We start from the raw sequence: 56,042 nt of genomic DNA on the forward strand, positions 1-56,042 counted from the left end.
CAGCCTCAGGCTCGGCGACGGGCTCCGCCTCGGCAGTAGGCTCAGCTTCCTCTGCCGTCGCCTCGGCGACCGGTTCAGCCTCGGGCTCGACGACCGGCTCGGGCGCAGCTTCCGCGGCGGTCTCCGCGGTCGGCTCCGACTCGGGTTCCGCCGTAGCCTCGGCTTCTTCCGCCACCGGCTCTGCGGCCGCCTCCGGCTCCGCCTCGGGGGCCGTCTCGACCGCAGGCGCGGCCTCCGCGACCGGCTCGGTCACCGTCTCCGTGACCGGCTCGACAACAGCCGCAGCCGCAGCCGCAGTCTCGGCCTCCGGCTCCGTCTCAACCGGCGGCTCAACCTCGGCCTCCGCGCCGGTCGTCGCCGTACCCTCCGTCCCTTCCGTCGACACCGTCGGCTTCGGGACCGTCACGTTGTCGAAGGCCAGGGCCACGAGTTCGTGTTCGTCGTCCTCCAGGGTGGAGGACGGGCGGGGTTCCGGGACCTGGGCGACTGCCGTGGGGGCCGGGGTGGTGAGGTCGGGTTCTGTGGACGGGGACGGGACCTTGGTGTCCGGTTCCCGGGGGGTCTGCTGTTCCTGCGAAGGAGTGCGTTCCGCGCTCTCTGCTTCCGCGGCACGCTCCTTGCGTGACCTGCCGAACGCATTCCGCAGGAGAGTGAGAATGCCCATGTGCGCAACCCTTCGCGTGAGTTGAAGCCGTCAATCCCTGGCCAGGACGGACACGTAAGGTTAGCGGCCTCGGACGGCGATCTTAGGCAGGGGCGACGCGCGTGGGACGCCTTCTGTCAACACCCCCTGTTTCAGCCACCACTTCGCTCACCCGTTCACCTGCCCGTTCACCGAATGGCGGGCGATGTCAGTGGGTCCCTCTAGCGTTCCTTCCATGACGCACGTGACGCACCGCACGTACCGCACGCATTGGATACACGGCCCGCTCGCCGGCCATCAGGAGGTCAACGTCGTCTTCTTCCGGGGGATGTCGTTGGACGCGCTCACGCGAGGGCTTCTCTCCGCACGGCGCATCCCGCTCGCGTACGCCAAGGGTGCCGAAGGCGAATGGGGCCTGGTCATGCACGACATGTTCGGCTGGGACGAGGACGACTACGACCGCCCCGACTACGGGCCGTTGTGCCGGGACGGCGGTGAACTCGCCGTCTTCACCACGGAACCCTGCGTGGCCAAGGCGCACGGCCCCCACTTCGAGTACCTCCGCGACGGCAGCTTCGTCTGCGGGTTCAGCTTCGAGACCCTGTCCTACGGCGTCGGGGACCACCCGGATCTGCTGTCACCCGCCCTCACCGCGGCGCGGCTCATCGGGCCGCACGCGGAATACGACCAGGAGGACAGGGAGGGACGGACCGTGCGGGCGATCTCGGCCTTCTTCTCCCTGCCTGACCCCGACTTCTCCCTGACCTGACTGACCTGATCAACCCCGAACTCGGCGCAGCGCTCAGTGCGGCGAAGCGATCGCCCGCGCCGCCGCCACTTCCTGCCGCAGCGGCTCCAGCACGCTGCCCGCCGGCCCCGTCAGATCCGTACGGACCTCCACCAGTACCTCCGACTCGCGTACGCCCTGCGACAACTCCCGTAGTTGGAGCGCGACTTGGGTGACCTCGGCGGGGGACGGAGACGGTGCCCCGTGTTTCACCCGGACCCGCGCCGCCGTCGTCGCGTCGACGATGCGTTCCACGGCGACGACGAGAGGCAGCCAGCCGGCGGCGAGGCGGCCGGTGGGCGGAGGTTCGGTGAGGGCGCGTTGGAACTCGGTGCGGATGACGGACAGGTCCCGGTAGAGACGGCGCCGCATCCGGGCCCGGGCCGCCGGATCGGCCTCCACGCCAGGAGTACCAGGCACTCCGAACGCCGACTCCACATACCCCGCCGTATCCGCCACCGCCTCCGCCAACCGGTCCCCCACCCGCGTGTGCCAGCTCTCCGGCCAGAGGAGGTAGCCCGCGATCAGCGCGATCCCGCAGCCGATCAACGAGTCCACCAGGCGGGGGAGCAGCAGTGCCGTGCCCTGGTGGTTCAGGATGTCGGAGAGGAGCAGGATCACCGGGGTGATCGCCATCGTCTGGTAGCCGTAGCCCCGGGGGGTCAGGGCGGGGATCAGGGGGGCCAGGACGAGCAGGACCAGTACGTCCCACCAGCCCCTCGGGACCGCCGACAGGACCGCCGCCGCGATCACCAGCCCGGCCACCGTGCCGAGCGCGCGCAGCAGCGCCCGGGAGAAGACCGAGCCGAAGTCGGGCTTCAGGACGAAGGTGATCGTCAGGGCGATCCAGTACGAGCGCGGGACCGGGACCGTGGACACCAGGACCTGCGCGAGGCCGATACAGAGGGCCAGGCGCAGGCCGTAGCGCCAGGAGCCGGAGGAGAGCAGGACGTTGCGTGCCGCGCGGGCCGCCCTGATGCGGAGGGCCGCCGGGCGGCCCAGGCGGTCGTCGATGCCCCGGGGGTCGACGTCGGGGGCGGTGACGACCTCGGCCGCGTGGCGCAGGGCGTGGTCGACCGCGCGGGTCGTCTCGCCGGTGGGGGCGGGGAGGTCGAGCCCTATCGGGCCGGTGTAGCCCGTCTCGACGGCGTGCGCGAGATTGCGGACCGCGTCGCGGATCCCCGGAGGAAGGGAGCGGCCCGACTGGTGGACCGCGGGGGCCGCCTCGACGACCGGCGTGATCGCGTTCAACTGGGCCAGCAGGCGGGTGAGTTCGGGGTTGCGGCCGTGGTGGCGGGCGCGCCGGGCGAGGACGAGGTCGTAGGACTGGTTCAGGGACTGGGTGACCGCTTGGCGGGCCGCGTCGTAGGCCGCCGTCGGGTCGTCGCCGCAGGTGGCGAGGAGGTCGGCGACGGTGCGGTAGGTGTTCGCGACCGCCGTCCGTTCCGGGACGCCGGAGCGCAACGGCCAGGCGAGGAGGGCGAGGAGGAGGACCAGGAGGCCGCCGCCGGACATCAGGACGGGGGCCAGCCACCACGCGCCGGGGAGCGGAAGCCCGGCGCCGATCACCGAGTTGAGGAGCAGGAGCAGGCCCGATACGGAGGCCACCGCGCCGATCGTCGAGATCATCCCGGACGCGAGCGCGATGAGGGTCAGGGCGGTGACCGCCAGCCAGCCGTGGCCGTAGACCGCCGCGCCGAGCGTGACGCCGATGGCGCCGAAGAGCTGGGGGATCGCGATGTTGAGGATCCGCATGCGGTACGCGTCGGCGGTGTCGCCGATGACTCCGGACAGGGCGCCCATGGAGGCGAGGGCGCCGTAGGCGGTGTGTCCGGTGGCGAGGCCGAGGGCCAGGGGGAGGGACATCGCTACGGCGGCGCGGGCGATCGCCGGGCGGTTGAGGGGGGCCTGCTGGGGTTGGAGGTTCCTCACCAGCCAGTCGGGGGGTGTGAGGCCGATGGGGAACTCGCGGGACATGCGCTCATTATGAGCAGCCCCCGCGCTTATTCGTGCTGGTGGAGCGCGATGTCGACCAGCAGCGCGCGGTGGTCGGTGCCGGCGAGGTCGAGGAAGCGGGCGCTGTTCGCGGAGAAGTCCGGGGAGAGGAGGACGTGGTCGATCTGGGTGCCGAAGGTGGGGAGCAGGCGCTCGGGCCAGCTGGGGGTGCGGGGGTGTCCGGCGAGGCGGGCCGCGTCGCGCAGGCCGGTGTCGAGGATGCGGCGGAACGCCGCGTGGTCCTGGGAGGAGTTGAAGTCTCCGGCGAGGACCGTCGGGGTGGTGGGGTCGGCGGCGGCGAAGGCGCGCAGCCTGCCCAGCTCGCGGCGCCACAGGCCGACCTGGTTCGGCAACGGGGGCATGGGGTGGGCGAGTTGGAGGCGGACGGGATGGCCGTCGACGTCCGCGACCGCGCCGGGCATGCCCATCGTGCCGGTGACGCCCTTGGTGCCCTTGAGCGGGAAGCGGCTGAGGACGACCGAGCCGTGCGAGCCGGCCGCCACCACGGCCTGCCGGTAGGGGAGTTGGGTGCCGAAGTCCCGGCGCAGGGTGGCCTGGCAGGTGTACTCGCACTCCTCCACGAACACCACGTCCGGCCGCTCCCGCCGGATCACCGGGACCAGGGCGCCGGTCCCCCGCCCGAACTCGACGTTCGAGGTCAGCACCCGGAACTCGGCGATCGCGGGCCCGCCCGGCTCACCGCTCTTCCCGTACGGCTCGATGAACCACGCCAGCAGCCCGAGCAGCGCCACTCCCCACACCAGCCCCAGCCGCCACCGGGCGAACAGCGCGAGGAGGAGTCCGAGGCCGGTCGGGGCCAGCAACCACGGGAAGAAGGCGAGGAGTTGGGTGACGGGCGTGAGCGCGTCGGTGTCGGCCGTACGGCAGCCGACGACCACGCTCACGGCCGCGAACAGCAGGCCCGCGCACCAGACCGTGAAGTGGCGTCCCCGGTGGCGTTCCGGCACGAAGTCGGCGGCGGTCCACTCGGAGGTCGCGGTGCCCACGTGATGACCTTCCGCCGGTGGACGCAGATGCCGGATGCCCGAATCATCCCACGCGTGCCGGGAACTCCCCCGGGAAACAGGATTTCAGGAGTCAGGCTTGGACCCGGGTCGGCTGCTGCGCCCCCTCCGCCGCTGGCGCTCGACGGCGTCGTACGAACTCCCGTGCCGGGCGGACGTATCGGGTGAGCCAGGCCGTCGCGGCGACCGTGAGGCCGAGGCCCAGCAGCAGCCAGGCGACCGTGCGCAGGGTCGAGGTGAGGGCGTCGTAGATCGCGCCGCCCGCGGCCTGGGAGACCTCGGCGGGGAGGTCGGCGACGGTGAGCTGGCGGCCGATCGCCAGCGCGAGGCCGAGCAGCGCGCCGCCGAGGGCGGTGCCGAGCGCGGTCGCGGTGATCGCGCGGCGGCGGCGCACGGCGACGGCGATGCCGGTGACCGCGAAGGCGGCGGCGGTGACGGGGAGCCAGAAGCCGGCGACCTCGAGCACGTGGAACTCCTCCCGGAGCGGGCCCAGTTCACCGGCCGCGAGGACCGCGACCTCGGTGTGCTGGACGGGGATGCGGTCCGCCAACGGCACGTGCTCGTGGGCGAGTCGATGCTTGACCTGGGCGGCGACGGGGGCGAGGTCGACGGTCACGGCACCGCTGCGCTCCTCGTCGCGCAGGGCGTGCAGGACGGCGTCGTGGGTGGCCCGGTTGCCCTCGTCCCAGGCCAGCCGGAAGGCCTCGGTCTTGGTGAACGAGCGGACCGCGTCGTGCACGAAGGGGGCCATCGTGCCGCGCATCCCGCCCACCGTGCCGCGCATCCCCTCCACATGGATCCCGCGCATGATGCCCGCGCCGACCGTGTCCGCGACGACGTCCCGTACGGCGGGGTCGGCGGCCAGCGGTGCCATCGCCGTGACGTAGCGGCCGGAGTCGGTCAGGTCGTACGCCGCCCAGGCCGCCAGCGCGCCGAAGGGCGTCAGGAAGCAGGAGAGGGCGACGAGTACGGCCGACAGGGCGCTCCGGAGACGTGGGGGCACCTCCCCAGGACACGGGCGGGGCGTGCGGTACGCGAGCCGGGTGACCGTATTTGCCTGCATTCGGGTGCGATGTCAAGCCGAACGGGTGCCCTGGCCTCGGAACCCTTGGCGGAACTGGCCGTTCCGCTCTCGGGTGGAGGGTTGACCCGAACGGGTGTTTCCTGGAACCGGGGAGAAGGAGGCCGAACATGCGCACCACTCCGGCCCTGCGGACTCTGGCCGCGGCCCTGCTCACCGGTGGCACCCTCGCCGTCGCGGCGGCGGGCACCACGGCGGCGGCAGCACCGACCACGTACGCCGAAGGACATGGCGGTGGTGGCGGTGGCGGCAGTCCGATCTGGGGCACCATCGTCTCCCGCACGGATCTGAACGTGCGGCAGTCGCCCACCACCCGTTCCCCCGCCGTCGACACGCTCTCGCCGGGCAGTCAGGACCGCGTCCAATGCGTGGTCAGGGGACAGAGCGTCAACGGGAACTCCGACTGGTACTGGCTCGTCGGCGCCCAGGGCTGGGCCAGCGCCGCGTTCGTCGACACCAACGGCCAGTGGGTGCCGTCCTGCTCGGACCCGTGTCCGGGCTGGAAGGACGGCAGCGGCAACAGCTCGAACTGGAACAACGACCCGAACTGGAGCGACAACTCCAACTCGTGGAGCACCTCGGCCTCCGGGTCGTGGAGCGTCTCGGGCTCGTGGAGCTGGAGCGCGTCCGGGTCGTCGAGCGGCGGCGGCATCTGGAACTGGGCGCCGTAACAGTCGTGGGAAGCGGGCAAGTCGTGGGCCCCGGCACCGAGTTGGTGCCGGGGCCCACAGCTGTGCGCGGTCCGTCCGGGTCAGCGGATGCGGTTGCCCTCCCCGTCCTCCCGCGTGTAGTAGCGGTAGAAGAACACCAGGAACACGCCCGCCGTGGTGGCGAGACCGATGGCCGCCGACCGCAGCACGCTCTCGCCGGTCTGGCTGTAGAGGAAGCCGATCGCGGCGCCCGCGAAACCGGACTTCACCAGCGAGTGCAGTTCGCGCTTGAGCAGCGGGGCGAACCGGGCCACCGCCAGGCACAGCACGATGAACGCCAGCGCGGTCACGAAGCCGAACAGGATGTTCCAGCCCGTGATGGGACCGCCGCTGCGACGGTTGGCCGCCGCCCAGTAGCCGTAGACGAGCCCGAGGACGACCGGGATCGCGACCTTCGCCACGCGGTGGACGCGGGCGTCGAAGATGTCGGGCAGACCGCTCGGGGCGGTGAATCCGCCGGAGCCGGTTCCGCTGCCGGGGCGGCCGGTCAGTCCGCCGGGTGTGGGTGCCGCGTGAGCCATGAGAGCACTCCTCTCTCTCGCCCCCGTCTACCAATGCACACCCCGGGGGAGGCGGTGGCAAGTCGGGGTGCGGGCACGGTTGCCCCATGTTTCGCTGGGGCGCATGAAGCTCGTACTCTTCGGCGCCACCGGCATGGTCGGCAGCCGGATCGCCACCGAGGCCTCGGCCCGCGGCCACCAGGTGCTGGCGGTCAGCCGTTCCGGCCAGTCACCGGTCCCCGGGGTCACCTCTACGGCGGCCGACGCGACGGACGCGGCGAAGGTCGCGGACCTCGCGCGCGGCGCCGACGCGGTCGCCTCCGCATGCGTACCGCCCAGGGACGGGAGCGACCCGCGAGGCCCCTTCCTCGCCCTCAACGAGGGACTCGTCGCGGGCGTCCGCGCGGCCGGGGTCGGGCGGCTCCTGGTGGTCGGCGGCGCCGGCGGCCTGGAGGTCGCCCCCGGCCAGGCCCTCAGCGACCAGCCCGGCTTCCCCGAGGCCTACCTCCCCGAAGCCCTCGCCCACCGCGACGCGCTCGCCTACTACCGCACCCTCGACGACCCCGACTGGACCTACGTCTCCCCCGCCGCCGAGATCGCCCCCGGCAAACGCACCGGCCGCTTCCGGGTCGGCGGCGACGAGTTCATGACCGACGACCAGGGCCGCAGCTTCGTCAGCGCCGAGGACTACGCCGTCGCCTTCGTCGACGAACTCGAACAGCACGCCCACCCGCGCACCCGGATGTCGGTCGCGTACTGACGCCGTGAGCGGCCGCGGACTCATACCGGTACGCTCCGGGTCCGGCTTGGGCTCCGGCTCGGGCTCCGGTGACACCGATGCCCTGCGGCGGCAGCAGTTGCTGCGGGTGCGCGGACGGAGTGTCGCCTGGGTGCCGCCACTGCTCGTGCTCGTCACGATCCTGCTGGTCGACTGGTACACCGGCGGCGAGTTCCGGACCGTCTCCTGGATCGTGCTCGTGCCCGGTATCGCCGCGGCGATCTGCGGGGTGTGGGGCACGGCCGTGTTCGCGGTGCTCGGCCTGGCCACCTATGTGCTCGCCGACCACGCCTGGCCGCGCCAGTACCAGACCGGCCTGCCCGACTTCATCCTGGTCGGCGTCGGCGGGGTCCTCGCCGTGCTGGCCTGTGCGGTCCGGGTCCGCGGCGAGCGCCGCATGCTGCACATGCGGGACGTCGCCGAGACCACCCGCCGCACCCTGCTGCGCCCGCTGCCGCCCGGCTTCGGCGGCCTCGACCACGCGGCCGTGTACCTCGCCGCGGACGCCGTCGCCCGCGTCGGCGGCGACTTCTACGACATCCAGCCCGGCCTGCACGGCACCCGCGCCCTCGTCGGCGACGTCCAGGGCAAGGGGCTCGGCGCGGTCGAGGCGGCGGCGGCGCTGCTCGGCACGTTCCGCGAGGCCGGCTACCACGAGGTGGAGCTCGGCACCGTCGCCGCCCGCCTCGATGTCCGGATGCTGCGCCACGGCCGGCATCTCGCCGCGCTCGGCCGTGAGGACGTCGACCGTTTCGCCACGGCCGTGCTGCTGAGCTTCCCCGCCGGTGACCCCGGCACGGTCGAGGTCGTCAACTTCGGGCACGAACCCCCGCTGGTGGTCGGCCCGTTCGGGGTACGGTCGCTGCCGCCCGGGCACGGACTCCCGCTGGGGCTGGGCGAGTTGGCCGGCCTGGAGGGACCGCCGCCGACCCTCCGCATCACCCTCGCCCCCGGCGAGACCCTCCTCATCGTCACCGACGGAGTCACCGAGGCCCGCGACGGCGCGGGCGTCTTCTACCCCCTCAAGGACGAGGTCACCGAGGGCGTCCACCTCGACCCGGGCACCGCCGACCCGCACCGCCTGGTCGCTTACGTCCGTGACGGCACCCTGCGCCACTGCGGCGGCCGGCTCGCCGACGACACCACGATCTTCGCGGTACGGCGGTCCTGACATCCCCCTTTGCAGCAGCAGCGGTTACGGTGCTGAGGTACGCAAGTGATCGACGGTTCTATCGGGGGAGGGCACATGCCTGGAACGGTGTTGCTGCTCGCGGCCTCACCGGTGGGCAAGGGACGGCTGGTGGACGCGGCGTCCGTCCTCCCGGTCCTCGCGGCCGTCGCCCCGCCCGTCCTGTCCGGCACGGAGACGGCCAACGTTGTCGAACTCGCCGACCCGTTGGAGCCGCAGGCGGTACTGACCCGGCTCCGCGCCGCCGCGACCGCCCCCGGACCGCTGACGGTGTTCATCACCGGCCAGCTCCAACTCGACCGCAAACAGCACCTTCCGCACCTGGCCCTGGCCCGCACGACCCCGGCGACGGTCCGCTATACGGCCTTCCCCTGGGCCTGGATCCGCGAGGAACTCCGCCTGCGCGCACCCGGCACGACAACCCTCCTCCTCGACCTCCACGCCGACGCGGAGACCTGGCAGTGGCTCCGCGCCCACCCTCTCGACTCCGGCCGCACCCACGCCGTTTACGGTCGCATCGCACCGCCCCCGCCCCGACGGGGGGTGGCCGTGCCGACCTACATGAAGGCAGTGGCCACGGTGTTGCGCAGCGGGTACCGCCCACCGGTGGACGCACTGCACCAGGAGGCGGTGGGGAGGCTCGGCGCCGAGGGCTATGCGGATGTACTGCTCGCCGCACCGGGCCTCGTCGGTGCGAGCGCCCCTGGGGGCTCCGCCCCCAGACCCCCGTCGGCCCTGAAGGGGCCTCGTCCTCAAACGCCGGACGGGCTGGGAAATGACGGGAGTTGGGAAGGCGCCCGGAGCCAAATGGATGCCGGTGGAAGTCAAGAAGATGCCGGTCGAAGCCCGATGGGCACTGGCGGAAACCACGAGGGTGCCGGTCGAGGCCCGGAGGGCGTCGGCGGAAGTCAAGAAGATGCCGGTCGAAGCCCGAAGGGCACCGGTGGAAACCACGAGGGTGCCGGTCGAGGCCCGGAGGGCGTCGCATCGAGCTCGAAGGTCGCCGGCGGAGGCCAGGAAGGTGCCGGCCGAAGTCTGGAGGCCGCCGCCCTGAACCCGGAGGGCGCCGGTGGAAGTCAAGAAGATGCCGGTCGAAGCCCGGAGGGCGTCGCATCGAGCTCGAAGGTCGCCGGCGGAGGCCAGGAAGATGCCGGCCGAAGTCCTGAGGCCGCCGTCCTGAACCCGGAGGGCGTCGACCCGAGACCGAAGGGCGCCGGCGGAGCCCAGGAAGGTGCCGATCGAGGCCCGAAAGGCGCCGTCCCGAGCCCGAAGGCCGCCGTCCCGAGCCCAAAGGGCACCGGCGGAAGCCAAGAAGGTGCCGACCGTAGTCCGAAGGACAGCGCCCCCGACTGGGACAGCGACCCCCACACCGCCATCACCTCCGCCGTCCAAGCCGGTCGTCACCCCGCCGCCGACGCGCTAGCTGCCGAGCATGAGCAGGCTGCTGTGCGGGCGCATGGGCGGGGGTCGGAGCAGGCGTTGCACTGGACGGAGGTGCGGGCCGATCTGGCGATGTTGGCGGGGGATCCGGTGCGGAGTTGCCGGGCGTGGCTCGCGGTGGCGGGCGCGCGGCTGGCGGCGGGGCAGTTGCCCGGTGTGCCCGCTGTCGAAGCGGCGGTCGATCGTGCTCATCACCAGTGGGGGCAGATCCATGACCCCGCGACCGCCCGTGAACTGGGCCTCGCGCTGGCCGAGTTGAGGGCACGTGTTCCTGGGCGTCGTGCGGGTGCCTTGGACCACGTGCGGAAACAGCTCGACCAACTCCAGCCGCAGGGCTAGCCCCGGGCCCACTCCGCCAGCGGCTGGCGGTGGGGTAGGCGGCCGGTGTGCCTGCCGTGGAGGCGGCGGTCGATCGTGCTCATCACCAGTGGGGGCAGATCCATGACCCCGCGACCGCCCGTGAACTGGGCCTCGCGCTGGCCGAGTTGAGGGCACGTGTTCCTGGGCGTCGTGCGGGTGCCTTGGACCACGTGCGGAAACAGCTCGACCAACTCCAGCCGCAGGGTTAGGACAGGCCCTGGTCTCGGGCCAACTCCGCCCGTAGCGCCGTCATTTGCATGTCCAGTGCGAACTCGAAGCGTTCGTCGAAGGTGCCGGCGACGACGTAGGTGGAGGCCTTGCGCAGGGCCGGGAACGTGTCGTCGTCGAAGGTCAGGACGGGGGCCACCGCGTCGGTGGACTGGGCCTGCTGCTCCTGGGTGATGCCCAGGATCAGGTAGAACAGGGTCCAGTTCGCCCAGGCCGCTGTTCGCGGGGGGAAACCCGCGTCCAGGAGGGTCTGGATCATCGTGTCGGCCAGCCGGTATGTGTTGGTTTCCGTGGTCGAGAGGCCTGCGAGCAGGCGGGCCCCGTCTCGGTGGGCCAGGAGGGCTGCCCGGGTCCAGCGGGCCAGGGCGCGGACTCGGTCGTCCCACTGGGGCGGGAGGGTGTCGACGTCCAGTCCCGCGAGGATGGCGTCCGACATGAGGACGAGCAGGCGCTGCTTGTTCTCCGCGTGCCAGCGGACGGTGTTGTGCTGCACGCCAAGCCTGTCCGCGACGGCGCGCATGGTCACCTTGTCCAGGCCCTGCTCGTCGAGCACGTCGAGTGCCGCGTCGACGACCGCCGCTCGGCTGATGCCCATGGTGCCTTCCTCCATGACTTCGTGACGCCGTGACTTCGTGACGTCTCTTGTCCGGTGGTCAAGATACAAAGCGACTCTCTTGTCCACTGGATAAGAGCGAGCTATTGTGCAGTGACCAAGAAGTGAGGAGTGGGTTGTGTTCCTGGATCCCGAGTTCCTTCCGGTCTACGAGGCGCTGCCGGAGATGGACGTGTTCGCCGATGTGCCGGGCGCCCGCGTGGCCCTCGCCGCGGCCAGCGGTGACGGCAAGTCGGACGGCGAGGTGAACGTCGAGGACCGTGAGGTCCTCGTGGACGGGCACGCGCTGAGCCTGCGGCTCTACACTCCCGTCACCCCCGCCTCCAGGAGCGCCGCTCCGCTCCCCGTGGCGGTCTGGATCCACGGCGGCGGGTTCGTCCTCGGCGGGCCCAACGCCGAGGACGCCACCTGCCGGCGGCTGACCGCGGAGCTGGGGATCGCCGTCGTCGCCCCGGACTACCGGCTCGCCCCGGAGCACCGCTACCCCGCCGCCTTCGACGACTGCTACGCCGCGCTGCGCTGGGTCGTCGAGGAAGCGGACGTCCTGGGAGTCGACGTAGAGCGGGTCGCGCTGGGTGGCCACTCCGCCGGAGCCGCGCTGGCGGCGGCCGTGGCCCTCGCCGCTCGCGACCGTCGAGGGCCGGGCATCAGGTACCTCTACCTCGGATACCCGGTCCTCGACGACCGCCTGGAGACCGAGTCGGCCCGGGCGATCACCGATCCGAAGCTCTTCAACCGCCAAGGAGCGGCGGCCGGTTGGGAGCTCTACCTCCAGGGGAGCGATCCGGAGGCCGGCTACGCCGTGCCGGGCCGGGCGAAGGACCTGAGGGACCTGCCGCCCACCTACCTCCTGGTCGACGGGGCCGATCCGGTACGGGACGAGGCGCTGGAGTTCGCCACCCGGCTGAGCGCGGCCGGCAACTCCGTCGAGCTTCACCTCGTGCCGGGCGTACCGCACATGTTCGACGTCCTGGCCCCCGACATCCGCGCGAGCCGCCGGGCCGTGGCGGCCTGGACGACCGCGTTCGCCCACGGCATCGGAGCGACCAGTGACCATGACCAGTAACCAACAGGTCGTCATCGCGGGAGCGGGACCGGTCGGGCTCTGGCTGGCCGCCGAGCTGCGGCTCGCCGGCATCACGGTCACCGTCCTGGAACCGCGCCTGGAACGCGATCCGAACTCCAAGGCACTCACAATCCACCCCCGCACCGTCGAGCTGCTGGCCTCCCGCGGCCTGGAGAAGCCCTTTCTCGAAGAGGGCCTGCACATCCCCAGCGGGCACTTCGCGGTCCTCGACAGCCGGCTCGACTTCGGCCTGCTGGAGACCGACTTCCCCTTCACCCTGGCGCTGCTCCAGAGCCGTACCGAGGAACTGTTCGAGATCCAGGCCCGGGCGACCGGCGCGGACATCCGCCGCGGCCACCGCGTCACCGGTCTGACCGAGACCCCCGATTCGGTCACCGTGCACATCGAGGGCCCCGACGGCCCGTACGACGAGGAAGCGCTCTACGTGGCCGGCTGCGACGGCACCCGCAGCACGGTCCGTACGAGCGCCCACATCCCGTACCCGGGCGAGGACTTCACCGTGCTGGGCTTCCTCGGGGACGTCGTCCTGGACGAGCCCCCGCCCGGGGTGGCGTTCAGCAGGACCGGCATCGACGGCATCGTCATGATCGTCCAGCTGCCGGGCGGCCTGCACCGCGTCGTGGGCGGCGTGCCCGCGGACGTCCGCACCGACTGGCCCGGCGACCTCACCCTGGAGGAACTGCGGGCGAACGTCCGGCAGGTCACGGGCACCGACTTCGGCATGCACTCGCCGGCCTGGCTGTCCCGCTACGGCAACACCAGCCGCCAGGCGGAGCGTTACGTCAAGGGCCGGGTGGTCCTCGCCGGCGACGCCGCCCACCAGCACATGCCCGCGGGCGGGGTGGGGCTCAACGTCGGCGTCCAGGACGCCACCAACCTCGGCTGGAAACTCGCGGCCACCATCCAGGGCCGGGCGCCGGCCGGTCTGCTCGACACGTACCACGACGAGCGCCACCCGGTCGGCGCCGACCTGCTGGAGCACACCAGCGCCCAGACGGCCCTGATCTCCGCGTTCACCACCGACGGCCAGCGCCTGCGTTCGCTGTTCACCAAACTCGTGAACGAGCAGCCGTCGCTGAACCGGACCCTGGCCGAGCGCCTGTCGGGGCTGCACGTCGCCTACGACGCCCCCACCGCCGACGCGCATCCGCTCACCGGCCGCCGGGCGCCCAACCTCACCTTCACCGACGGCGGCGACACCGTGTTCGCCCTGCTGCGGACCGGCCGCCACGTCCTGCTCGACCTGCGCGGCGACTGGGAAACGCCCCTGGCCACCGCCGACGACGGCCCCTTGGTCACCCGCACCGGCACGCTCACCCGGGAACACACTCCCTGGGCGTACGTCACCGCCGCGCTGATCCGCCCCGACGGGCACGTGGCCTGGGCGACCGAGGAGGACGACCCCGGAAAGCTCGCGGCCGTCACCCGCGAGGCCCTGGACCGGGCCGGCCTCACCGCAGCAGCCCGATAACGCTCGACTCACCCTCTCCACAACGCCCTTGGGAGTACACATGTCCGCGGAAATGATCAACCCCCCGACGCTCGCCCCGCCCGTCATGAACCTCTACACGCAGGTCGTCGCCGCGACCGGCACCCGGTTCGTGGCCATCGCCGGCCAGGTCGCCATCGACGCCGAAGGGCAGCTTGTCGGCCCGGGCGACTTCGCGGCCCAGGCCGAACAGGTCTTCCGCAACCTCAGGGCCGCGCTCGAAGCGGCCGGCGCCACCCCGGCGGACCTGGTCAAGATGACGATCCACGTCGTGGGCCACCGCCCCGAGATGATCGACACGGTGTTCACGGCCGGCAGCAAGGCCTTCGACGGCGAGTGGCCGCTGCCGGCCAGCACCTACCTCGGCGTCGAGTCGCTCGGCCTGCCGGAGTGGCTCATAGAGGTCGACGGCTACGCGGTCATCGCCTGACCCGACGTCTGCTTCACCGTCAGGATCTCCAACGCCCCCGACACCAGCGTCCGTACACCCGGCACGACCGTCACCAGATCGGGCGCGAAGTTCGGGCTGTGGTTGCTGGGCACGGCGTGGAACTTCTCCATCAGGTCGGTGCCGGGGGCCGCGTCCCAGGTGGCCGCCGGGGTGCTCGTCACGAACCAGTAGGAGTACGGCACCCCGTCCGGGACGAGGTTGGGGAAGTCCTCGCTGCCCGTGGCCGGGCCGGGGTCGAAGACCGTGCCCGCGCCGAGGACCTCGGTGTGGACGGCGGCGATCCGGCGGTCGGTGTCGGCGTCGTTGACCATCGTGGGGAGGCTGGTCCCGATGGTCACCTCGGGCTCGCGCGGGCAGCCGGCGGCGATGCACTCGCCGGACGCGATACGGCGGATCGCGGCGATCATCCGGTCCCGAACGTCGGCGGACTGGGTGCGCAGGTTGAGGGAGATCCGGGCGGTGGCCGGGATGATGTTGTGGCGGGTGCCGGCCTCGATGCGGCCCACGGTCAGGACGGCGGAGTCGCGGGCGGCGATCTCGCGGGAGACGACCGTCTGGAGCCGGGTGACCAGGTAGGCGGCCGTGACGACCGGGTCGACCGTCGCCTCGGGGCGGGAGCCGTGGCCGCCGAGTCCGTGGACGACGATGTCGATGTCCGTGGAGGCCGACATGATCAGGCCGGGCACGTGCGGGTAGAAGCCGGCGGGGCCCGGTGCCGCGTGCTGGGCGAGCGCCGCGTCCGGACGCGGGACGCGCTCGTACAGGCCGTCGGCGACCATCGCCGCCGCGCCCCCGCCGGTCTCCTCGGCGGGCTGCCCCACCAGCACCAGCGTCCCCGACCAGGTGTCCCGCCCGGCGGCCAGCGCCTCGGCGGCGCCCGTCAGCCAGGTCACGTGCAGGTCGTGCCCGCAGGCGTGCATCGCGCCGTCCACGGTCGAGGCGTACGGCAGCCCCGTCTCCTCCTGCACCGGCAGCGCGTCCATGTCGGCGCGCAGCAGCACGGTCGGGCCCTCGCCGTTGCGCAGCACCGCGGCGACACCGGTGCCGCCGATGCCCTCGACGGTGTCGTAGCCCGCCTTGGTGAGGCGTTCGGTGAGCTTGGCGGCGGTGCGGTGCTCGCGGCCGGAGAGCTCCGGGTGACGGTGCAGGTCCCGGTAGAAGTCCTCCAGGTCGGGGACCGGGAGGTCGGCGGTGAGGTCCAGTGCGGTGCGCGCGGCGGGGGAAGCGGAGGAAGGGGTCACAGGGGCAGCGTATGCGGGCCGTATGTGCGTGCGGGAGCCCCGGCGGGACAGGGGGGATGTCCCGCCGGGGCGGCAATGGGCGGGCGCCGTCGGCTACTTGGTGCCCAGCTTGATCGCCAGGCGCAGGATGTTCGCGATCGCCTGAAGGGTGTCGAAGTGGTAGCGGCCGATGTTCGGCGTCGGCTGGGTGCGCGGGTTGTTCAGCCGGTTCTGGAGGTTGTTGCCGAGGGTCTGCCAGTTGTGGATCAGGCCGTCGTCGTCCTGGTCGAACTGGTAGCCCGTGTTCGGCGCGAGGGCGGCCTCGATCCGGTCGGAGATGGCGTTGAAGCGGGCGCCCTCGGAGATCGCCTCGACGTAGAACATCAGCGCGCCGGCCCGCTGGGTGCCGGTGGAGTTCGCGGCGGCCAGGACGCCCTGGTTGTACGCCATCCACGAGTACGAGAACCGGGGGCTGCGCACGGTCTGGTGGGCGTACGCCGACATGGAGGCGTAGCTGCCGCCGAACGGGAGCCGCAGGGCGCGGGGCGGGTTCGTGGAGGAGCCGGCGCCGGGCCAGTGGCTCATCGTCGCGTCGTTGAAGTAGTAGTACGTGCTGGTGCCGGGGACCAGGTAGCCCTGGACGTAGAGGTCGTGGGCGCGGACCAGGATGCGGATCCGCGGGTGGTCGTCGCTGGTGATGTCGACCGTGAAGTAGTTGTTCTGCTCGTCGTGGGTGACCTGCTGCCTGCTGTTGCCGGTGTGCTCGGTGCTGACCGTGGTCCAGGTGGTCGCCGCGCGGTTGCCGTACAGGACGCCGCTCTCGGCGCCCGCCCGGACCTCGTCGATCATGCCCCGGTAGGCGGGCCTGCCGTCGTTGAGATGCCAGTTGACGTCGTCGTTCTGGTCGACGGCGTGCGCCTTCGTCGCGCCGAAGGGGGCGAGCAGGCTGAGCAGCAGCGCGATCAGGAGGGTGCCGGCGGCGGCCGGCGGGGTGCGGGCGGGACTGTTCACGGTCGGGCTCCAGTCGTTCGGTGTGGGGGATGCCACGACCGACGATCGCGACCGGGATGTTGATTCGCACGCCCCTCTGACCAGGTCAATCAATTCCGGAAGCCGTCTGTGGGGCCGAGGGTGTCACCCAGCCGTCACCCGGGGGCAACCCCGCCGTTCCCCGGCCATCCGTATGGTCATCGCTCCGGATGTCGCTTTCGTCTGTCGCTTTTGTCTGTCGTTTTCGTCAGGTGCATGGAGGTACGCGCATGGGTCGTCCCGAGCGGCCGGTCGACCCGGGGGCCGGTGCCGTGCAGGAGCTCGCGCACGCGCTGCGGGAACTGCGCCGCGCCGCGGGCGGACCGTCGTACCGGACGATGGCGAAGGCGGCGGGCTTCGCGGCGACCACGCTGTCCCAGGCCGCGGCCGGCGAACGGCTGCCGAGGCTCGCGGTCGTGGAGGGATACGTGCAGGCCTGCGGCGGCGACCCGGCCGAGTGGGGCCCGCGCTGGAAGGAAGCAGAGGCGGAGGCGAACCGGGTCCGCGCGACGGAACCCGAGGACGTCGGCGGCCCGGTGCCGTACCGCGGGCTCGCCCGGTTCGAACCGTCCGACCGGCATCTCTTCTTCGGCCGGGACCGGGTGGTCGACGAGGTCGACGCGCTGGTCTGCGACCACCGGTTCGCGGTGCTGTTCGGCCCCTCGGGCAGCGGCAAGTCGTCCCTGTTGCGGGCCGGCCTGATCCCGCGCCTGCGGGAGGAACTGGCCACCCGCGGCCACCCGGCGACCCTGCGCGTCCTCACCCCCGGCCCGACCCCCGCCACCACCTACGGCCATCTGCTCACCCCCGCCCCCGGGGAACCGGCGAGCTGGGTGGTGGTGGACCAGTTCGAGGAGGTCTTCACGCTCTGCCAGGACGCGCGCGAACGCTCCCGCTTCATCGACCTGCTCCTCGCGTCCCGCACCCCGGACACCCGCCTCCGGGTACTGGTCTCCGTCCGAGCCGACTTCTACGCCCGCTGCGCCGAACACCGCGAACTGGCCGACGCGCTCCGGGGAGCCGCGCTGCTGCTCGGCCCGATGACGGCGGAGGAGCTGCGCGAGGCGGTGGTGGGCCCGGCCCAGGCGGTCGGCTGCCTGGTCGAACGGACTCTGACCGCCCGCCTGGTCGAGGAGGTCCTGGACGAACCGGGCGGCCTGCCGATGCTCTCCCACGCCCTCCTGGAAACCTGGCGCCGCCGCAGGGGCCGCCTGCTCACCCTCGCCGGCTACGAGGCCGCCGGCGGAGTACGCGGCGCGATCGCGGCGACGGCGGAGCAGGTGTACGGCGCCCTGTCCCCCGACGAGGCCCGCACCGCCCGCCACCTCCTCCTGCGCATGGTCGTACCGGGCCAGGGCACCCCCGACACCCGCCGCCCCCTGACCCGCCCCGAACTGGCGGACTGGGACGCCCCCGAGGTGTCGCTGGTGTTGGAACGCCTCACCCGAGCCCGTCTCCTCACCGCCGACGAGCACGCCGTCCACCTCGCCCACGAGGCCCTCATCACCTGCTGGCCCCGCCTCCACACCTGGATCGAACGCGACCGCGAACGCCTCCGCCACCACCGCATGCTGACGGACGCGGCGCGTACGTGGCTGGAGCACGACCGGGATCCGGGGGCGCTGTATCGGGGGGCGCGGTTGGCGCGGGCGGAGGAGTTGTTCGGCGAGGAGGTGAGCGCCGGGGGTTCTGCGGGCGGGTCCGACCTCACCCTCACCACCCCCGAACGAGCCTTCCTGACCGCCGCCCTCGACGCCCGCGCCGCCGAACACCGCGCCGCAGCCCGGATCGGCCGTAGGCATCGCGTGCTGGCCGTGTCCCTGTCCGCCGTGCTTGTCGTCGCGGTGCTGTCGGCCTTCGCGGTCGTCCATGAGCGGGACGACAATCTGCGGCGGCAGACGCAGAGTGCGGCCCGGCGGATCGCCGACGTCGCCGACGGGCTGCGTACCACCGACCCGCGCACCGCGCAGCAACTCGGCGTCGCCGCTTGGCGAACGGCCCAACTGCCCGAGACGCGACGGGCGTTGCTGGGTTCGCTCGCGCAGGTGGAGACGGACACGTTCACCGACCCCGCGCCCGGCGCGGACGCCCTGCGGGTACTCACCGGCGACGGCCGTACGCTGCTCAGCGCGAGCGGCCGTACCTGGCGGACCTGGGACGTGACCGCCCACCGCGCCACCGGCTCCGGCCGGGTGCCCGCCGGCACGGTGACCGAGGCCGGCCCGTCCGCGCACGTCCTCGGGGTCACCGACGGGGACGGCACGCTGCGGCTGTGGAACACGGTCACCCACCGCTGGGTCACCCCGGAACTGCACGACGTCGGCGACGCCCGCTTCACCGCCGACGGCCGTTCCCTCCTCACCACCGAGGGCAGCCGCGTGCGCTTGCGCTCGGTGGTCGACGGCAGGGTCCTGTTCGAGGCACGGGCACCGGACGCGGCTCTCACCGCCGTCAGCGCGGACGGCCGTACGGCCGCGGCCTGTTCGGCGACGGGTGGCGTGCAGGTGTGGAACACGGCCAAGTCCCGTCCCCTGCGCGGCACTTGGCAGCGGGACCCCGCCCTCTGCGATACCGACACCGACACCCCCGTTCTCGCGATCTCCGACAACCGGCTCGCCGTCGCCACCGGCACCGGACTCCGTGTCTGGGACACGACGACGGGCCGCTCGGTCGCCGACCTCCAGGACACCGGGACGCAGTACGCCTCCTTCAGCCCGGACGGGGCCTTCGTGGCGACGGCCGACGGCTCGGAGTTGCGCGTCTGGCGGCTCTCGGACCCCGGCGCCCCCGTCCTCCGCCACGCCCTCGACAACCAGCGCCTGTACGGCGGTCTCGCCTGGGACCGCGACGGCCGGACCCTGCGTTATCTGGAGAGCGGTACCGTCCACACCCTCGACCTCGGGGCCGCGGTCACCCGCGACTGGCGCTCCACCGCCCTGGACGACGTCCAGTTCAGCCCGGACGGCCGCACCTACGCCACCACCCACCGCACCGGCGCCCACTACCTCTTCCGCCTCTACGACACCTCCGACGGCCGTGTCCTGCACACCTTCCCGCCGGTCCCCGTCCCCGTCTCCACCGACCCCGCGCTCCCGACCGTCTCCGCCGACACCCTCCCCCTGCTGGCCTTCGGCCCGGACGGCACCCGGTTCGCGTACGGCGTCTCGGCGCCGGGGCGGGAGGCGGTGGCGCAGCGGTTCGGGGTGTGGGACGTGACGCGCGGGAGGTCCGTGGCCTCGCTGGATCTGCCGGGCGCGGCGGTCGTCTCACTCGCCCTCGACCACTCCCTCCACGTGGTCCGTACCCCGTCCATCGGTCAACTCGCCGACGAGACATGGGATTTCACGCGCGGACGCAGGACGGCCGTCCTGACCGGCGTGACTGGCTCCCACCTCGCCGTCCGCCCGGACGGCGGGCTGCTGGTCGGCGAGGGGCGGATCGCCCGGCTGCCCTCGGGCCGTTCCACCGGACGCGACCTCGTGCAGGGCGACGAGATCGGCGCGCTCGCCTTCACCGCCGACGGCTCCGCGCTGGCGGTCGGCGACCAGACGGGCCGGGTCCACCTGTGGGACGGAGCGGTCCGCCACCGCACCGGCATCCTCCGCAATGTCTTCCCCGCCCCCGTCGGCACCGCCCCGGAGGGCGTCTCGGCGGTCGCCTTCAGCCCCGACGGCCGCACCCTGGCCGTCGCCGGTGACGCGGGCAGCCTGCAGCTCTGGGACGTGGGCACCCAACAGCCGCTCAGCAGCGGCCCGTTGACGACTCCGGGCGAGGCGATCACGTCCCTCGCGTTCAGCCGGGACGGCCGCACGGTGTTCGCGGGCAGCGCGCACGTCCCGCTCCAGCGGTACACCGTCGACCCGGAGCGGGCACGGGCCGAGGTCTGCGCGAGGACGGGCAACGCGGAGCTGACCCGGGCGCAGTGGCGGACGTACGTGCCGGACGCGCCGTACCGCCGCATCTGCTGAAGCCGCAGGTCTCCTCTGGTCACCCATACGGAGCAGCCCACGCGGCCACGCCTCCTTCGCGCTGCTCCACTTGATGCTTACAGGGGGCTGGTAGTACCCACCGAAGGAAGTGCCGCTCATGGCTGTCCCTGAATCCACCCTCGCCATCGACTTCACCCAGGGGCTGAACGACGCCTGGTCGAAGGTCGCGCAGTTCGTGCCCCAACTCATCGGCTTCCTGGTCATCCTCGCCATCGGCTGGTTCGTGTCGAAGCTGATCGCCCGCGTGCTCGACCGGGTACTGCGGCGCGTCGGCTCGGAGAAGCTCTCCGAACGGGCCGGTACGGAACGGATGTTGCGGGACTCCAAGTACGACATGACCGGCATCGTCTGCAAGATCGTGTACTACGCGCTGATGCTGATCACCCTCCAGCTCGCGCTGGGCGTCTTCGGCACCAACCCGGTCAGCACGATGATCAACGGCATCGTGGCCTGGCTGCCGCGCGGCATCGTCGCGGTGGTCCTGATCGTCGTGGCGATGGCCATCGCGAACGCGGTGCGCGGGATCGTCGGCAGCGCGCTGTCGTCGATGTCGTACGGCAGGATGCTCGCGACGATCGTGTGGGCCTGCATCGTGGCGCTCGGCGTGATCGCCGCGCTCGGCCAGGCCGGCATCGCGACGACGGTCACCCAGCCCGTCCTCTACGCGGCCCTCGGGACCGTGGCCGGAATCCTGATCGTCGGTGTCGGCGGCGGCATGATCGCGCCGATGCGCCAGCGTATGGAGCGCATGCTGATGGCGGCGGAGCGCGAGACGACCAACGCGAAGGGCAGCCTCACGGCGTACCAGGCGGGCCGCGCGGACGCGATGGGCAACCAGCCGGTGCGGGAGCGCACGGATCTGCGGGGCGATGACATGCCGGGGTCGTCCACCATGTAGCGGTGGCCGGTATCGGCGCAGGTGAGGTGGGTGATCCGGAGTTGATTCGCCCCTGGGGCGGGACTGTCGGATCAACTCCCCGGCGATGACGATCGGAGGCGTCGCCACCCGTGGCGGGTGGTGGCGCCGACCGACGTATCGACGAGGAGAACGACCATGAAGGTGTTTCCGCGTGGCCGCCGCCGACTGGCTCTGCTGGCGCCCGCTCTCGCCCTGGTGCTCATCCCCTTCTCCACGGGGACCGCCAGCGCGAACTCCAGCCCCGGCTGGGGCGACGACAAGCCGGACGTGCTGGCGAGCTGCAACCACGACAGCGGCAGCCGGAAGCCCGACCTGTGCCAGTACCACGAGGTCAACGCCTGGACCGCGCTCGGCAAGCGGCACCAGGCCAGCAACGTGGTCGCGAACTGCGCGGGCACCGACAACGGCACCTACGCCGTGAACTACACCTATTCGACGAACACCTCGTACTCCTACGAGCAGGGCCAGAGCATCGAGGTCAGCGCGGGCCTGTCGGACACCTTCGAGGCGGGCATGAAGGCCAGCTCGTCGTCCTCCGAGACCTGGACCCTGGGCAACACCCGCACCGCGAGCAGCACCATCACCAACACGATCCGCCCCGGCTACAAGGGCGCGTACTGGTTCGCCCCGTACGTCCGCCACTCGGTGGGCTGGCTGGAGGTCCACTACGGCAAGCGGGTCGACGGCCACTACTACTGGTACTACCCGGGCCAGGGCTCCTCGGGCATCCACATCGACACCCCGGTCGCCTGGTCGGACGGCTCCCTGAAGGGCGAGCTGTACTGGGCGACGTGGAAGTGCTGAACCCGCACCACTTGGTGAACCGGACGGGCCCGGCCGCGCAGGCCGGGCCCGCGTCGTCGGCGGCGGTCGGGGCGTTCGGGGCAGCTGGGGCAGCGTTTCACGCCGCCGGGCTTTACGTACTCAGAGATCAGTGACGGGACGTCCGCCATGACGACGAGCCCCTGTCACGGACACGAGGTCAGGGATGTGGGCGGGCGTGATCAACTCGCTCCGCAGGTTCGGACGGTGTCGGTGCCGGGTCTCTCCCTCGTACCGGGCCATGCACCTGCTGGCCGTCGAGGTCGTCTCCCCGTCGAATCCCGGCACCGACTACGACGCCAAGAGCCGCGACTACCCGGCCATGGGCATCCCCCACTACCTGATCGTCGATCCGCGCGACGGCACGTGGACGTACCAGTGGCAGGTCGGCGGGCGACGCGGTTCCCCGGAGTACGAGAACCGTTTGCGCCGGCCCTACGGGAACACCGTCGCCCTCGCGGGCGGGTGGAAGGTCGCGACCGGCGGTCTGCCGTTCTTCTGCCGTTCTACCCGCGTACGGACGTGACGCTTGCGCCCGAGTGAGATGCCGGCAGGCGGTCCGCCGCCTTGGCCGGGCTTGCCGCTGCCGCGCCGATCAGGGCGGCTACGGCGATGACGGCGGCGCAGAATCCTCTGACGTAACGCGCGGACATACCAACCTCGCAACGACAGTGACGGCGACGGCAACAGCGATGAGTTAAGCACGCTTAATGCGTGCCTAACTTAAGGGGTTGGAGTGCGCAACGGGAAGGGCTTCAGGGGGAGTTGAGCCAACGGAAACCTGTTTTCAGTCACCCCGGCGCTGCTCCGGCAGCAGTCCGTGCCGGTGTACCAGCCAGCTGATGGCCGTCAGCCTGCACACCGCGTAGTCGTGCCCGACCGGCTCCCGCCAGTCCAGCTCCGCGAGCGCGTCCAGAAAACCGAGCGCGTAGTCGGTGAGGTCCGCGTGGTCCGGGGCGGGCGGTGCCAGATCCGGCCCGCCCGCCGACAGGCGTTCCCGCAGTTCGGCGACATGCTGATCCACCGCGGCCGTGAACGCAGGCTCGAAGGCGAACTCCGCGAAGCGGGGCCCGTAAGCGCTGCTGATCTTGACCAAAGGGGACATTTCTCCACCGTACGGCAGCCTGGCGCGGGTGGGTTACGTGATTCCCGTCACCGGGATACGACGGACTGGTTACGCTCGGCGACAGGCCGTAACTACTCGGAGGTGGCTGTCGCATGGTCCACGTTCGTCAACTCGACCCGAGCGCATCCCCGTTGGACTACTTCGGCTACGAGGCGCGCCGCTTGCGCGAGGCGGCCGGCATGACGCTGGAGCAGCTCGGCAAGGTGATCTACTGCACGGGCTCCCTGATCGGCCAGGTCGAGACGGCGTCGAAGGTTCCGAGCCGGACGTTCGCGGAGGCGCTCGACGCGGCGTTCATGACGGACGGCTTCTTCAGCCGCCTGCTCAAGCTGGTGCTGCGCAGCCAGCTGCCGAAGTGGTTCCAGCCGTACGCGGAGATGGAGGCGAAGGCGGCGTTCATCTCGACGTATCAGTGCCAGGTGGTGTACGGCCTGCTCCAGACACCGGAGTACGCAGCGGCGCTGGTGGCCGTCGAACACCCGGACAGGGTCGAGGAGTTGGTCGCGGCGCGCATGGAGCGGCAGCGCATCCTGGAGAAGAAGCAGCCACCTGCGGTGTGGGTCGTCCTGGACGAAGCTGTGCTGCTCCGCGAGGTCGGCGGCCGTGAGGTCATGCGCAAGCAACTCGCCCGTCTCGTGAGCTTCCGGGACAACCCCTGGGTCAACATCCAAGTGCTGCCGCTCGCTTCGGGTGTGCACGCCGGGATGGTGGGCTCCTTCAACCTCCTGCGCTTCGACGACGACCCCGACATCTACTACTCCGAGGGCTATGACCAGGCCCATATGACCGCCAACCCAGACGTCATCAGGGAGCGTTCCGTCGGATACGCTCGCTTGCAGGCCGACGCGCTCTCGGTGGAGGACTCGGCCGACCTGATCACGCGCGTGATGGAGGAACGTTATGGAGACCGGGCGGAAGACGTGGCGTAAGTCCAGTTACAGCAGCACCAATGGCGGTGACTGTGTTGAGTGTGCCCCCCTCGGCACCATGGAGTGGCGCAAGTCGTCCTTCAGCGGCAGCAACGGCGGTGATTGCGTCGAGGTCGCGACCGCAGCGACCCCCTGCATCGCGATCCGTGACTCCAAGAACCCCGGCGGAGCGATCCTCACGGTCTCCCGTTCGCGCTTCGTGGAGTTCGTCGACTCACTTTGAGGAGCACGATGGAGCTGGCCAACGCACAGTGGCGCAAGTCCAGTTACAGCAGCACCAACGGCGGTGAGTGCGTAGAGGTCGCTGACCGCACCCCTCACATCGCGATCCGTGACTCGAAGAACCCCGGCGGAGCCATCGTCACCGTTTCCCGCAGCCGCTTCGAGGACTTCATCAACTCGCTCTCTGTGTAACTGAGTTACTGGCCAGTCTGTAACTCGGCTTACTGGCATGATTAATGCATGGTGAGACGGGACGACCCGGAAGTCATCGGGCGCAGGGTCCAGCAGTTGCGGCACGAACGCGGGCTCACCCAGCGGCAGTTGGCCGAGCCCGCCTACACGCCCGCGTACATCTCCACCCTTGAGGCCGGCCGGGTCCGCCCCTCCGACGACGCGCTGCGCCACCTCGCGGAACGGCTCGGCGTGGCCTACGACGAGCTGGCCACCGGCCGCCCCGCCCACCTCGCCACCGAACTGCGCCTACGGCTGACCGGCGCCCAACGCACCCTGGCGACAGGGGAGTCGGAGGAGGCGGCGGAGCAGTACGCCGAGCTGCTCGCGGAGGCGGAGTCGCACGGGCTGGTGGACGAGGAAGCCATCGCGCTGCTCGGGCTGGGTGAGTGCGGCCTCGACACGGGTGATCTCACCGCCGCCCGCATGTACTTCGAGCGAGCCGAGCAGCGCCTCGCCGACGAACCCCTTCCCTCCCGCGTCCCCGCCATCCGCGGCCGTGCCGTCGCGCACTACCTCACCGGTGAACTCCGTTACGCCGTCTACCTGTTGGAGTCCACGCTCGACGAGCTGAACCGCGGCGGCCTGCACGACCCCGACGCGCTCCTGCTGCTCTACGCGAGCGCGATAGGGCCGTACATGGACATGGGAGCGCACGCGAGGGCGGCCCAGGCGGCGGAGCTGGCGCTCGCGCTCGCGCCGCAGGTGGCGGACCCGGCGCTGCTGGCGCGCATGCACCGTTCGGTGGCGCGCACGCTGATAGCGGAGGGCAAGGTCGCGGAGGCCGACGCCTCGCTCGCGAAGGCCGCCGATCTGTACCGCCAGCTCCAGTTCCGTACCGAGCTCGCCAACTGCCACTGGATGCGCGGCTACGTCTACGCCCAGGACGGCGAACTGGAGCGCGCCGAGGTCGAGTTGAGGCAGGCGCTGGCCATGCTGACGGCGAAGCGCGCCGCGCTGTACAGCAGCCAGGTCGCGGTGGAGCTGGCCGACGTCCTGCACAAACGCGGCAAGTCCGAGGAGGCCGCCACCCTCCTCCACGACGTCCTCAACGACCTCAGCTCCGAACGCGGCGCCCTCCACTCCGCCGCCGCCCACCGCCTCCTCGGCATCATCGCGGAGGACGCCCGCGACACGGACGCGGCCGAGGAGCACTACGTCCGCGCCCTCAGCCTCCTGGAGCGCGCGGGCGCGGCCGGCGACCTGGCCGACCTGTGCCGGATGCTGGGCGATCTGCTCCGCCGTACCGGCCGGGTGGAGGCGGCACTCGACGCCTACCGCACGGGCCTCGGCCACCGTACGGCCCCCGGGACGACGACCCTCGGACCGGCGCCCGCACAGCCTCCTCTTTGACAAATCGGGGATACCGCACAGCGCCGACGGTTACCGTGCCACGTACGAGTGCCAGGCGTAATCGTGCGAAACGGGATGAGACAGGCGCGTGCAGAACGAACGGACCGTGGTCGACGGCCTGCGCCTGGCCGTACGCGCCATGGTCTACGCGGTACTCGGCGGCGCCGCCCTCATAGCGATCGCGACAGTCGTCTCCGTCCTCGGCCCGATGCTGGCGATCGACCTCTACACCCCACCCGTGGCGGCCTGGTGGACGGTCTTCACGGCGGTGGCGGTACAGGGCGTCCCCTTCCTGCTCCTCGGCACGGTGGTCTCGGCGGCGATCGGCGCCTTCGTCCCCGAGCGGGTCTTCACCCGCCTCCTCCCCCGCAACCAGGCGCTGGCCGTCCCGATCGCGGGCGCGGCAGGAGTCGTACTCCCGGGTTGTGAGTGCGCGTCGGTCCCGGTGGCGAGCAGCCTGATGAGACGGGGGGTGGCCCCGGCAGCGGCGCTGGCGTTTCTGCTGTCCGCTCCCGCCATCAACCCGGTTGTCCTGGTGGCCACTTCGATCGCGTTCCCGGGCCAGCCGAAGATGGTGCTGGGCCGCCTGGTCGCGTCCCTGGCGACGGCGGTGGTGATGGGCTGGCTGTGGGCGCGCTTCGGCAGGGAGGAGTGGCTACGACTCCCGAAGCGCACGCGGACCACGGCGTCTTCGCCTGCGGGTATGAAGGCCTTCGTCGCGGGCCTGCAACACGACTTCCTCCATGCCGGCGGTTTCCTGGTCCTGGGCGCGGCAGCGGCGGCGACCTTCAACATCGCCGTACCGCGCTCGATCCTGGACATCTTCACGGGCTCGTCCTGGCTGTCGCTTCTGCTGCTGGCCCTCCTGGCGGTGGTCCTGTGCGTATGCAGCGAGGCGGACGCGTTCGTAGCGGCTTCGCTGAGCGGCTTCTCACCTGCCGCGAAACTGGCGTTCATGGTGGTGGGCCCGATGGTCGACCTGAAGCTGATCGCGTTGCAGGCGGGCACGTTCGGCCGCTCCTTCGCCCTCCGCTTCTCCTCGACGACCTGGCTGGTCGCCGTAACGAGCAGCACGCTCGTGGGCTGGTGGTTGCTGTGAGGCGCTACGGCTCGGCGGTCCTCCTCCTGCTCACGGGCGGGGCGGTGCTGCGGATCTCGCTCTTCAGCGACCTGTATCTGCGGTACGTACAGGCGGCGTTGCGGCCGTACTTGGTGATCTCCGGTTCGCTGCTGATGCTGTTGGGGGCGGTGGCGGCGATCAGGGGGATGAGTCACAGGGACCACGAGGAGGAGGAAGAAGAGGAGGACGGGCACTCCCATGGTTCCCACGGCCCCCGCATCGCCTGGCTCCTCACCCTCCCCGCCCTGGCCCTCCTCCTCTTCCCACCCCCCGCGCTGGGCTCGTACAGCGCGGGCCGCGAACAGGCACAACTCGCGGCACAGGGCGTGGGCACCTTCCCCGCGCTGCCCGCCGCCAAGGTGCTGGACATCTCGGTGGCCCAGTACAGCTCCCGGGCGGTCTACGACACCGGCCACTCCCTCAAGGGCCGCACGGTCCGCATGACGGGCTTCGTCACCCACGGCTCGAACGGCACCTGGTACGTCACCCGCCTCGTCGTCACCTGCTGCGCCGCCGACGCCACGACCAGCAAGGTAGAGATCAGAGGCACCGAATCCGACGACGCCCCCCAGACCGACACCTGGGTCACCGTCACCGGCACCTGGCTCCCCAAGGGCAAACTCGGCACGGACGGGGCATGGCCCCCACTCCTCGACGCGAAGACCGTCACGCAGGTGAAGGAGCCGGCGGATCCGTACGAGAAGCGTTGAGGCCGTTCCGGAGATGCGGGTGATTCCGGAGCGTTAAGGTGCTGGTGATGCGCAGGGTGTGGGGCGTGTCACTCATCGCTACGAAACAGGGGTCGCGGGGGCAGCCCGCGCGGCCGTGCATCTGGGGGGCCTCATGCACGAGATGGTCAAGGGCGGGAACGTCGGTCTGGCGTCGCTGAGCGAGGACATCGGTTCGGTGCTGATGAGCCTGAGCTGGGGGAGCCCGACGGGAGAGGGCGACGCGGACGTCTCCGTACTGCTGCTGACCGGGGACGGAAAGGTGCGCAGCGACGGGGACTTCTACTTCTACAACAACCCCGTCGCCGCAGACGGAAGCGTGCAACTGCTCGGCAAGGCACCGACGGCGGACGGCAGCGAGGACCGGATCACCTTCGACCTGACCGCGATCCCGGCCGGCGTCGAGCAGATCGTGGTGGCGGCCAGCCGCTACGAGAGCGCCCGCTTCTCCGAACTCCAGGACCTGCGGCTGACGTTGGCCGACGGTTCCGGCGAAAGCCTGCTGCGCTTCTCGATCGACGATCCGGGCGAGGTCAGCGCGCTGCTCTTCGGCGAGTTCTACCGGCGGGGCGGCGACTGGAAGTTCCGCGCGATCGGACAGGGCTACGAGTCCGGACTCGCCGGTGTGGCAACGGACTTCGGCGTTGACATCGACGACGACGCGGACGTGGAGGCTGCGCCTGATGCCGAGTCCGAGGGCGAGTCCGAATCCGAGGGTGCGACCGAAGTCCGTACGACGGAAGCCGTCGCCGCGATTCCCGCGCAGCCGCCGAGCCCCGCAGTCGAGTCGGTTCCCGAGGTCTCCGAGGCCTCCGAGGTCGCGACCGCCGCGCGTCCCGCCCGTCCTCGTACCGCCAAGAAGAAGGTCACCCTGCCGAAGGTGGCCAAGAAGTCCCTCGCGGAGAACGACTCCTGGCGACGTGCCCGGCTCTTCCCGGCCTCCGCGCTCAAGAGCGATCACGAGCGGGAGACCCGGGCGACCTCCGTGCTGCTGTCGGTGATGGCCCAAGTACCGGAGTTCGGGCGGCGGTTGACGGCGGCCTTCGGCGCTCCGGTCGGCCGGATGGAGACGTTCACCGAGGTCACGCTCCCCAACGGCGAGTCCCCTCGGCGGCCCGACGGGGTGATCCGGGTCGAGCGTGCGGGCAAGCTGTGGACCGCGCTCGTCGAAACGAAGACGAACGGCAACCCCCTCAAGCCGGACCAGGTGCAGGCCTACGCCGACATAGCGGCCCGGCGCGGGTACGAGGCCGTCATCACGCTCTCCAACGACGTCGAGCTGGAGGGCAGCCCGTTGGTGGAGGTCAAGCTCGACGGGCGGCGCAAGAACAAGGTGGCGCTCTGGCATCTGTCCTGGGCCGAAGTCGCCCACCAGGCACAGATGTTGATCCGCCACGAGGGTGTGGGCAACGCGGCGCACGCCTGGCTGCTCCAGGAACTGCTCCACTACCTCCAGCACGAGAACTCCGGCTGCCACGGCTTCCAGAACATGGGCCGCTCCTGGGTCCCGGTACGCAACGCGATCGACGCCGAGACCCTGTGCCAGGGCGACCCGCGCGCGGTGGAGGTCGTGGAGAGCTGGGAACGGCTGGTGCGGCAGGTGTGTCTGCGGCTGGGCGGCGAACTCGGCGAGAAGGTGCTGCCGGTGCAGCGGGCCAAGCGAGGCACCGATCCGGCCTCCCGGCGCGCCGCTCTCGCCGACCGGCTCTGCGTCGACGGCAGACTCGACGCCGAGCTCCGGATCGAGGGCACGCCCGGTGTCCTGGCCCTCTGCGCTGACCTGCGTACCGGCAAGCTGCGGACGTCCATCGAGATCGCCGCCCCCGATCAGGGTTATCCCCTCAGCTGGGCCAAGCGGCTGATCCGCAGGCTCGCCGAGGCGCCGGCCGACCTCCATGTCGAGGCGGTGCTGGAGGGGCAGACGGGCGGCGGTCCGCGCGGCACGCTGGAACGCCTGCGTCCCGAACCGGCCGACATCCTTCCCAAGAACGGAGCCCAGATCACCGGCTTCCGCCTGTCCCTCTTCAGAGGCATGGGCAACACCCGGGGCACCGCCGAATCGGGCTTCATCCGCAGCGTCGACGAGTCCGTGGACCGGTTCCACGCGAGCGTGGTGGTCCACCTGGACGGCGGCCGTACGACGCGTTCGCGGAAACCCGTCGAGGCCTGAGGTTCTTCGCGAGCCGCCGTTTCCTAGACCTGCACCCGCCCCTGCCGCTGCACATCCGTCAACCGCTGCGCCCCGATCTCCAGTGCCCGGCTCATCGCGTCCGGGGGGACATTCGCGAGCCCCCCGTTCGTGAGGGTGATGGTGTCGTCGCCGATGCGGACGGCGGCGGTGTCGAGGGTGAGGGTGGACTGGTCGCCCTCCGGGGTGGTGCCGGTGAGGGTGAGGTGGAGGCCTTCGCGGGCGTCGCCGACGTTCGGGAGGGTCGCTTCCGTGACCGTCACCGACTGGACGCCCGAGCGGGTTGTCGTCGCTGTGAACTGGGCGCACTTCTGCGGGAGCGTCTTCAGCCAGGCCAGGGTGCGGTCCACGTCGGCGGACTTGAACGCGGCCACCTGGTAGTGGAGTTGGGCCTCGTCGTCGGTGTCGTCGAGGCCGATGACCGCCTGGGCGGTGGCGGGGGTGCCGAGGAGTTCGTCGGCGTAGAGCGCGTCGAGGAGACGTTGGCAGTCGGGGTCGGCGGTCTTCGCCTTGAGGAGGCTGTCGCGCCAGGTCGCCGTGCCCTGGGTCGGGGTCCAGGGGGCGCCCAGGTCCGTGTCCGCGATCAGCGCGGTCTGTGCCTGTGCCTGGGTGAGGACGGGGGCCGCCGCCGGGGACGCGTGTGCCGCGGGGGTTCGTACGGGCGAGACGGAGGGCGCGCTCGTCACCTTGTGCAGGGCGGCCTCGTTCGCGCAGCCCGCGGCCGTGAGCAGGGTGCCCGCCGACAGCGCCGAGGCGAGGAGGAGGACACGGGCCGGGGAACGGGTCATCGAGGGTCCCTCCTGGGGCGGACGCGTGACGCGGATGCGGGGCGCGCAGGTCGGCGCGTGCTCCCACGGCACCATCGCCCGCGCCCGCCCACCAGCGCGCCGGGCCGTCCGGGTGACTGCCGGGCCCGGCGCGGGCCATCGGGAAACCAATACCGAGCATTCGATTCCTCATTGGCCGCCCGTCCGCGCCCCGCCTACTGTCGGAGTCAGATCACCGACCACCGCCCTGGAGACCCCCATGTCGAAGATCCTCTTCGTGCTGACCGGCGCCGACCACCTCACCCTGGCCGACGGGACCCCGCACCCCACCGGCTACTGGGCCGAGGAGGCCGTCACCCCGTTCGAGGCGTTCAAGGCTGCCGGTCACGAGGTCGTCGTCGCGACGCCTGGCGGTGTCGTACCGCCCGTGGACCGGGGCAGCCTCGCCCCCGACTACAACGGCGGCCAGGAGAACGCCGACCGCGTCGCCGCCGTGCTCGCGTCGAGCCCCGAGTTCCAGCACCCGGTCAAGCTGACCGAGGTCGACCTCGCCGACTACGCCGCCGTCTACTACCCCGGCGGCCACGGCCCGATGGAGGACCTCGCCGTCGACGCCGACTCCGGCCGGCTCCTCACCCAGACCCTCGCCTCCGGCAAGCCGCTCGGCGTCGTCTGCCACGGCCCGGCCGCGCTCCTCCCGGCCGTCAAGGAGGACGGCACGAACGCCTTCGCGGGCCGCCGCCTCACCGGTTTCACCAACGACGAGGAGATCCAGGGCGGCCTCGCCGACAAGGTGAAGTGGCTGCTCCAGGACCGGCTCGTGGAGCTCGGCGCGGACTTCCAGCAGGGCGAGCCGTGGGCGCCGTACGTCGTGGTCGACGGCAACCTCGTCACCGGCCAGAACCCGGCGTCCTCCGCACCGGTCGCGGACGAGCTGCTCAAGAAGCTCGGCTGATTAATTCCGTCGCGGGGGCGGTCGTACGACTGCTACGGTTTGCCACATGAAGCGCGCCAAGCCGTTCGTGTCGGCTGTGACGACGACGCCGGAGAGTGTCCCGGCGCGCTGACTGCTGACCAAGTCGAAGCCCCGGGGCGAGTGCCCCGGGGCTTCGTCACGTGGTGCTCGCCCTTTGATTTCCAAGGGAGTTCACCATGTACGACCACCGACGTCTCGGCCGCGAGCTCGGCCTCTTCGACACCGACCCCCTGATGGGCGCGGGGCTGCCGTACTGGCTGCCCGACGGTGCCGTCGTCCGGCATCAACTGGAGGAGTATGTAAGGGGGTTGGAGTCTGCGGCCGGGTATCGGCACGTGTACTCGCCCGTCCTCGGCAAACGTGAGCTGTACGAGATCTCCGGGCACTGGTCGCACTACAGCGACGACATGTTCCCGCCCATGCAACTGGGCGCGGAGGAAGTCGTGTTGCGGCCGAGCCTCTGTCCGCACCACGCGCTCATCTATCGTTCCCGCTCCCACAGCTATCGCGAACTACCCCTCCGCATCGCCGAGTTGGGCGGTATGTACCGCTCCGAACTCTCCGGCGTCCTCGGCGGTCTGACCCGCGTCCGCGCCATCCAGCTCAACGACGCCCACATCTTCTGCACCCTCGACCAGGCCGTCGAGGAGGCCCGCGCCGCCCTCGACCTCATCGCCCGCGCCTACGCCGACCTCGGCATCCGCGCCTCCCGCTACCGGCTGTCGCTGCCGGGGGAGGGCGTCTCCGGCGGGGGCGGCAAGTACGTTGCGGATCCGGCCCTTTGGCAGCGGGCGACCGCGATGCTGCGGGAAGTTCTCGACGCGTCCGGGGTGGCCTACGAGGCCGCCGAGGGCGAGGCCGCCTTCTACGGCCCGAAGATCGACGTCCAGATCGAGGACGCGGCGGGCCGCGAGGCCACCCTCTCCACCGTCCAGATCGACTTCCACCAGCCCGAACGCTTCGACCTGCACTACATCGGCCCCGACGGCGCGAAACACCGGCCGGTCATGGTGCACCGCAGTGTCATCGGCAGCGTGGAGCGCGCGGTGGCACACCTGGTGGAGGAGCACGGCGGCGCGTTCCCGGCATGGCTGGCGCCCGTGCAGCTGGCCGTCCTCCCGGTGTCGGAGGCGCAGGAGCAGCACGCCTACGACCTCGCCGAGCAGGCCCGCGCCCAGGGACTCCGTGCCGAGGTCGCCGTCGAGGGCAGCCTCGGTGCCCGGATCCGGGCGGCGCGACTGGTCCCGTACCAGGCGGTGATCGGCGAACGGGAGGCCGACGCCGGCCTGGTCGCCGTACGGCTGCGGGACGGCCGTCGGGTCGACCCGCTGGCGCCCGCCGACCTGCTGCGTCGCGTCAGCGCGCGGGTCGGGGCGCGCGGCGCCGAACTGTGGGCGGATGCGTAGGGTCGCAACCGGACAGCGCTTTTGTGTTGCGAGGTCCCTGCTGTGTACGGCTGCGGGACGGGCGCCGGGTCGACCCGCTGGCGCCTGTCGACCTGGTGCGTCGCGTCAGCGCGCGGGTCGGGGCGCGCGGCGCCGAACTGTGGGCGGATGCGTAAGGTCACAATCGAACAGCACCCTTGCGTCGAGAGGACCCTGCCGTGACCGGTCAGCCCATCCCCGTGATCATCGACTGCGACACGGGGGTCGACGACGCCCTGGCGCTGCTGTTCGCCGTCCGGCACCCGGGCCTCGACCTGCGCGCGGTCACCTGCGTGGCCGGGAACACGGACGTGGACCAGGTCGTACGGAACACCCTGATCGTCCTGGACCACGCCGGGGCCGGTGACATCCCGGTCGCGCGTGGCGCCGCCCGGCCGCTGATCGAGCCGGCCCGCTCGGCCGCGCACGTCCACGGCCAGGACGGCATGGGCGACATGGGCCTGCCCGCGTCGGCGCGCACGCCGGTCGACGTGGACGCGGTGACGCTGCTGCGCCGCGAGATCCTGGCCTCCCCGCGCCCGGTCACCCTGATCCCCACCGCCCCGCTGACCAACATCGCGCTGCTGCTGCGGACGTTCCCCGAGGTGACGGCCAACATCGAGCGGATCGTGTTCATGGGCGGCGCGGTGGCGGTCGGAAACGCCACGCCCGTCGCGGAGTTCAACGTGTGGCACGACCCGGAGGCGGCGGCGATCCTGCTCACGGCGGGGGTGCCGATCACGATGTACGGGTTGGACGTCTTCGAGCGGGTCCAGGTCCCGGCCGCCGATGTGCAGCGCCTGCGGGAGAGTGCCGTGCCCCGGCTGAAACTGGCGGGCGACCTCCTCGCCCACCGCGACCCGGCCGCCTCCGGCGACCCCACCCCCACCGGCGGCCTCGGCGACGCGGGCGCGGTCTGCGCGGTCGCCGACCCGGGCGGCCTCACCACCCGCCTGCTGCCGGTCGAGGTCTCCCTCGCCCCCGGGCCGTCCCGCGGCCAGACCATCGTCGACCGCCGCCCCCGCCACGGCGAGTCCGAGATCCACGACGGAGCACGCGAACAGGCCCTGGTGGACGTGGGGTTGGACGTGGATGTGGAGCGTTACGTGAAGCTGTGGCTGGAGACGGTCGAGGGTTCGGCCTCCACGGATTCCGGCGCCGCCCCCGCGTGATCTCGACAGGACAGCTCCCACCGGCGAAGTTATCCTGGAGGTGATGAAGACCATCCGGGCCGAGCCCGGGGTGGGGGCCGGCCGCCTGTCTGGCGGAGGCGACACCTTATGCGCAGGAAAGCGAGTTGGGCAGCCACGGGAGTTCTGGCCGTGGTGTTCGCCATGAGCGCTACCTCGGCACATGCCGTGCCGGCAGACGATCCGTCGCCGCAGGAACTGTACGAGGACGCCGCGCCGGCGACGGTCCATGTGATCGTGACCACGGGCTACGGTCTGGCTCTCGGCACCGGCTTCATCTACGACGCCGACCAGGGCCTCATCGTCACCAACGCGCATGTGGTGGAGGGCGGGGCCGCCGTGAAGGTGGGCATCGACAACAAGGAACCGGTGGCCGCCCGGGTGCTGGGCAGCGATCCCTGCGAAGACGTGGCCGTCCTCGAACTCGCCTCTCCGCAGAGCGACTTGAAGGAGCTCGAGTTCGGCAGCAGTGCCGATGTGAAGACCACGGACGAGGTCACGGCCATCGGCTATCCGGGTTCCTTCGAGAACCCCGCCACGCAGAAGGCCATCTACACCGCGGGCACCGTGCAGTCGACGGACGTGCCCGCCGATCCGAGCCCGTCACTTCCGCACTACGCGTCCACCATCCAGCACTCCGCGACCCTCAACCACGGCAATTCCGGCGGGCCGTTGCTCGACAGCGACGGAAAGGTGGTCGGGGTGAACACCCTGGGCAACGACGAGGCGCAGGGGCAGTACTACTCGATCTCCGGCGACCATGTGCGCTCGATGCTCGACTCGCTGGCCGCGGGAGACACCAAGAACAACGCCGGATGGATGCTCTACTCCCTGAACGACCCCAATCTGCCCTACATCTACTCCGAGCCGCGCGATCAGCAGGCCATGCGGCAGAACCAGGAACGCCTCCTCCAGGACGGGGTCCAGGGAGTGTTCGTCGCCAGCACGACGGCCAACTCCCCGGCGGAGAAGGCCCGTCTCGAATCCGGTGATGTCATCACCGCGATCAAGGGAGCGCCGACCGCACAGGTCAGCGACGTGTGCGACGTACTGCAGTCCGCGGCACCCGGCGAGAAGCTGGCGGTCGACGGTGTCTACACCTTCAACGCCCAGGACGTGAACAAGCAGTTCGAGGACCCGTGGAACACCAACGTGGTGCTGCCGGCCAAGTAGGGCCCCGGCGCCCGCCGGAATGAACGACCCCGCCGTCCCACAGGCCTTGCGGCTGCTGCGGGCGGCGGGGGTCGTGGAGAGGGAAGGGGCGGTTACGAGTGCGTCGCCCGGCGGCGACGCGTAGCCACCACGATCGCCCCGCCGCCGGCCAGCAGGGCCGCCGCGCCGCCGACGATCGCGCCGGTGTTGCTGCCGCCACCGGTCTCGGCGAGGTCTCCGCCGCCACCGTTGGGCGAGGGGGCCGCCGCCGGGGCGCTGCTCGAACCGGAAGCGACCGGGGTCGGGTTGTCGGACGGCGTGGCCGACTCGGAGGCGCTGGGGGTCGGGGTCGAGGACTCGTCGGCCGGCGGGGTGGACTCCGGGGCCGACGGGGGGACCGACGCCGGGGCGGACGGGGACGGGGGCTGGGACTCGGTGGTCGTGCAGTCCTTCGTGCCGCCGTTCCAGGCCGCGATCAGCTTGTCCTTGATGACCGTGTGGTCGGGGCCCTTGGGCAGGTCGCCGTGGACGAGGCCGTCGCCGGCGGCCGGGTTGCCGTCGAACTTGACCGCGCCGCGGTAGAGGTCGATCTGCGCGAAGCAGCCCTCGTCCGGCACCGCGATGTCGAGCGAGTCGGTCTGGCCCTTCTTCACGGTGACCGTGTCGAAGTCGACGAAGACCTGCTGGCCGGAGGTGGCGAAGGTCGGGCCGTGCGCGATGTACGAGGCGAGCGAGGCGGTGCAGGTGGACGCGTCGCCCGCGGTGCGGACCTTGATGTGGACCTTGCCGTCGTCGGTGGGCTTCAGGTTCTGGTCGTCGACCTTGACGGAGGGGAAGAAGCTGGTGCCGTCCAGCGAGAACTGGCAGCCCTCGGTCTCGGTGACCGTGCCCGCACCGGAACCGGGCTTGTAGTGGCCGCCCGATTCCCAGCCGTCACCGCCGCCGCCGTGCCCCCCGGTGGCCCAGGCGCCGGACGCGGCGGCTACGGAGGCCGCGGCGAGGGCGAGGGAGGCGGCGCCCGTCCCCAACAGGCGGCGCACGGTGACACGACTGGCTATGGACATACTGATCCCATCTGGCGTGTACAGGGTGTGGAGGGTGTGGATCAACGCGAGAAGCACTGGGCCCATTGGTCACATGCGCCACAGCGTGTGCACATCGTGGGTCCACCGGAAGAAGACTGTCAACTCGCCTCGGTGTAGAGGGAATTCATAAGGAGACCACGTGTCCGACCTGTCCTCCCGTGACCCGAACTGGTGGCGTCAGGCCGTTGTGTACCAGGTGTATCCGCGCAGTTTCGCCGACGCCGACGGCGACGGACTCGGGGACCTGAGGGGCATCACCGGGCGGCTCACCCACCTCGCCGCCCTGGGCGTCGACGCCCTCTGGCTCAGCCCCTTCTACCCGTCCGAACTCGCCGACGGCGGCTACGACGTCGCCGACTACCGCGACGTCGACCCGCGCCTCGGCACCCTCGACGACTTCGACGCGATGGTCGCCGAAGCACACCGGCTGGGCCTGAAGGTCATGGTCGACATCGTGCCCAACCACACCTCGCACCTCCACAGTTGGTTCCAGGAAGCGCTGGCGGCCGGTCCCGGTTCCGCCGCCCGCGACCGGTACGTGTTCCGGGACGGGCGCGGCGACGGCGGTCAACTCCCGCCCACCGACTGGCCGTCCGTCTTCGGTGGCAGCGCGTGGAAGCAACTCCCCGACGGACAGTGGTACTTGCACCTCTTCACCCCCGAACAGCCCGACCTCAACTGGGACAACGAGGAGGTACGGGCCGACTTCCGCACCACGCTCCGCTTCTGGTCCGACCGGGGCGTCGACGGTTTCCGCGTCGACGTGGCCCACGCGCTGGTGAAGGACCTCGGCGAGCCGTTGCGGGACATCGGCCCGCTCGCGGCCAACTCCGAGGCAGTCCTGGACTCCCTCCCGCCAGGCACCCACCCCTACTACGACCGCGACGAGGTCCACGAGATCTACCGCGACTGGCGCCGCAGCGTCTTCGACACCTACACCCCGCCCCGCATGGCGGTCGCCGAGGCCTGGGTACCGGCCGCCCGCCGCGCCCTCTACGCCCGCCCCGACGAACTCGGCCAGGCCTTCAACTTCGAGTACCTGGAGGCCGGTTGGGACGCGGACGAACTGCGCGAGGTGATCACCGGCTCGCTCGCCACGGCCCACGCGGCGGGCGCCTCCGCCACCTGGGTGCTCTCCAACCACGACGTCGTACGCCACGCCTCGCGCCTGATGCTGCCGAGGGGCACCGACCCGAACACCTGGCTGCTGTCCGACGGCCGCACGCCACCCGTCGACACGACGGCCGGCCTGCGCCGCGCCCGCGCCGCGACCCTGCTGATGCTGGCGCTGCCCGGATCGTCGTACGTCTACCAGGGCGAGGAACTCGGACTGCCCGAGGTCGCCGACCTGCCCGTCGAGGTCCTCCAGGACCCCATCTGGGAACAACAGGGCCACACCCACAAGGGCCGCGACGGCTGCCGGGTCCCCCTGCCGTGGACCACGACCGGTCCGTCGTACGGCTTCGGGTCCGGCCCCGCGTGGCTGCCGCAGCCGGCGAGCTTCGCGTCGTACGCCGTCGAGGCACAGGACGGGAGCGAGGGCTCGACCCTGGAGTTCTACCGCAAGGCCCTGCGGCTGCGCCGCAAGCTGCTCGAGGGGGAGTCGCTGACCTGGGCCGCGGACAGCCCGCCCGGAGCGCTGCACTTCACGCGCTCCGAGGGCTGGCGGTGTGTCACCAACCTGTCGGCGGAGCCGGTCGCCCTGCCGCCGGGGGAGGTGCTGCTGAGCAGCGAACCGGCGGCGGGCGAGGGGCAGTTGGGGCTGCTGGCTCCGGACACGACCGTGTGGCTGGGGGCGTAGCGCACGCTGCGGTGCACTCACCCCACGGTCGGGGTCTGGCTGGCGCTGGGTGAGGCCTCGCCCGGCAGGACCGGCGGTTGGGTGGTGCTGTTCACCGGCGGGGTGAGGACGACCTCCGGCGCGCCCGCGGCCGGGGGCGGCGGGGTCAGGTCCACGGCCGGCAGCTTCGGCGGGGTCGTCTCCTGGAAGAGGACCTGGCTGAAGTTGACCAGGCCGGTGTCCTCCATCACCGTGATGTGGTCCAGGACCGTCGCGTTGGCCTGGTTGGCCAGGACCCGCACCAGGGTGTTCTCGGTCGTCCCGCGGATCTTGGCGATGGTGGCGAAGATCGAACCGTGCGTGACCCGCAGGATGTTGGCGAAGTCCGTGTCGAACTGCTTGCCGCTGTCGCCGTTCAGGGTGTTGATGAACCCCTGCTGCTGCGGGCTGGGCTGGTTCGGGATCGTGATGTTGAGCATGGGTGCGATCTTGCGGACGGTGGAGTCCAGCGCCGCGTGCCCGTCGATGAGGTGCTTGCTCGCGGTGATGACCGCCGGGCTCGCCCCCTTCTTCAGTCCCATCTGGCCGACGGGGTACTCCCACAGCCCTGCCGCGCGCACCTTGACCACGAAGTCGCGGTCGGCCTCGGTCAGCGGCCCCCACTGCGTGTTGGCGATCACACGTGAGGGCGAGCTGGAGACCGTGTTGACGCCCAGCATTGCCGGATAGGCGAGGGCGACGAGGGTCAGGCTGAGGGCACCCCCCACAACCATCGTTCCCGTCGCGTTCCGCGAAAAGCGCACCGTACCTCCTGTGTCGTGGACCGCCCGTCGGCGGTACGGACAGTGGGGAGTACGGATCGGGGAAGCGCTCGAAGTCTTTGGTTTTGGTAAAGCCCGAGTGGGGCGCGTCACAAGTGGCGGGTGATGCCTCCGGTTCGGCGCCCCGATTCCGGCTGGGTCGGGGCTAGTTGAACTGACCGGGCTGGTAGTCGCCGGCCGGCATCGTGAGCATGACGTTCATGCGGTTGAAGCTGTTGATGAGGGCGATCAGTGAGACGAGGGCCATGAGCTGCTCGTCGTCGTAGTGCTTCGCGGCGTTCCCCCACACCTCGTCGCTCACCCCGCCGGCCGCGTCCGCGATCCGGGTGCCCTCCTCGGCGAGTTCGAGCGCGGCGCGCTCCGCGTCGGTGAACACGGTGGCCTCGCGCCACACCGCGACGAGGTTCAGCCGCACCGACGTCTCGCCGGCCGCCGCGGCGTCCTTGGTGTGCATGTCGGTGCAGAACCCGCACCCGTTGATCTGACTCGCCCGGATCTTCACCAGCTCCTGCGTGGCGGCGGGCAGCGGCGAGTCCTCGATGACCTTGCCCGCCGCGATGAAGTGCTTCAGGGCCTTGCCGGCGACGGGGCTGGTGAAGGCGTTGAGTCGGGCACCCATGGTGGGCTCCTCTGCGGTTCGTTGTTTCGTTGCCGTTGCTTGCACAGGACTGACGAAACGGGCGCCGCGAATGTGACACGTACAGGGAGCGGCGCGCGAAAACCGGTGGAGCTTCGGCTCTCTCTCCCTCTACCGTGCTGCCCGACCGAGTCGTCTGGGCAAGGACGTGCCGTTGTACACCGTGTGAGACCCCCCGAGTGCTGAATCGTCGCGCGTCGCGCTGTTGCGCCGCGCTCCTTTTTGCTGCGGTCTTCTCACTGGAACCGGTGTACTCCTGTGCTCGAAACCTGGGTGGTCATGCCCACCTGCCTGCCACTCGTCCGCCGCCGCTGCCATGCGTGCGGGGCCGGACACTTCCAAGCAAGCGGCAAGTTCCGCGTCAACGCCCACCACAAACTGCTGGACGTCTGGCTCCTGATCCTCTGCACGAGGTGCGGGGACACGGCGAAACTCACGGTCATGGAACGGGCGAACGTACGCTCCATACGACCGGAACTGCTGGCCGGCCTACACGCCAACGACCTCGCTCTGACAGCGGAGTTGCTCCAGGACCCCGCCCTGCAGCGCCGTAACCGCATCGCCCTCGACTGGTCCGGCGCGTGGCGTCTCGACACGGGCGGATCGGACCACCTGGACCGCGAGGCGATCGACATCGCGGTCCGCTTCACGGCCCGGATCCCGATCCGCCCGGCCCGACTGATCGCGGAGGGCTGCGCCCTGCCCCGGGCCGAGGTCGAACGCCTCATCACGGAGGGCCGGTTGGTCTCGACCGCCCGCCTCAACGACAGGGTCTCGGACAACTTCACGTTCACCCTGAAACGCTGACGCTGCTGCGCCCGTGGGGCCTGCCTGGCGGGTTCTACGGGCGCGGACGGCACTGCGGATCTGTCCGTCCGACGGCGAGGACTTCCTGCTCGCCGTCGAGGCACAGGAGCGGCGGGACGAGAGGAAGGAGCAGAGCTGGGCGTACTGCGTCGCGTATCTCCAGTCGAAGTACAAGCTGCCGGTGCTGCTGCTCGTGGTCTGCCGTGACCGGGCCACGGCCAAGTGGGCGGCCGGTCCGTTCGACTGCGGTACGCGTGGCTGGACGGTCCAGCGCACGTGCCCCCTCGTCGTCGGGCCGGACAACCTCCCGATGATCACGGACGTGCGGAGCGCGGCGAAGCATCCCGCGATGGCCGCGTTCTCCGCGCTGACACACGCCAACAGCCCCGAATGCGACGCCATGCTGGACGCACTGGACCAGGCCCTCGGTGACTGGCTCGACCGTGCCGGCACGGTCGACCACGCGGAGGAGTTGTTCACCGCGGAGGCGGAAGGCCAGGAGTAGGTCAACGCCCTTCCGTTGACGGAATGTTGACCGGTGCATGGCACAGCGTTGGCGAACCCCCGCTATACGTTCGGCCCCATGCCACCACTCCCCCCACACCCCCAGCGGGCCCGTCAGGCGCCCCTCCCCGTGCTGCCCTATCGCAAGCCCACCAAGGGCCGTGACTACTGGGTGCTGAATGACGTCCTTCCGGATGTCGACGCCGTACGGGAACGGTGTCTCGAGAAGGACGACTGGGTGAAGGGGTATCCGTACACCTCGGAGACCTGGCCGGGGCTGCGGACCATGCCGGGGCTTGAGCCGGCCGAACTGGGGCGGATCGAGCGGCTGGTGAAACAGGCCACCGGGGCCAAGGAGTTGTGGGTGCAGAAGGCGCCCGGGGGCGGGACGCTCAACCACAACTGCATCCAGGTCGTGGGGGAGGGCGAGAGCGAACCCCGGCCCCACACCGACTCGCGGTCGCTGTGCCGGTACGCCGCCGTGCTGTATCTGAATCCGTCCGTGCCCAAGGACTGCGGGACCAGTTTCTACCGGCAGCATCTGCCCGGCGGACGGCTCGGCGGCAACGTCGTGCAGGCTCCGCACAACAACCTCGTCGAGGCGTTGGGCACGCGGTTCGTGGCGCCGGACGCGTTCGAGGAGGACGTGCGCGTGCCCCACAAGTACAACAGTCTGCTGCTCTACCACGCCAACCTCGTGCACAGCGCCACCGGTTACTACGGCAGCACCCTGGAGGAGAAGCGGATGACCGCCGTCTTCTTCTGGATGGCCTGACCCGGCCAACCCACTCCCACCAGCGCAGTCAGTAGCGCAGCGCCGTTCCGGTTTCCGCCTTCACGTCGCCCGACAGTTTGCGGTTGCTGCGGGCGGTCGCCGTGCCGGACTTTCCGGCCGGGACGTCGGAGACGGTGACGACCACGGTGTCGAGCAGATTCCCGCTCGTGTCCTTGAACTCGACCTGTACGGCGAAGGACTTGGTCGAGCCGGCCGTGTTGTCGGCGGTGACCCCGACGGTGCTGCGTCCTGCCGAGTCCGTGGTCGGCGTGCCCAGCTTCACCGCGTCCTTGGCGTCGACGCCGTTCTTCACCTCGTCGAGTCGGCGGCCCGCCTCGGCGGTCGCCGACGCGATGGCAGCCGTGGCCTGCGATCCGATGGACGCGACGGCGGACGCCGCCTTGCTCGCGACGGAGGAGGGACTGCTGTCGTCGGAACAACCGGTCAGGCCGGTGATGGCGGTGAGGGCGGTGAGGGTGACGGCTGCGACCGCCGTCAGTTTCGCGCCTCCCCTGTGCCACGCCATGTCGCCTCCATGAGTCGCCGCTTTCCCGGGCTGTCCCTCAAGTGAAGGTCCGTTGCCGTGCGCCCGCATGCCGGGCTCACCCGGACGGCGTAACCCCCCTGGTGGAGGGCGCCTCTCGGCCGGATGGTCGAAGCACCACACACCACAGAGAGGTGGGGCATCGCCATGACGCAGCAGCCGCACTCGACGCAGCAGCCGCACTCGACGTCCGCCGGCGGTGAGGAGAAACCCCCGGTCTGGAACGACGCCGGTCAGGCACCCGGCACCCGCGGCTACGGGCCGCCCCCGTCCGGTGGCGGGCTCGCTGCCGGCGGTGCCGTCTTCGCCGGTGTCCTGATGCTGATGAACGGTGTCATCGCCATCCTCCAGGGCATCTCCGCACTCGCCAAGGACGACGTCTACACGCGCGTCGGCAGCTACGTGTACAGCATCAACCTCACCGGCTGGGGCGTGATCCTCCTCTGCCTGGGCGCCGTGGGCGTGGCCACCGGCCTGGGCATCCTCAAGGGCATGAGCTGGGCCCGCGTCTGCGGCATCGTCCTCGCGAGCCTCAGCGCGATCCTCCAGTTCATGTTCCTGCCGTACGCCCCGATCTGGTCGGTCATCATGATCGCGGTCGATGTGTTCGTCATCTGGGCACTGGCCGTCTACGACCCGAAGACCTCCGGGGCGCGCCAGTAACGATCGACAGCCGGAGCGGCGGGCGGGTCAGACGTGTCCGATGCCGCCCCCGCCGAAGGAACCGCTCCTTCCGGGCAGCCAGCGCTGCCGGCTCTGGTTCTTTCCCGTGCGGCTTCCGGAGTGATGGAGCTGGTACGGCATCAGCCGTTCCTTCTCCTCCGAGGCGACGGGCATCTCGTCGGGTTCCCGCATCTCGCGCATCTCATGGACGGCGCCGGTGGCGGGAAGGTGGGGCTGCTCCTCGGGGAGCGGCCGCGGAAGTTCCTGGTCCCGGACCTTCATACCGAAATGTATGGCCCAGACCAGCGCGCCTGCGATCAGCAGGCCACCGAGAAAGGCTGCGCCCACGTCGAGCGTGTTGTGCGACGACGCGGCCAGCAGTTCGTACGCTGCCGTGCTCATACTCCGAGTATCACTCTTTGGGAGTGATTGTGACTATCCGCGCGAGACAAGCGGTGACCTCGGCGGGGTCCCGGGTGAACAGCGCCACGTGGTTGTCGGGGCGGATCAGCACGAGACCCGGGCCGGTGATCCCGTACGCCCGCCGGGCGTGCCCCTCGTGATCGCGCAGGTCGTCGTCCACCGTGAACCCCTGCAGCAGGCCGTCGTGCTCGACCGCCAACTTGCCCACGGCGTCCGCGACCTCGGCGCCGAAACCGAGCAGCGTGAACCGCGGGTCGGCGTACACCTCGAAAAGCCGGACCGGATGACCTGACGCGTCGAGGCAGGGGGCGTCGGGCGCGCGGTCGCCCGGACGCAGGACGGCGGGGTCGCCGACCGGGCCCACGGCCGGACCGGCCGGACCCGCGAGCGAACTCCACGGGTAGCCGGTACCCATGGGCGGCGGAGCGGCGACCTCGATACCCGTGCCTGGTTCCTTGACCCTTTCGAGCACCTGGGCATACAGGTCGCTGGAGACCCCCAGCGTCCAGGCCGCCACCGGAAGACGCTCCTCCTCGTATGTGTCCAGGAGCCCGGGACCGGCCTGCCCGGTGGCCGCGAGGGCCAGCTTCCAGCCCAGGTTGTAGGCGTCCTGGATACCGGTGTTCATACCGAGCCCGCCCGCGATCGGATGGACATGGGCCGCGTCCCCGGCGAGCAGGACCCGGCCGACCCGCATCCGGTCGACCATGCGGACATTGACCCGCCAGACGGACAGCCAGGTCGGGTTCTTCAGCGTGACGCCGGGCACGCGCGCGTACCGGTCGAAGAGCCGCTGGAAGCTCTCCAGTGAGGGCGGCAACGGCTCGCCGCTCGCGTCGAGTTCGGGACTTGCCTGGAGCTGGAAGGAGTCCGTGCCGGGCATGGGGCACAGCGCCACCCCGCCGCCTTCCGACGTGAACCACTGGTGCCACACGTCCCGGCCCAGCCCCTCGGCCTCCACGTCCCCGACGACCATCGACTGCGTCTCCTCGGTCGTGCCGTCGAAGCGCACCCCCATCGCCTTGCGCACCCGGCTGCGCCCGCCGTCGCAGCCCACCAGGTAGCCGGCCCGGATGCGCTCCCCGTCGGCGAGGACGGCCGTGACTCCGTCCGTGTCCTGCTCGAACTCGACCACCTCCGTGCCGAGTTGGACACCGACCCCGAACTCCGCGAGCCGCTCGCGCAGGATCTGCTCCACCTGCCACTGCCCTATGAGCACCCCCCGCTCGTACGGCGCGTCCGGCGTGGGGAGGGCGTCCGCGAACGGGTCGGTGTCGTTGACGTGCGCGCCGTCGAAGTATTTGCGGAACGGCAGTCGCGTCGTCCCGATCGCGAGCGCGCGCTCGGTGCCGCCCACGTCCTCCAGGACCTCCAGGGTGCGCGGCTGCAGGCCCTTGCCCCGGGACTCCCGGTGCGGGGCCGGCGCCGCGTCCACGATCCGCACCCCCACACCGCGCCGGGCCAGCTCGATGGCGAGCGTGAGGCCGGTCGGCCCGGCGCCCACGACCAGTACGTCGTCGGTCATCGCGATCCCTCTCGTCGTCGTGGCTTCAAGGGAACACCGAACCGAAAGAAAATGCAACCGAGTCTCAGAAGATTCTCGACTTCACTCCATCTCCGGTCTCATTTGATTCTCGGTCTCATTGTCTGGTAGTGTGGCTCGCATGGACGAACTCCCCGGCCTCCGCGAGCGCAAGAAAGAACGCACCCGGAACCTCATCGCGCACGAAGCCCTGCGCCTCTTCCGCGAAAAGGGCTTCGACGAGGTGTCGGTCGTCGAGGTCGCGGCGGCGGCCGAGGTCTCCAAGGCCACCCTGTTCCGGTACTTCCCGGCGAAGGAGGACCTGGTCCTGCACCGCTTCGCCGACCACCTCGGCGAAGCGGCCCGCGTCGTACGCGAACGCCCGCCCGGCCTGACCCCCACGGCCGCCCTGCGTGCCCACTTCCTGGACCGCCTCGCCGCCCGCGACCCGATCACCGGCCTGAACGACCACCCCGACGTGCTCAGCTTCATGGACCTGCTCTACGGCACCCCGAGCCTCCAGACCGGTCTGGTGCAGCGCTACCGCAGCCAGGAGATCGACGCCCTCGCCGAAGCTCTCCCGGACGTCGCCGACTCCACCCCGCTCACCAGACGCCTCGCCGCCACCCACCTGATCGTCGTCCAGCAGGAACTCGGCATGGAGAACTGGCGGACGATGGCCGCGGGCCGCACCGCCGACGAGGCCTACGACGACGCCGTCGCCGAGGCGGAGCGCGCGTACGGCCAGCTCATGACCGGCCTGGACACGGTGTTCCCGGCCGGGACGGGAGGCGGCTGATGGTGTAGTTGGCTACACCCTCCATTCGGCACCCTGCTCTCCCGCGCCGCCCGGAATCCGGTGCCAGCCTGGTGAGCATGGGTACGACAGTGCGGCAGGCGACGCGGGCGACGGTTCAACTGGCCAGAGGTGTGGCCATGACCCTCGGGACGTATCTCTTCGTCACCGTGCTGCTGATCGCGACCATGGGCACGCTGTTCGTGGTCGGTGCCTGGATGCTGCCCGAGGCGGTGCTGCTGGTGCGCCGGATCGCGGGCGCCAGGCGGCGGCAGGTCGCCGGGTGGAGCGGGCGGGAGATCGCGGAGGCGTACGGGCCGCTGGACGGACGGCCGCTGCGGGAGCGGTTCGTCGCGGCGGTGCGCGATCCCGGCACGTCCCGGGACCTGCGCTGGATGCTCGCCCAGTACGCGTACGGTCTGCTCGGACTGCTCGCCGTCCCGCTGTGGATCGTAGGACTGCCCGTGGACGGTGTGTGGTGCGGGCTGTTGCGGCGTCGGGCGCTGGTCCTGCCGCTGATCGAGCGGCTCGCGGACCTCGACGCGCGCTGGTCGGCCGCCCTGCTGAAGCCGTCGCCGAAGGCGCTGCTCACCGAGCGCGTCGAGGAGCTCGCCGAGACCCGGGCCGGAGTGATCGCCGCGCACGAGGCCGAACTACGGCGTATCGAGCGGGACCTGCACGACGGGACGCAGGCCCGGCTGGTGGCGCTGTCCATGCGGATCGGACTGGCGAAGCGGGCCTACGACCGGGACGGCGGCGGTGATCCGGAGGCCGCCCGGCGGCTGCTCGCGCAGGCGCAGGACCAGGCGGAGGAGGCGCTGACGGAGTTGCGGCACGTCGTGCGCGGTATCCACCCGCCGATCCTCACCGACCGCGGGCTCGCCGGTGCCGTACAGGCGCTCGCCGCCGGCAGTGGGCTCCAGGTCGCCCTGGATGTGGAGGAGTTGGCGACGGGGCCGCGTGCTCCGGCCGCGGTCGAGGCCGCCGCGTACTTCCTGGTCGCCGAGGCGCTCACCAACGCGGTCAAGCACAGCGGCTCGGACCGCGCGGAGGTCCGGCTCGCCCGGGTGCCGCACGGGCTGAGGGTGTGCGTACGGGACGAGGGAAAGGGCGGTGCCGAGGAGGCCGGCGGCACCGGACTGCTCGGTCTGCGCCGCCGTATCGCCGCCCTCGACGGGACCGCGAACGTGAGCAGCCCCGCCGGAGGACCCACGGTCGTCGCGGCGGAGCTGCCCTATACCTGGTGAACAGGCTTCAGCTGACGGCTAGTTGGAGAAGTAGAGGTACTTCCAGCCGCTGTACGTCGTCGAGTTGACGCTGTCGCCGGACGAACCGTTGATGTACGCGGCCCTGATGCGGGCCTTGATGCCGGACTGGCCGGGTGCGCCGAGGTTCACCGCGACCTTGCCGTTCGTGCCGAGGCCGAAGTACTCCGAGTCGGAGTCGTACCAGTGGCCCTCGTAGTAGACCTGAAGGTCGAGCCGCTCCTCGCGGTTGGGGTAGTAGGTCATCGTCGTGGTGACGATCGGCGCCGAGTTCTTGTGGAACCAGTAGTACGACGTCGAGCCGATCTTCGCCGTCTTGTAGTGCTTGGTGATCGCGGTGGAGATCTTGACCTTGGCGTACGCGTTGACCTTCACGGTCTTGGACGCGTAGCGGGCGTCACCGGCGAAGACCGCGGAGACGGCCGTGTCGCGGGTCATGTCCACGGTCACCGTGAGGTTGCCGCTGGAGTTGACCTTGCCGGTCTTGACCAGCTTCTTCGGCTTGTCGGCGCCGAAGGGGTCCGCGTAGATCGAGACCGTGCGGTTCTTGTAGGTCTTGCCGAGGTGCGCGGTGAACTTCACGTCGGCGCCGTACGAGTACAGCTTGCCGTTGTTGTTCAGGCTCAGGCCGGTGGCCGCGCGGGACACGGAGACCTTGTCGGAGGCGCTGACCGCAGCGTGCCCGGCGTCGCCGGCGTAGGTCACCTTGTAGGTGACCGTGCCGCCGGCCGGCGGGGTGTCCGCGAAGGAGTACGTGCCGTTGGACTGGACCGTGACGGCGGGCAGCGCCTTGCCCTTCGGGGACTCCAGGTCGGTCCGCGTGACCTGCAGCTTCACCCCGGCGGGCAACGCGACCGTGGACGAGAGCTTGCCGGTGACGGTGAGCTTCTTGGCGCGGGTCGCCGAGGAGGGGGCGTTGACCGTGAGGGTCGGGACGTTCTTGTCCGGGTCGGTCAGCACCTTGAGGCTGTACTTGCCGTTGGACGTCCCGACCAGCGCGAAGATGCGCGAGGAGTCGGGGGCCCACGTCAGGTCGGCCGTGCCGTAGGAACCGACGGTGTACGTACGGATGGCCTTCGTCGCGCTCGGCCGGTACGTCGTGATCTTGTTGCCGTCGACCTGGGCGATCTGTCCGCTGCGGGCGACGTCGGCCTGCTGGCCCGTCGCCGGGAGGGTGCCGGACTGGCTGAACTTGCCGTCCGCGTAAGCGTCCAGGAGATGGCCGTTGACCAGCACCCGGTCGGCGCCCGCGACGAGGTCGATGTCACCGATGCCGTTGTTCAGGGTGTAGTCGCCGTCGTACCAGGCGGTGAGCGCGGGCGTGCCGCTCGATACGTCGACCACGGCCATGGAGTCGGTGGAGATGCCGGTCTCGCCGATGGCCAGTACGCCGGGCCGCAGCGGGTCGGTGTCCAGCAGGGCCTGGCCCCAGATGCCGATGGAGGTGCCCTCGGTCGGGAACTGCGCCATCGTCACCGGGTCGGTGCCGCCCGCCGGGTCCACCGTCGGGTCCACGGAACCGAGGTCGCCGTCCCACTGGTCGCCGTAGGTGAACCACACCTTGCCGCCGGAGAAGGCGATGTGGCGCGGGCCGGTGTCGGTGGGTATCGCGTAGCGGGTCTTGACGTCGAGGGTGGCCGCGTCGATCGCCACGATCTCGTGCGTGTTCTGCACCGCCGCGTACACGGTGGCCCCGTCCTCGGAGACGGTCAGGCCGGTGACCGAGCCGATGCCGCCCACGGAGGCGAGGACGTTGCCCGAGTAGTCGGTGGCCGTGACCGTTCCGGCCGAGGTGTCGCCGACGAAGACCCGCTTGACGGCCTCGTCCGCGACGAGCCCGCCGGGCGAGGTGATGTTGGCGGTGGCGGCCGAGGCCGTCCCCGTCGCTACGACGCTGAGCGCCGCCGAGCCGAAAAGAACCGCGAGCGCTGTCGCGGTGGAGATGCTGCGCATCCGCACGTGCTGTTCCCCCCACAAGGAAAACCGGTCAGGAGACCGGGAGTTGAGAGCGCCGCGCAACACCCGGACGTGACCGCGGATGAGAGACGCGGTGACGCGCGGGGCGCGGCTGCCATGCGCAGCGTATGGCATGCCTGTGACAGGTGGGAAAGGGGTTATCGGGTTGTCGTGTACGCGAGGTGTTTGGGAGGCTCGCTCTCACCATGACGAGGGGGCGTTGATGAGTGCTGCGGCCGGGCGGCGGGTGTGGGTGTGGCTGGGGGTCGGTGCGCTGGTGCTCGTGGCGGTCGGTGGGGGCGGTGCCTGGCTGTACCGGGACGAGTTGCTCCATCCGTTCGGGGATCCGCGGGCCTGTGACGGGAGCGACCTGAAGCTGCCGGGGGTGATCACCGCCGGGGGCGCGACGATCCCTACCGGCGCGTCCGACGTTCACTACTACACACACAACGGCAGCGCCGAGGTCACGTTCACGAGCGGGCTGACAAAGGACTACCTGCACCGCGCGGGCATCCTCCCGGAGGGGAAGGCCCTGTTCGACAAGGAGTACGGGACGCACGCGGACGCCGACCCCGAGATCGCGCTGCCGGCCGGGCTGTGCGGTTCGCCGTTGCGCGCCCCCGCCTGGGTGTACCACTCCACGGCTGCCAACGGCACGAGCGTCGACGTCACCGTCGAGCAGTCCACGGTGTACGACGACGCGTTCCGCTTCCCGGCCAGGGCCGTGGTCGGTTACACCACGCCCTGAGCCGGGCCTCCGCTGCCGGCGTGCGTCAGTTCTGGTGGACGGAGTTGTGGCCCGGTCCGCCCGACAGGACGTCCGTGCCGGTGCCGCCCCACAGGGTGTCGTTGCCGGAGTTGCCGTAGATCGTGTCGGCGCCGGCGTTGCCGTAGAGGACGTCGTTGCCCGTGCCGCCGTAGATGAAGTCGTTGCCGGCGCCGCCGCTGATGCGGTCGTTTCCGGCGTCGCCGGTCAGGCTCTGGCCGCCCGCGCCGCCGGTGATGACGTCGTTGCCCGCGCCGCCGTCGGCCGCCGCGCCCACGGTGGTGATCGTGTCGTTGCCCGCGCCGCCCTGGGCGATGGTCTCGACGCCGCCGTGGAGGGTGTCGTTGCCGTTGTCGCCCCAGCCCACGGAGTACTTGCCGAGGGTGATCGTGTCGTTGCCGGTGCCGCCCGAGACGTAGTTGCCGTCGACGCCGCCGTCCTCGGTGTACTTGTCGTTGCCGGCGCCCAGGTCGGTCGAGGCGAAGTAGTACGTCTGGGACGTCCTGTTGTGGTACGTGACGGTGTCGTTGCCGTCGCCGAGCGTCAACTGCACGGTGGGGTAGGGGTCCTGGCTGTCCTGCATGGTGACCGTGCAGGAGACCTTGGTGTGGTCCGCGGCGGTGGGGTACGCGCAGCCGGTGCCGGGCTTGATGGTGACGACGTCGTCGATGACGTACGTGATCTTGTCGGTGCCGGTCGTGTGCGTCGCGGTGACGACCGCCTTGTTGGCCTGCCCGGCGGCGGCCGTGTACAGGACCTCGTTGCCGCCGTTGCCGAGCGCGGCGGTGGCCGGAGCGGTGGCCGCTCCCGCAGTTCCGGCGAGGAGCAGCGGAGCGGCCAGGGCCATGCCGAAGGCCAGGGCCACTAGGCGACTGACAGAACGAGTGGACATCGCACAACCTCCGTGAAACGTAAGGGGAGTTGGCGGATTCCGAGGAATTCGAATTCCGACACCGCGTACGACCCGCCCTTCCGGGGCTTGGTTGTGCCCTTTTTCGTACGGGAGTTGCCCCGGCGCGAAACGTCAGCCGTGATTCAGCGCGAATTCATGAACTGGCCCGCTGATCAATGACAACCCTCGCTATGAGGCACGGGCCAGTTCCGTCGCGTCACGGCGGAACGCCCACCGCATCTCCGGTTCCATCGCGAAGCGGAAGGCCCGGCGGACGGGCGGTGCGCACAGCGCGGTCACCACGGCGGCGGCGACCACCGTCACCGTGAGCTCGCCGAGCGGGCCCTGGACCCACGAAGGGCCGTACCAGCCCCAGGACTTGGCGCCCTGCGCGACGAACCCGTGGAGGAGATAACCGTAGAGCGTGCCCGCGCCGAGGGAGGTGAACCAGGTGCGGCGGCGCGGCACCCAGGCGAGGAAGCAGACGACCAGGACGGTGGAGACGGCGAACAGGGCCAGTGTCATCAGCGGCCCTTCCCAGTCGGGCGCGCCGAGTTGCTCCGCGCTCGCGTTGTGGAAGAGCCAGGAGTAGTCGAAGCGCGGGACCGACCAATAGGCCACCGCGAGAGCGCACAGGAACACCGGGACCGCCAACTGCCGTACCTCGGGCCGCCGTACGAGCTGGAAGTGTTCCGGCTTCAGGGAGAGACCGAGCACGAAGTACGGGAGGAACTGCAACACGCGTTGCAGATCGAGGTCGTTGCCGATGGAGGGGGAGAGCGTCGCCAGCATCGCGATCGCGAGGGCGAGGGGCAGCGGGTGGCGGACGTGGTTCCAGATCGGTGTGGTGAGGCGCCAGACGAACAGGGCCGCCAGGAACCACGTCAGATACAGCGGGTCCAACAGGCTGATCGCGCGGTCGGGTTGGTGGTCCGTCCAGCGGGTGAAGAGCGTGTACGCCGTCTCGAAGACGATGTACGGCACGACGATTCCCGTGAGCAGCCGCCGGATCTGCGGCGGGGTGGCGCGGAAACTCCGGGAGAAATAGCCGGAGATGACGATGAACGCCGGCATGTGCACCGCGTACACGAGCGTGTACAGCGCGGTGACGCTACGGCTGCCGGAGCGCAGCGGCTCCCAGGAGTGGCCGATCGCCACCAGGACGATCGCGAGGTACTTGGCGTTGTCGAAGAAGGGGTCGCGCTGCTTCCCGGGGACGGGCTCCGGCGCGCCGACGGCGGCGGCGGACGGTGGTACGGGGGTCTCGGCGGAGGCGGTGGGAGAAGCGCGCATCCCGCTCGCCTCACCGCCCTCCGGCGATCCAAACCCCTCTTTCGTGTGACGCGCGTGACACATGGTGCACGCGGGACGCTCAGCCGAAGCGGCCCGCCACATAGTCCGCCGTCCGGGAGTCCTGCGGGGAGCCGAAGACGTCGTCGGTGGCGCCGGCCTCCACGATTCCGCCGGGGGTGCCCTGTTCGGCGAGGAAGAACGCGCACTGCTGGGAGACGCGGGCGGCCTGCTGCATGTTGTGGGTGACGATCACCACGGTGACCTGCCCGGCCAGTTCGTGGACGGTCTCCTCGACCCGGCGGGTGGAGGTCGGGTCGAGCGCCGAGCACGGCTCGTCCATGAGCAGCACCCGGGGCCGTACGGCGAGCGCGCGGGCGATGCACAGCCGCTGCTGCTGGCCGCCGGAGAGCGCGCCGCCGGGCTGCCGCAGCCGGTCGCGCACCTCCTTCCACAGGCCCGCGCGGGTCAGCGACTCCTCGACCAGCTCGTCCTTCTCGCGACGGCTCACCCGCGTGCCCGTCAGGCGCAGACCGGCCACCACGTTGTCGTAGATCGACATCGCGGGGAACGGGTTCGGCTTCTGGAAGACCATGCCGATACGGCGGCGGGCGTCCGTCAGCCGCCAGGAGGCGTCGTAGATGTCCTCGCCCTCGAAGAGCACCTCGCCGCCGAAGGCCGCCGACGGGATCAGCTCGTGCATCCGGTTGAGGGTGCGCAGGAACGTCGACTTGCCGCAGCCGGACGGGCCGATCAACGCGCTGACCTGGCCCGCGGGCATGGTCAGCGACACCTGGCCGAGCACCTGGTGGGTGCCGAACCAGGCCGAGACGGCACGGGCTTCGAGGGTCGCGGGGGCGGCCGTCGGGTCGACGGCGGGGAGGACGGCGGTGTCGGTCACGGTCATGTCGGGTTCCCTCGGTTCACAGCAGGTTCGGCAGCAGTTCGGTGGTGCGCGTGGCGACCTGGAGACCCAGGACCGCGACGAGCGGGGCGAAGACGATCCACGTCTGGTGACGGCCCCAGCGGTGCCAGGCCCATACGGCCGCTACGGCGGCCAGCAGCAGCGCCTGGAGCCACATCACCAGCGGCCACGGCACGCCGTCGGGACGGGCGAGGGGTTCTTCGGAGTCCGGCAGGGTGCCGGAGCGGATCACCGCGGCCGGGGTCTGGAAGGCGGTCGAGACCAGGTCGGCGTCGACGCGCAGGACGCCGGCCGGCATGAAGTGCGGGCCGGTGGCGGTGACCAGGACGAGGCGGCCCTGACCGGCAGCAAGTGCGGCGGGCGCCGGGTCGCCGGCCCGGCGGACGTCGGTGACCTGGTACCTCGCCGTGCCCTGACCGGTGGTCACGGTGAACGTGACTCCGGCGCGCAGCTCGGCCAGCCGCCCGAACGGGCCGCCGTAGGCCGCCGCCCGGCCCATCAGCACGCTGGTGCCGGACTGGCCGGGGAACGGGGTGTCGCGGCGGTGGCCGGGACCGTCGGTCAGGACGGCGGAGTCGGTGCCCTCCAGGACGACCTGGCTCAGGCCCAGGGACGGGACGCGGAGCAGGGCGACCGGGGTGCCGGGCGCGAGGAGCTTGCCCTGCTGGTCGGTCTGGGACACCGGGGCGGTGCCCAGGGCGAGTTGACCGCGCAGCTCGTCGAACGCGGCGTGCTGCGCGGAGTGTTCCTGGGCGCCGCTGAACACGAGCAGCTGCGCGGTGATGCCGAGCAGAAGGGCGGCGAGGCTGAGCAGGCCGCCGCGGGAGAGATGGCGGACGGCGGTGACGCTCCGCACGCCGCGGACGCTCCGGACGAGGGTGCGCGGCACGGCCGGAGCGGGCCTGACGGGAGTGGCGACGGTCACGGCGGCCCGCCTCCTTCGCGGTTCGGTCGGTGGCCGCCGGGGAGACGGTGAGGTCTCCCCGGCCGCACGGTCGACTGGTCGTGGATCAGGTGGACTTGATGGTGAAGTTGGCGCCGGACTTGGTGTTCACCGTGGTCGAGCCCGCGTAGTAGGCGTGCAGGGTGTGCGTGCCCCGGCTCAGCCTCGGCAGGGTGAGGGTGACCTTGCCGCCGCTCAGCGTGCCGGTCGCGATGATCCGGCTGCCCTCGTAGACGCGGACGGTGCCGGTCGGCGTGGTGCCGGTCGCGGTGACCTTGACGGTGACCTTCGCGCGGGCGGTGTGGGAGATCGAGGCGGGCGCGGTCTTGGTGACCGTCGGGTTGGCCTTGGTGATCTTCAGGGAGACGGTCGCCGAGGACGCGTTGAGCTTGGTGGCGCCGGCGTAGGAGACGGTCAGGCTGTGCGTGGCGACCTTGAGGTGGTTCGACACGTTGACGGTGACCTTGCCGGAGCTGTTCAGCGTGCCGGTGCCGACGACCGTCGAGCCGTCCTTCACGGTGACCTTGCCGCTGGGGACGACACCGTGCGTGCCGGTCACGGTGACCGCGACCTTCGGGGTCGTGCCGTACGCGGTGGTGGCGGTGGTCGCCTTGGTGGTGCTCGCGTACTTGACGGCGCCGGTCCAACTGGCCGCTGCGCCGGTGCCGTTGACGTTGTTGGCGGTGACCGTGGCGGTGTAGGTGCCGATGGCCAGACCGGTGAAGGAGTACGACGTGGTGGAGGTCGCGACGTCCTTGTTGGCGACGACGGCGCCGTCCGCGTCGAACAGCGTGATCCGGTAGTCGGTGACCGGCATGGCCGGGACGATGTGGTTCGGGGTCCAGCTGAGCTTGAGGCTCGCGTCGCCGACGGCGGACTTCAGGGCGGGCGCGTTCGGCGCCGAGTGGTCGAAGGTGCTGGACTCCTCCAGGCCGCCGAGCTTGGCGTGCCTGGTGAGGGAGATGGAGCCGTTGTAGGACTCGTTGACGAAGCCGAACTTGGCGATGACGGACTCGGCGGCGTCCGACGCCAGCTGCGCGGTGTGGCTGCCGCTGGTGACGAAGACGTCGTACAGGTCCTTGTCGTAGAAGATGCTGGTCGGGTCGATCGCCCGGCTCGGCACGACGTTGTAGACGTCACGGCCGAACGTCGCGTTCTCGTAGTAGGCGTTGACCGGGGCCAGCTTGCCGTTCACCGTGGTGACCGGGCTGGTGGCACCGTCGTCGCCCGGCAGCTGCACGGAGGCCAGGTGACCGCCGGCGGCCGCCGCCGTCTTGCTGTAGTCGGGGGAGACACCGTTGTTCTGGGCGATCCAGGAACCGACGGAGAACGGGACGAGCGCACCGTCCTCGGTGAGGGCCGGGTTGGCCTGGTTCTCCTGGACGACGGTGACGCTCGCGGCGACGTCGAGGTCGGCCACGCCGATCGCGTTCAGGAAGAACTTGCGGGTGCCGGAGTTCTGCTGCGGGATCTTCGGGTGCACGGTCTGGCCGTTCACCACTTTCAGCTGGCCGATGTAGATGTCGTGCAGCTGCTTCACGGTCAGGGTGTCCAGGCCCGAGCCCTTGACCGCGACGCCGACCGCGTCCCGCGCCATCGGGATGTAGGTGAACGCGGTGCCGGAGCTGGACGGACCGCCGGAGGAGCGGGCGAAGTCGACCTGGCCCTTGACCGAGGCACCGGACGAGTCCAGGTCGCCGGTGAGCGACTCGCTCAGGGCGGTGCGGCCGCCGCCGGAGCCGTTCGGGCGCAGGAAGGTCGTGCCGCCGGAGCGGGTGGTGATCTTGGTGCCGAGGGCGCCGGTGCCCGGCTCGATCGCGTCGTAGGACGCGATGCCCGCGCCGTTCACCGACTTCACGCCGGTCGCGGAGTAGCTGGTGCCGTTGA

52 protein-coding genes and 2 pseudogenes (1 of these 54 running past the window's edge) are annotated in these 56,042 nt (G+C 70.9%); 32 read left to right on the forward strand and 22 right to left on the reverse strand.

What is annotated here, in order from left to right:
* A pseudogene (locus tag SSP08S_RS49105) lies at positions 1–664 on the reverse strand (VWA domain-containing protein); the annotation flags it as partial.
* A 214-nt stretch (positions 665–878) separates the two neighbouring features.
* Here SSP08S_RS49105 and SSP08S_RS49110 point away from each other — a divergent pair.
* Complete coding sequence (locus SSP08S_RS49110; RefSeq protein WP_051106135.1) at positions 879–1,412, forward strand: hypothetical protein; 534 nt, start codon at positions 879–881, stop codon at positions 1,410–1,412.
* 33 nt (positions 1,413–1,445) lie between these two features.
* On the opposite strand, the gene SSP08S_RS49115 is transcribed toward SSP08S_RS49110, so the two are convergent.
* From SSP08S_RS49115 to SSP08S_RS49125, 3 genes are all read right to left on the reverse strand, one after another.
* Entirely contained in the window at positions 1,446–3,407 is a 1,962-nt protein-coding gene (locus SSP08S_RS49115) for an FUSC family protein (protein WP_019075021.1), read from the reverse strand.
* 26 nt (positions 3,408–3,433) lie between these two features.
* The gene (locus SSP08S_RS49120) at positions 3,434–4,432 is read right to left on the reverse strand and encodes an endonuclease/exonuclease/phosphatase family protein (RefSeq protein WP_019075022.1); all 999 of its coding nucleotides are present in this window, start codon (positions 4,430–4,432) and stop codon (positions 3,434–3,436) included.
* Positions 4,433–4,523: 91 nt separating this feature from the next.
* Entirely contained in the window at positions 4,524–5,453 is a 930-nt protein-coding gene (locus tag SSP08S_RS49125) for a hypothetical protein (protein WP_019075023.1), read from the reverse strand.
* Between the two features lie 188 nt (positions 5,454–5,641).
* On the opposite strand from SSP08S_RS49125, the gene SSP08S_RS49130 reads away from it, so the two are divergent.
* Positions 5,642–6,202, forward strand: coding sequence for a hypothetical protein (locus SSP08S_RS49130; protein WP_019075024.1), 561 nt, complete (start codon positions 5,642–5,644; stop codon positions 6,200–6,202).
* Between the two features lie 80 nt (positions 6,203–6,282).
* On the opposite strand, the gene SSP08S_RS49135 is transcribed toward SSP08S_RS49130, so the two are convergent.
* Complete coding sequence (locus SSP08S_RS49135; RefSeq protein WP_019075025.1) at positions 6,283–6,762, reverse strand: hypothetical protein; 480 nt, start codon at positions 6,760–6,762, stop codon at positions 6,283–6,285.
* 103 nt (positions 6,763–6,865) lie between these two features.
* On the opposite strand from SSP08S_RS49135, the gene SSP08S_RS49140 reads away from it, so the two are divergent.
* The 4 genes and pseudogenes from SSP08S_RS49140 to SSP08S_RS64000 form a co-directional block, all read left to right on the forward strand.
* Entirely contained in the window at positions 6,866–7,501 is a 636-nt protein-coding gene (locus SSP08S_RS49140; RefSeq protein WP_019075026.1) for an NAD(P)-dependent oxidoreductase, read from the forward strand.
* Between the two features lie 4 nt (positions 7,502–7,505).
* Entirely contained in the window at positions 7,506–8,690 is a 1,185-nt protein-coding gene (locus tag SSP08S_RS49145) for a PP2C family protein-serine/threonine phosphatase (RefSeq protein WP_019075027.1), read from the forward strand.
* A 75-nt stretch (positions 8,691–8,765) separates the two neighbouring features.
* Entirely contained in the window at positions 8,766–10,487 is a 1,722-nt protein-coding gene (locus tag SSP08S_RS64850; RefSeq protein WP_078532820.1) for an ICP22 family protein, read from the forward strand.
* Positions 10,488–10,537: 50 nt separating this feature from the next.
* Positions 10,538–10,717, forward strand: a pseudogene (locus tag SSP08S_RS64000) (hypothetical protein); the annotation flags it as partial.
* Here SSP08S_RS64000 and SSP08S_RS49165 read toward each other — a convergent pair.
* A complete protein-coding gene (locus SSP08S_RS49165; protein WP_019075031.1) occupies positions 10,714–11,331 on the reverse strand; it encodes a TetR/AcrR family transcriptional regulator C-terminal domain-containing protein in 618 nt (205 codons plus the stop codon). The pseudogene SSP08S_RS64000 and the gene SSP08S_RS49165 overlap by 4 nt on opposite strands.
* A gap of 136 nt (positions 11,332–11,467) precedes the next feature.
* Between SSP08S_RS49165 and SSP08S_RS49170 the strand changes: the two genes are divergently transcribed.
* From SSP08S_RS49170 to SSP08S_RS49180, 3 genes are read left to right on the forward strand one after another with little or no spacing between them, the layout of a single operon-like run.
* Positions 11,468–12,415, forward strand: a complete 948-nt coding sequence (locus tag SSP08S_RS49170) for an alpha/beta hydrolase (RefSeq protein ID WP_019075032.1) — start codon at positions 11,468–11,470, stop codon at positions 12,413–12,415.
* Positions 12,405–13,907: an FAD-dependent monooxygenase gene (locus SSP08S_RS49175; RefSeq protein WP_043260376.1), complete on the forward strand. Its 1,503-nt coding sequence runs from the start codon at positions 12,405–12,407 to the stop codon at positions 13,905–13,907. The genes SSP08S_RS49170 and SSP08S_RS49175 overlap by 11 nt, the downstream gene beginning before the upstream one ends.
* A 40-nt stretch (positions 13,908–13,947) precedes the next feature.
* Positions 13,948–14,355, forward strand: coding sequence for a RidA family protein (locus SSP08S_RS49180; RefSeq protein ID WP_019075034.1), 408 nt, complete (start codon positions 13,948–13,950; stop codon positions 14,353–14,355).
* Here the strand turns inward: SSP08S_RS49180 and SSP08S_RS49185 are convergent.
* Positions 14,337–15,617: an amidohydrolase gene (locus SSP08S_RS49185; RefSeq protein WP_019075035.1), complete on the reverse strand. Its 1,281-nt coding sequence runs from the start codon at positions 15,615–15,617 to the stop codon at positions 14,337–14,339. The genes SSP08S_RS49180 and SSP08S_RS49185 overlap by 19 nt on opposite strands.
* 93 nt (positions 15,618–15,710) lie before the next feature.
* Positions 15,711–16,607: a ribosome-inactivating family protein gene (locus SSP08S_RS49190; protein ID WP_019075036.1), complete on the reverse strand. Its 897-nt coding sequence runs from the start codon at positions 16,605–16,607 to the stop codon at positions 15,711–15,713.
* Positions 16,608–16,855: 248 nt separating this feature from the next.
* On the opposite strand from SSP08S_RS49190, the gene SSP08S_RS49195 reads away from it, so the two are divergent.
* The 4 genes from SSP08S_RS49195 to SSP08S_RS57615 all read left to right on the forward strand — a co-directional run bounded on the left by SSP08S_RS49195 (position 16,856) and on the right by SSP08S_RS57615 (position 22,881).
* On the forward strand, positions 16,856–20,593 hold the full coding sequence (locus tag SSP08S_RS49195) for an nSTAND1 domain-containing NTPase (protein ID WP_019075037.1): 3,738 nt from the start codon (positions 16,856–16,858) through the stop codon (positions 20,591–20,593).
* Between the two features lie 118 nt (positions 20,594–20,711).
* On the forward strand, positions 20,712–21,512 hold the full coding sequence (locus SSP08S_RS57605; RefSeq protein ID WP_019075038.1) for a mechanosensitive ion channel family protein: 801 nt from the start codon (positions 20,712–20,714) through the stop codon (positions 21,510–21,512).
* Positions 21,513–21,668: 156 nt separating this feature from the next.
* Positions 21,669–22,337, forward strand: coding sequence for a hypothetical protein (locus tag SSP08S_RS60340; RefSeq protein ID WP_019075039.1), 669 nt, complete (start codon positions 21,669–21,671; stop codon positions 22,335–22,337).
* Positions 22,338–22,596: 259 nt separating this feature from the next.
* Positions 22,597–22,881, forward strand: coding sequence for a Uma2 family endonuclease (locus SSP08S_RS57615; RefSeq protein ID WP_019075040.1), 285 nt, complete (start codon positions 22,597–22,599; stop codon positions 22,879–22,881).
* Positions 22,882–23,142: 261 nt separating this feature from the next.
* On the opposite strand, the gene SSP08S_RS49215 is transcribed toward SSP08S_RS57615, so the two are convergent.
* Entirely contained in the window at positions 23,143–23,460 is a 318-nt protein-coding gene (locus SSP08S_RS49215; RefSeq protein ID WP_026179485.1) for a DUF6401 family natural product biosynthesis protein, read from the reverse strand.
* A 113-nt stretch (positions 23,461–23,573) separates the two neighbouring features.
* Between SSP08S_RS49215 and SSP08S_RS49220 the strand changes: the two genes are divergently transcribed.
* The 7 genes from SSP08S_RS49220 (at position 23,574) to SSP08S_RS49250 (ending at position 30,234) form a co-directional block, all read left to right on the forward strand.
* Entirely contained in the window at positions 23,574–24,410 is an 837-nt protein-coding gene (locus tag SSP08S_RS49220; protein ID WP_019075042.1) for a helix-turn-helix domain-containing protein, read from the forward strand.
* A gap of 58 nt (positions 24,411–24,468) precedes the next feature.
* Positions 24,469–24,633: a DUF397 domain-containing protein gene (locus tag SSP08S_RS49225; RefSeq protein ID WP_019075043.1), complete on the forward strand. Its 165-nt coding sequence runs from the start codon at positions 24,469–24,471 to the stop codon at positions 24,631–24,633.
* An 8-nt stretch (positions 24,634–24,641) separates the two neighbouring features.
* Positions 24,642–24,824: a DUF397 domain-containing protein gene (locus SSP08S_RS49230; RefSeq protein ID WP_019075044.1), complete on the forward strand. Its 183-nt coding sequence runs from the start codon at positions 24,642–24,644 to the stop codon at positions 24,822–24,824.
* A gap of 48 nt (positions 24,825–24,872) precedes the next feature.
* A complete protein-coding gene (locus tag SSP08S_RS49235; RefSeq protein ID WP_019075045.1) occupies positions 24,873–26,216 on the forward strand; it encodes a helix-turn-helix domain-containing protein in 1,344 nt (447 codons plus the stop codon).
* Between the two features lie 139 nt (positions 26,217–26,355).
* A complete protein-coding gene (locus SSP08S_RS49240; protein WP_102133578.1) occupies positions 26,356–27,315 on the forward strand; it encodes a permease in 960 nt (319 codons plus the stop codon).
* Entirely contained in the window at positions 27,312–28,046 is a 735-nt protein-coding gene (locus SSP08S_RS49245) for a TIGR03943 family putative permease subunit (protein WP_019075047.1), read from the forward strand. The genes SSP08S_RS49240 and SSP08S_RS49245 overlap by 4 nt, the downstream gene beginning before the upstream one ends.
* A gap of 133 nt (positions 28,047–28,179) precedes the next feature.
* Positions 28,180–30,234 (forward strand): TerD family protein, encoded by a 2,055-nt coding sequence (locus SSP08S_RS49250; protein ID WP_051106140.1) that lies wholly within the window; start codon positions 28,180–28,182, stop codon positions 30,232–30,234.
* 23 nt (positions 30,235–30,257) lie between these two features.
* Here SSP08S_RS49250 and SSP08S_RS49255 read toward each other — a convergent pair whose 3' ends face one another.
* On the reverse strand, positions 30,258–31,040 hold the full coding sequence (locus tag SSP08S_RS49255; protein ID WP_019075049.1) for a hypothetical protein: 783 nt from the start codon (positions 31,038–31,040) through the stop codon (positions 30,258–30,260).
* Positions 31,041–31,278: 238 nt separating this feature from the next.
* Between SSP08S_RS49255 and SSP08S_RS49260 the strand changes: the two genes are divergently transcribed.
* The 4 genes from SSP08S_RS49260 (at position 31,279) to SSP08S_RS49275 (ending at position 35,782) form a co-directional block, all read left to right on the forward strand.
* Complete coding sequence (locus SSP08S_RS49260; RefSeq protein WP_019075050.1) at positions 31,279–31,974, forward strand: type 1 glutamine amidotransferase domain-containing protein; 696 nt, start codon at positions 31,279–31,281, stop codon at positions 31,972–31,974.
* Positions 31,975–32,171: 197 nt separating this feature from the next.
* Positions 32,172–33,401 (forward strand): threonine--tRNA ligase, encoded by a 1,230-nt coding sequence (gene thrS / locus SSP08S_RS49265; protein WP_019075051.1) that lies wholly within the window; start codon positions 32,172–32,174, stop codon positions 33,399–33,401.
* 197 nt (positions 33,402–33,598) lie between these two features.
* Positions 33,599–34,591, forward strand: coding sequence for a nucleoside hydrolase (locus SSP08S_RS49270; RefSeq protein ID WP_019075052.1), 993 nt, complete (start codon positions 33,599–33,601; stop codon positions 34,589–34,591).
* Between the two features lie 162 nt (positions 34,592–34,753).
* Positions 34,754–35,782: a S1C family serine protease gene (locus tag SSP08S_RS49275; protein ID WP_245608117.1), complete on the forward strand. Its 1,029-nt coding sequence runs from the start codon at positions 34,754–34,756 to the stop codon at positions 35,780–35,782.
* 92 nt (positions 35,783–35,874) lie between these two features.
* On the opposite strand, the gene SSP08S_RS49280 is transcribed toward SSP08S_RS49275, so the two are convergent.
* On the reverse strand, positions 35,875–36,825 hold the full coding sequence (locus SSP08S_RS49280) for an LAETG motif-containing sortase-dependent surface protein (protein ID WP_026179487.1): 951 nt from the start codon (positions 36,823–36,825) through the stop codon (positions 35,875–35,877).
* A gap of 160 nt (positions 36,826–36,985) precedes the next feature.
* On the opposite strand from SSP08S_RS49280, the gene SSP08S_RS49285 reads away from it, so the two are divergent.
* Entirely contained in the window at positions 36,986–38,647 is a 1,662-nt protein-coding gene (locus SSP08S_RS49285) for a glycoside hydrolase family 13 protein (RefSeq protein WP_019075055.1), read from the forward strand.
* A 17-nt stretch (positions 38,648–38,664) separates the two neighbouring features.
* Here SSP08S_RS49285 and SSP08S_RS49290 read toward each other — a convergent pair whose 3' ends face one another.
* Positions 38,665–39,393 carry a DUF4142 domain-containing protein gene (locus tag SSP08S_RS49290; protein ID WP_019075056.1) on the reverse strand — a complete coding sequence of 243 codons (729 nt, stop codon included), beginning with the start codon at positions 39,391–39,393 and terminating at the stop codon, positions 38,665–38,667.
* Positions 39,394–39,592: 199 nt separating this feature from the next.
* Positions 39,593–40,066, reverse strand: coding sequence for a carboxymuconolactone decarboxylase family protein (locus tag SSP08S_RS49295; protein ID WP_019075057.1), 474 nt, complete (start codon positions 40,064–40,066; stop codon positions 39,593–39,595).
* Positions 40,067–40,363: 297 nt separating this feature from the next.
* Between SSP08S_RS49295 and SSP08S_RS49300 the strand changes: the two genes are divergently transcribed.
* From SSP08S_RS49300 to SSP08S_RS49310, 3 genes are all read left to right on the forward strand, one after another.
* A complete protein-coding gene (locus tag SSP08S_RS49300) occupies positions 40,364–40,891 on the forward strand; it encodes a DUF1062 domain-containing protein (RefSeq protein WP_078532825.1) in 528 nt (175 codons plus the stop codon).
* A gap of 13 nt (positions 40,892–40,904) precedes the next feature.
* Positions 40,905–41,396, forward strand: coding sequence for a hypothetical protein (locus SSP08S_RS49305; protein WP_019075059.1), 492 nt, complete (start codon positions 40,905–40,907; stop codon positions 41,394–41,396).
* A gap of 78 nt (positions 41,397–41,474) precedes the next feature.
* Positions 41,475–42,170, forward strand: coding sequence for a DUF6445 family protein (locus tag SSP08S_RS49310; RefSeq protein WP_026179488.1), 696 nt, complete (start codon positions 41,475–41,477; stop codon positions 42,168–42,170).
* A gap of 28 nt (positions 42,171–42,198) precedes the next feature.
* Here SSP08S_RS49310 and SSP08S_RS49315 read toward each other — a convergent pair whose 3' ends face one another.
* Positions 42,199–42,696, reverse strand: a complete 498-nt coding sequence (locus SSP08S_RS49315) for a hypothetical protein (protein ID WP_019075061.1) — start codon at positions 42,694–42,696, stop codon at positions 42,199–42,201.
* Positions 42,697–42,861: 165 nt separating this feature from the next.
* Between SSP08S_RS49315 and SSP08S_RS49320 the strand changes: the two genes are divergently transcribed.
* Positions 42,862–43,377 carry a DUF7144 family membrane protein gene (locus tag SSP08S_RS49320; protein ID WP_019075062.1) on the forward strand — a complete coding sequence of 172 codons (516 nt, stop codon included), beginning with the start codon at positions 42,862–42,864 and terminating at the stop codon, positions 43,375–43,377.
* A 27-nt stretch (positions 43,378–43,404) separates the two neighbouring features.
* On the opposite strand, the gene SSP08S_RS49325 is transcribed toward SSP08S_RS49320, so the two are convergent.
* Both SSP08S_RS49325 and SSP08S_RS49330 read right to left on the reverse strand, forming a co-directional pair.
* Positions 43,405–43,779: a DUF6479 family protein gene (locus tag SSP08S_RS49325; protein WP_019075063.1), complete on the reverse strand. Its 375-nt coding sequence runs from the start codon at positions 43,777–43,779 to the stop codon at positions 43,405–43,407.
* Positions 43,780–43,789: 10 nt separating this feature from the next.
* Positions 43,790–45,325 carry an FAD-dependent monooxygenase gene (locus tag SSP08S_RS49330; RefSeq protein ID WP_019075064.1) on the reverse strand — a complete coding sequence of 512 codons (1,536 nt, stop codon included), beginning with the start codon at positions 45,323–45,325 and terminating at the stop codon, positions 43,790–43,792.
* Between the two features lie 139 nt (positions 45,326–45,464).
* Between SSP08S_RS49330 and SSP08S_RS49335 the strand changes: the two genes are divergently transcribed.
* Positions 45,465–46,121, forward strand: a complete 657-nt coding sequence (locus tag SSP08S_RS49335) for a TetR family transcriptional regulator (RefSeq protein WP_019075065.1) — start codon at positions 45,465–45,467, stop codon at positions 46,119–46,121.
* A gap of 77 nt (positions 46,122–46,198) precedes the next feature.
* Positions 46,199–47,365 carry a sensor histidine kinase gene (locus SSP08S_RS49340; protein ID WP_026179489.1) on the forward strand — a complete coding sequence of 389 codons (1,167 nt, stop codon included), beginning with the start codon at positions 46,199–46,201 and terminating at the stop codon, positions 47,363–47,365.
* 18 nt (positions 47,366–47,383) lie between these two features.
* Here SSP08S_RS49340 and SSP08S_RS49345 read toward each other — a convergent pair whose 3' ends face one another.
* Complete coding sequence (locus SSP08S_RS49345; protein ID WP_019075067.1) at positions 47,384–49,336, reverse strand: YncE family protein; 1,953 nt, start codon at positions 49,334–49,336, stop codon at positions 47,384–47,386.
* Positions 49,337–49,562: 226 nt separating this feature from the next.
* Between SSP08S_RS49345 and SSP08S_RS49350 the strand changes: the two genes are divergently transcribed.
* Positions 49,563–50,087, forward strand: a complete 525-nt coding sequence (locus SSP08S_RS49350; RefSeq protein ID WP_245608118.1) for a hypothetical protein — start codon at positions 49,563–49,565, stop codon at positions 50,085–50,087.
* Positions 50,088–50,112: 25 nt separating this feature from the next.
* Here the strand turns inward: SSP08S_RS49350 and SSP08S_RS49355 are convergent, their stop codons facing one another.
* From SSP08S_RS49355 to SSP08S_RS58590, 5 genes are all read right to left on the reverse strand, one after another.
* A complete protein-coding gene (locus tag SSP08S_RS49355; protein ID WP_026179491.1) occupies positions 50,113–50,997 on the reverse strand; it encodes a calcium-binding protein in 885 nt (294 codons plus the stop codon).
* 189 nt (positions 50,998–51,186) lie between these two features.
* The gene (locus SSP08S_RS49360; protein WP_019075070.1) at positions 51,187–52,290 is read right to left on the reverse strand and encodes an acyltransferase family protein; all 1,104 of its coding nucleotides are present in this window, start codon (positions 52,288–52,290) and stop codon (positions 51,187–51,189) included.
* Positions 52,291–52,369: 79 nt separating this feature from the next.
* The gene (locus SSP08S_RS49365) at positions 52,370–53,194 is read right to left on the reverse strand and encodes a phosphate ABC transporter ATP-binding protein (protein WP_019075071.1); all 825 of its coding nucleotides are present in this window, start codon (positions 53,192–53,194) and stop codon (positions 52,370–52,372) included.
* Between the two features lie 16 nt (positions 53,195–53,210).
* Positions 53,211–54,137, reverse strand: coding sequence for a sortase (locus tag SSP08S_RS49370; RefSeq protein ID WP_019075072.1), 927 nt, complete (start codon positions 54,135–54,137; stop codon positions 53,211–53,213).
* A gap of 85 nt (positions 54,138–54,222) precedes the next feature.
* Positions 54,223–56,042, reverse strand: the 3' portion of a protein-coding gene (locus SSP08S_RS58590) for an Ig-like domain repeat protein (RefSeq protein WP_078532823.1). 175 nt of this gene lie beyond the right edge of the window; 1,820 of the gene's 1,995 nt are visible here — the last part of the coding sequence; its start codon lies beyond the right edge, outside the window; it ends in the stop codon at positions 54,223–54,225.

The organism is Streptomyces hokutonensis (genome assembly GCF_000376565.1).
GTDB classification, from domain to species: domain Bacteria; phylum Actinomycetota; class Actinomycetes; order Streptomycetales; family Streptomycetaceae; genus Streptomyces; species Streptomyces hokutonensis.

Excerpts from the sequence above, each read along its gene's own strand:
- SSP08S_RS49110 (WP_051106135.1), top strand. The coding sequence starts at position 879 with ATGACGCACGTGACGCACCGCACGTACCGCACGCATTGGATACACGGC.
- SSP08S_RS49115 (WP_019075021.1), bottom strand. The coding sequence starts at position 3,407 with ATGTCCCGCGAGTTCCCCATCGGCCTCACACCCCCCGACTGGCTGGTG.
- SSP08S_RS49130 (WP_019075024.1), top strand. The coding sequence starts at position 5,642 with ATGCGCACCACTCCGGCCCTGCGGACTCTGGCCGCGGCCCTGCTCACC.
- SSP08S_RS49135 (WP_019075025.1), bottom strand. The coding sequence starts at position 6,762 with ATGGCTCACGCGGCACCCACACCCGGCGGACTGACCGGCCGCCCCGGC.
- SSP08S_RS49140 (WP_019075026.1), top strand. The coding sequence starts at position 6,866 with ATGAAGCTCGTACTCTTCGGCGCCACCGGCATGGTCGGCAGCCGGATC.
- SSP08S_RS64850 (WP_078532820.1), top strand. The coding sequence starts at position 8,766 with ATGCCTGGAACGGTGTTGCTGCTCGCGGCCTCACCGGTGGGCAAGGGA.
- SSP08S_RS49165 (WP_019075031.1), bottom strand. The coding sequence starts at position 11,331 with ATGGGCATCAGCCGAGCGGCGGTCGTCGACGCGGCACTCGACGTGCTC.
- SSP08S_RS49175 (WP_043260376.1), top strand. The coding sequence starts at position 12,405 with ATGACCAGTAACCAACAGGTCGTCATCGCGGGAGCGGGACCGGTCGGG.
- SSP08S_RS49180 (WP_019075034.1), top strand. The coding sequence starts at position 13,948 with ATGTCCGCGGAAATGATCAACCCCCCGACGCTCGCCCCGCCCGTCATG.
- SSP08S_RS49195 (WP_019075037.1), top strand. The coding sequence starts at position 16,856 with ATGGGTCGTCCCGAGCGGCCGGTCGACCCGGGGGCCGGTGCCGTGCAG.
- SSP08S_RS57605 (WP_019075038.1), top strand. The coding sequence starts at position 20,712 with ATGGCTGTCCCTGAATCCACCCTCGCCATCGACTTCACCCAGGGGCTG.
- SSP08S_RS60340 (WP_019075039.1), top strand. The coding sequence starts at position 21,669 with ATGAAGGTGTTTCCGCGTGGCCGCCGCCGACTGGCTCTGCTGGCGCCC.
- SSP08S_RS57615 (WP_019075040.1), top strand. The coding sequence starts at position 22,597 with ATGCACCTGCTGGCCGTCGAGGTCGTCTCCCCGTCGAATCCCGGCACC.
- SSP08S_RS49215 (WP_026179485.1), bottom strand. The coding sequence starts at position 23,460 with ATGTCCCCTTTGGTCAAGATCAGCAGCGCTTACGGGCCCCGCTTCGCG.
- SSP08S_RS49220 (WP_019075042.1), top strand. The coding sequence starts at position 23,574 with ATGGTCCACGTTCGTCAACTCGACCCGAGCGCATCCCCGTTGGACTAC.
- SSP08S_RS49225 (WP_019075043.1), top strand. The coding sequence starts at position 24,469 with ATGGAGTGGCGCAAGTCGTCCTTCAGCGGCAGCAACGGCGGTGATTGC.
- SSP08S_RS49230 (WP_019075044.1), top strand. The coding sequence starts at position 24,642 with ATGGAGCTGGCCAACGCACAGTGGCGCAAGTCCAGTTACAGCAGCACC.
- SSP08S_RS49235 (WP_019075045.1), top strand. The coding sequence starts at position 24,873 with ATGGTGAGACGGGACGACCCGGAAGTCATCGGGCGCAGGGTCCAGCAG.
- SSP08S_RS49240 (WP_102133578.1), top strand. The coding sequence starts at position 26,356 with ATGGTCTACGCGGTACTCGGCGGCGCCGCCCTCATAGCGATCGCGACA.
- SSP08S_RS49250 (WP_051106140.1), top strand. The coding sequence starts at position 28,180 with ATGCACGAGATGGTCAAGGGCGGGAACGTCGGTCTGGCGTCGCTGAGC.
- SSP08S_RS49255 (WP_019075049.1), bottom strand. The coding sequence starts at position 31,040 with ATGACCCGTTCCCCGGCCCGTGTCCTCCTCCTCGCCTCGGCGCTGTCG.
- SSP08S_RS49260 (WP_019075050.1), top strand. The coding sequence starts at position 31,279 with ATGTCGAAGATCCTCTTCGTGCTGACCGGCGCCGACCACCTCACCCTG.
- thrS (WP_019075051.1), top strand. The coding sequence starts at position 32,172 with ATGTACGACCACCGACGTCTCGGCCGCGAGCTCGGCCTCTTCGACACC.
- SSP08S_RS49275 (WP_245608117.1), top strand. The coding sequence starts at position 34,754 with ATGAGCGCTACCTCGGCACATGCCGTGCCGGCAGACGATCCGTCGCCG.
- SSP08S_RS49280 (WP_026179487.1), bottom strand. The coding sequence starts at position 36,825 with ATGTCCATAGCCAGTCGTGTCACCGTGCGCCGCCTGTTGGGGACGGGC.
- SSP08S_RS49295 (WP_019075057.1), bottom strand. The coding sequence starts at position 40,066 with ATGGGTGCCCGACTCAACGCCTTCACCAGCCCCGTCGCCGGCAAGGCC.
- SSP08S_RS49300 (WP_078532825.1), top strand. The coding sequence starts at position 40,364 with ATGCCCACCTGCCTGCCACTCGTCCGCCGCCGCTGCCATGCGTGCGGG.
- SSP08S_RS49310 (WP_026179488.1), top strand. The coding sequence starts at position 41,475 with ATGCCACCACTCCCCCCACACCCCCAGCGGGCCCGTCAGGCGCCCCTC.
- SSP08S_RS49315 (WP_019075061.1), bottom strand. The coding sequence starts at position 42,696 with ATGGCGTGGCACAGGGGAGGCGCGAAACTGACGGCGGTCGCAGCCGTC.
- SSP08S_RS49320 (WP_019075062.1), top strand. The coding sequence starts at position 42,862 with ATGACGCAGCAGCCGCACTCGACGCAGCAGCCGCACTCGACGTCCGCC.
- SSP08S_RS49325 (WP_019075063.1), bottom strand. The coding sequence starts at position 43,779 with ATGAGCACGGCAGCGTACGAACTGCTGGCCGCGTCGTCGCACAACACG.
- SSP08S_RS49330 (WP_019075064.1), bottom strand. The coding sequence starts at position 45,325 with ATGACCGACGACGTACTGGTCGTGGGCGCCGGGCCGACCGGCCTCACG.
- SSP08S_RS49335 (WP_019075065.1), top strand. The coding sequence starts at position 45,465 with ATGGACGAACTCCCCGGCCTCCGCGAGCGCAAGAAAGAACGCACCCGG.
- SSP08S_RS49340 (WP_026179489.1), top strand. The coding sequence starts at position 46,199 with ATGGGTACGACAGTGCGGCAGGCGACGCGGGCGACGGTTCAACTGGCC.
- SSP08S_RS49345 (WP_019075067.1), bottom strand. The coding sequence starts at position 49,336 with ATGCGCAGCATCTCCACCGCGACAGCGCTCGCGGTTCTTTTCGGCTCG.
- SSP08S_RS49350 (WP_245608118.1), top strand. The coding sequence starts at position 49,563 with ATGAGTGCTGCGGCCGGGCGGCGGGTGTGGGTGTGGCTGGGGGTCGGT.
- SSP08S_RS49355 (WP_026179491.1), bottom strand. The coding sequence starts at position 50,997 with ATGTCCACTCGTTCTGTCAGTCGCCTAGTGGCCCTGGCCTTCGGCATG.
- SSP08S_RS49360 (WP_019075070.1), bottom strand. The coding sequence starts at position 52,290 with ATGCGCGCTTCTCCCACCGCCTCCGCCGAGACCCCCGTACCACCGTCC.
- SSP08S_RS49365 (WP_019075071.1), bottom strand. The coding sequence starts at position 53,194 with ATGACCGTGACCGACACCGCCGTCCTCCCCGCCGTCGACCCGACGGCC.